Below are 57,671 nucleotides of genomic sequence, written 5' to 3'. Positions count from 1 at the left end.
AATATTCAAGTTATTAGAATTATGAATCATACTTTCAAAGTCAGTGCACTAGCACTATGTGCACTACTTACCAGTGCCTGTAACGCAACGAACACAAACGAAAAACTAGATACAGGACTGCGTGTTGTCACTTGGAATATTGAGCACCTTGCTGCTGATAACAGCAAAGGCTGTAAACCAAGAACTGAGCAAGAGATCACCGCTTTACAACACTATGCAAAATCACTTGATGCTGATGTTATCGCTTTTCAAGAAGTGGGCTCTATCCAAGCACTAGAGACTGTTTTTGACAAGTCGCAGTGGCAGCTCATTTTATCTGACAGAAAAGACAGCCCAAGCTACACATGTCGTGGCAATGGGTTGACATCAACACAGCAAAAAGTCGCTTTTGCTGTGAAAAAGCCTCTAAGTGTTGAAAAAGTCGTTCATCATAAACAGTTTTCTGACATACAAATGGGTTTAAGAAGTGGCTTAGAAGTCCAAATTGGCTACCAAGGTAAAACACTTGACCTGTTGAATGTGCACTTGAAAAGTGGCTGCTTCGTAGATGACTATCGTCGTTCAGACAAAAAGTCATGTAAATTATTAGCCAAGCAAGTGCCATTACTGGACAACTGGGTCGAAACAAAAAGCGCTGAACAAGCAAACTTCATCGTGCTTGGGGATTTTAACCACAGGTTAACCGCACCATATAACCGCGTGAGTCGTGACCTATACTACCCTAATGGGCTTGCAGACAAGGCGCCAAACGACTTGTCTAAAGCAACCTTCTTCAATGCCAACCAAATGCTAACAGGGTGTCACCCTTACTACCCTGCACCAATCGACCACATTTTGGTATCAAACACATTGAAGCAAAAGTATGTGCAAGGCAGTGTGAAGTTCCACTACTTTGATAATATGAAGCCAAAAGAAATGCTCAGTGACCACTGTGCACTGAGCATTGATTTAAACTAAGTTCAGTTTAATACTGGCGGACAATTCAATACTGCCCGCCTTTATTTTTCTAACTGTTCAATCACATTCAGTACTGACTTGAACAAACGTTTATTTGCCAGACCAATATGTTGATTTACAACTGCACCATAAGCACCAAAGCGCACCACAACCAATTGCTTTGATGGAATGATCACAACGTACTGACCGCGATGTCCACGAAGTGACACCGTATCTATTGGTAATTTAGGCAACCAAAAACTCATATCGTTGAGCCACAATTGACCACCATAATGTTTATCAACGCCATTGCTCATCATCACCTCTTTTAACCAAGCTTCAGAGACAACTTGTTCCCCCTGCCAACGGCCATTATCGATGAACAATTGACCTACTTTGAGCCAGTCATGGACGCTTAGAAACATTCTCGCACCGCCTCTGAGGTTACCTGCTTCATCAAACTCTGCGATTGCATTATTAATACCTAATGGCGCGAAAAAATGTTTTTGATATAAATTATTGAGTGACTGAATATCACCACCTGCTGCATCCATCAATGCGCGACTTAATAGCTGAGTTGTACCCGTGGCATATTCAAATTGACTCCCTGGCTGATAGGCTTTTGGCAATTGCGTAACATAATTAACCGAATCCCCAGTGTGATACCACATAGGCGCTAAGTCTTCATATCCATGAATATCCGGTGTTTCAGCCCATTTGACACCAGAACTCATATTCATGAGGTTTTTAACTGTCATAACGTGCTCACCAAAACGCAGTGGCTGCTCCAAAGTTAGCTTTCCTTGGTCGACCAATAGCCCTGTCATCAACCCAGTTAAGGTCTTAGCCATAGACCAACTTAGCATCCGTGATCCGCCATTATGAAACTCATCATACTGCTGTGCAACCAGCTGACCTTTGTGCATAACAGCGACCGCAAAGGTGTTATCACTCCAAGAGTAGTCTTTATGATTAGTTGCGAAAAACGTGTCTAGTGAAATATCAGGACGAAGCGCTTTATTAATTGGTGTACTGGGTGATGGCGCTGGAAAATCGAGATCCGCGGTTTGTGCATGCAGCTGTGCAGGTGATAAGTCATGAAGCAAAGTGCAACCTAAGCCTTCACGAAAGACAGATGTGCGAGTTAATGTCGACCCATCTATTTGAGTCGACAGAGATACTTGTTTAGCCGTGCTATCAATATCCAGTTGCAACTCGCCCTGCACCGCCCCAAGTGCCTCGGGGATAACGCGCTGCTTAATAAATTCAATTGGCTCTTCGGAGATAAAGTGTCTAGAGCATAGCTGGTTAGCACTGTAACCTAATAGTACATTAGGGTCTGAATTACAGCCGCTCAACAAGACAACCGATGCAATACTCCCCAGTAAAAAGTTTGTTTGTTTCATATTTATGCCTTTTATTATTCTTCGATGCTATGACGAATAACTGAACAATAAATACAAAACACATCTAGGCTAACTGATAGCACTGCCCTTTGAGAGGCTTAATTGCTCACGCTGAGATACACAATAAACCAACAACCCTAAGCCTAATACAACATTGGCAAGTGCTAGACCCCATACAATCCCAATAAAACCGGCCATATATGCCCCTAAAAATGCAAACGGGATCGACAAGCCAAATAACCTAATAATACTGACATTAAGTGCCGCCAGACTTCGACCTGTGGCATTGCAACAACTGACATACAACATGGCAGCCGCCAATGTAACATAAGACAAAGGCAAAACTGTCAGGGCCAGTTCAATTGAGCTACTGACAAATGTTTGTTTACAGAACCCCACACCCAATAAATCTGCTGCACTAAAAAGTATAACAGAGACAACAACCTGCCACAAAATACAGGCAAGAACTGATAACTTAATGCCACGCCTAACTCGTAACGACTTTTTCGCCTCCCAATTTTGACCAACAAAAATAGGTAAAGAAGTCGTGAGTACCATAGGCAATAGCAATGCTAGAGGCTCAAGACGCATCACAACACCATATGCTGCAACCGCATCACTGCCTTGTGAAGCGACAATCGCCATCAATACAGATTGTGCGATAGGTGTTAGTAATTGCATCGACGCGATAGGGACTAACAGGCGCGTTAAACAACGAAACCCTTGACGGCTTTGTACCGATAGTAAACTAACTTTGATTGAAATATTTTCTCTGACGACCAAAAGATATAAAGCCCAGATGCAACCAATCACTGCTGCAACCAAATGCGCTACCCCCAGCTTTTCTAAGCCAGTTAACGCCATATTAGATGTAGCCCAAGGAGAGAACAGCGCTGCACTTACCGCAATTTGGACCGATGAAAATAGAATCAACAATTGCGCTGCCGCGCGCATATTACCGAACGCCCGTAAAACCCCAAAAATGACCATAACAAGGAAAAAGAACACCACAGCACTCAAACGATACTGCATGTAGCTTTTAAGGGGTGCCCATATATCATCTCGTTGAGCAAAATCTGAAAAGCCGAGTAAATTCAATATTGGCAACAAGTTTAGCCAAATACACAACGCCAATATGGCACCGACAAGCACGGTAAAAATCAAGCTCACCGCAGCAAGCTCCTCAACTTGGCGTGCCTGTGTTAAACGCGTCGCGACAACGATGCCAAGCCCGATTGCAAAAGCAAACAAAGTCGCCTGAATAGGCAGTGTATAACTCATCGCAGTTAGCTCTTCCACGCCCAATCGAGATGCAAAATATAACTCAATTAAGTCTGCACTAAACAGCGCCAAAATAGCGAAGAGCATAGGTATCGTTAATTGCTTTAGTACTGCGCTGGTTGACCCAGTTAATATCCAGCGCCTCTTTACAGCCCTTGCACGTTGCTTAGCGCAAGGTTGACTAGGTGCACTATTAAAATCCTGTGATTGAACACTTGCCATGTTGTGTGGCCAACTCCTTGCGTTTATTTTTCTTTGCAGAGTAATTATTTATGATTTGTATACTAAGCCTTTGTTCATCAGTCTATGTACACACAGTATGAAGACTTGTGGTTTCTTTCATAGTTCCCTAGAAAAATGTAGAACTCGACAAAACAGCGTGAAATTGAGACAAAGCTTCCACTCCAATAGACAAAATGACATTACAGACTTTTATCAGGCTCAAAAAAGCGTCATAATAATAACGGCAGCATCCGTTAAAGCAGTACCCTATGACCAATAAAACGTCAGAATCCAAAGAACAATCCCCCTCACCTTGCATTCGCAACTGTTGCTTAGATAGCCAAGATATTTGTATCGGATGCTTGAGAAGCATTGATGAAATTGTTGGTTGGAGCGGAAAAAGTGAAGATGAAAAGCAACAGATTCTGAACAGGTGTAAAATAAGAGAGCAACAAAGGCGCCAAGCCAAAACAATGAAAGGCATTTAGAGGCTTATATCTGCTCAGCCTCTCAAGCTCAGGAAAAAGTGAACCTTCATTAATATAAAAGTATAAACAATTTTATTATAGCTATTAATATCAACATTCAAGACCGAAAACAAAATTCAATGAAAAACAGAGTTAAAGAATAAACGAAATAGCACAATGCAATAAACAGCAAGCTCATCTCTAGTTTACTTTTAGCAACATGTCGGGATGTAAACTGAGAAAGCAGTGAAAGCACATTCTTCCTCTCTAAATTACAATTTAAAACCAGTCTACACGCAGGAATGATAATAATCGCAAAAAGAATAAGGATAGCAAATAGGGTTAAATGATACTCAAAGAAAGACTGCGCTTCTAATGATTTCATTTTCGTACACATATTACCTACTTCACACTTATACCAAGGCTATATAAATTAAAAGAAGAAACGGCATATTGACTCAAAATCAATCTGACTTTTCTTCTTTATCGCCTTCTTTCGGTTTGTCAGGCCTTTCATCCGGCAACCAGCCTGCCCCTCTGCCTCCCGAAATATACTTCAACAGAGCTTTTGGTATATTTGTGTCATTTTGCATTTACTACTCCAACCAATAAAAACGCTATAAAATAAAGTATAGATAGAGAAGTAAAATGTCAAACTGGCATTTTATTTATAATAAACAACGTAAAAAATATTTTTAAATAAGCAGGAGCAGTTATAAAAACAACAAATATTAATCAATTAGTTTATCGAGCTTAATAAAAAAGTCGTTGAACGTCGCTGACATATCTTCAGAATGCTCTTGGATTTGTTTCAGGTCGTCTTTGGCACTGTCTAGTGTTTCTCTAATAGTCTGCTCTTGCGCATCACTCACACCAAACGACATCATAGAGTCTTCTACATCAAAGATAAGCCGCTCAACTAACTCTTGGCATGCATTGTGGTAGTTTTTAAACACTTGCTCTATGTCTTCTAAGTCCCTGCTTGCTACCTGACTTAACTCTCTCAGCCCTTTGTTTTTAGCTTGAATTGCTTTGATGTTAGTTTCTAAACTTTTTAGCCTGGCATCAGCCCCCCTAACAACTAAAGCTAAAATATCATTAAAGCGTCCGTATTTTTCCTCATCATCAATCGGCATGTTTTTGATTAACAGCGAACAGTAGGCACTATTAAAAAAGCTACGCTTTTCAATATTAATAACAGTCTTGCTATCCCTGCCTTTTCGAAGTAATTCACTTTCTAGTGGGTTAATCGCTCCACAATTGCTAAAATCACGAAACTCACCTAATAACCCAAGCTGAACAGACGCGTGTAAGTGTAGGTTTTGACACGTTGCCAACATCGCATTCGATAAGTCCGAAAGTGTGTTACATTGATAAGAATTCTCTATAAACTCCAAACACAAGCCAAGCTCACTGCAGCTCGTAATGGCTGTCATGGTGACTTCTTCAGCCGCTTCACAGCTCACTTTCAAAGTGTCTATCTCACAGCTATATTTAACTAAGCGGTCGATACGAAAACTTAACTCTTCTACATCGAATGGCTTGGTAATGTAATCATCGCCACCCGCTTTAAACCCTTCTAATTTATCTTCAATGTCATCTTTGGAAGACACGAACAACACGGGCGTTTTTGCGTTTTGAGGCGCATCCCTAATGGCCTTACATACTTCATAACCATCCATGCCAGGCATCACCACATCCAATAAAATCGCATCATATTTTCGCTCACCAAATAAGGCTAACGCCTCTTCTCCGTTATAAGCCGAAAAATATTCATGAGATTCACCTAGCATTGTTTTCGCAATGTCATGGTTTACTTCATCATCATCGATTAACAAAATTGAGTACGACATACGCCCCCCAAAAACTAATCTCGATACTGCTGAGAAATATCAAAAAACAAATTTTCTTTTGCCAAAAACTCATCTAGCAATTCTGGATCAAAATGACTCGCTCGCCCTTCTCGCATAATTGCAATGGCCTTATCATGCTCCATCGCGTCTTTATAAACCCGTCGACTTATCAACGCATCATACACATCAGCTATGGCCATCATACGTGCGCTAAGTGGGATCTCTTCCCCTTTTAGCCCTTGCGGATAACCTGAGCCATCCCACTTCTCATGATGATAGTGAGAAATCTCTTTTGCTGTTTGTAAAAAGCTATCCGTTTGCCCCAACGCCGACTCAGCTGTTTCAATTGCATTACGGCCATACACGGTATGACTTTTCATTATTTCAAATTCATCAGCGGTCAGTTTTCCTGGCTTTAACAAAACATTATCCGGGATCCCCACCTTGCCAATGTCATGAAGTGGTGCTGATTTGTAAAAGTTATTGATTACTTCTGGTGTTAAGATTTCTTTGTACTTGTCTTTTTCACATAAAATCGTTGCAAGTAGTTTCACATAGAGTTGTGTACGACGAATATGATTACCGGTTTCCTGATCCCGTGTTTCTGCCAAGCTAGCCATGGCCTGTATCGTCACGTCCTGCAAACGTGACATTTGCTCAGTACGCTTTTGCACTTCTTCTTCCAAATAATCATTTTTGTTCTTTAAAATATCTTTAGACTCTTTATTTAATAAATGGGTATTGAGTCGGGCTAATAAGATAGGGGGACTGATGGGTTTATTAATGTAATCACACGCACCGAGCAAAAAGCCTTTCTCTTCATCTTCAACGCTGGTTTTTGCTGTCAGGAAAATAACTGGAATTTCTTGATGCACTTCATGGGATTTCAGGTACTTGATTACCTCATACCCGTTCATTTCTGGCATCACTACGTCAAGCAGAATAATATCAACATGGTTTTTCTCAACCACTGAAATCGCAGCTTCACCGCTTTTTACTGCCAAAACACGATACTTGTCTTTAATAATTTCAGTCATGAAAGCGAGGTTTTCCTTCACGTCGTCCACTACTAACACCGTTTTGAGCTGATCCATAGTTTCTTCTATATGTTTTGTTGCACAATTGTTCACCACACAAAAAATATAGGTCTATTATTACTGAAACGCCAAGCACGGACTGGATTAGATGAAAAGTTTACGAGTCAGCTTCTTTATCACCTTCTCAATAATGCTGTTGGTCAGTATTGGGATCGGGTTGATGTCTCATTATGTGCGCACCGAGGTTAATGCGCTATCTGACAAGCAAACACAGCTGTTTAAGCTTACCGAGTTATCCCATGAATTAAAGCTCAGCTCAGACAATCTCACAAACTTTGCCAGAGCTTACGCCGTCACTGGCAACGAAAAATGGCAAAAGCTATTTAGTTACACGCTGTTAGTGCGCGATGGAAAAGTCCATGCAGAAAACGCAAATACCTATGATTATTGGGATAGTCTAGCTGCGCCTCATTCAAGCATCCCTGAGTTTGTGAGAGTAAATGATGGCCACAATATCATAGAGCGTTTTCAACAACTCGGCGCACAAGACTTTGAATTACTGCAAATGCAAAATGCGCTTTCAACCTCTAATTCGCTGGTCAGTTTAGAGCGCCGTGCATTTAATGCAATTGAAGGCATACACAAAGACACTTATGGTAACTGGGTTAAAGATTCAGGCCCTGATTTAATCAGCGCTCAAAAAATTCTATTCAGTGACAATTACTTAGTAGAAAAGTCTAAGATTATGTCAGCCATTGGTGAGGCACATAGATCCATCACATCAAGATTAAATGCCGAGTTAGCAAGTCATCAAAATAGTTTAAATACTGCATATATGCTGAGGAATGTCTTTAACCTTATCCTGCTTATCAATATTGCCTTATCTTTTTACCTGCTTTGGAAGCTATACATCAACCCCGTTGCGTCAATCCAAAAGCAAGTGGTCAGTAATGTTGAGCAGGGTAATTACAATTTTACACTGGATGAGACCGTCAAAGGTGACCTTTCCGATTTATCTAAATCAATGAATAAGTTACTCAACGATTTGTCCGAGCAACTCGAATTCAACACCATCATGAAAGACTTTGGCTTGGCCCTTCGCGGAAAGAAAAATCCAAACGAGTTAGGTGAAGAATTACTGCAGTTTTTAGAACAGCGTTTATCTGTTCCCCTACTCGGTTTATATGTCTTTGAAGAACAAAAAGTCCTGACACGCGTTGCAGGCACGGGCTACAGCAGTAACTGCGCCAGAACTTACAGTAACTACGACTCTATCCATTTTCATGTTTTAAGTACGCAAAAACCCTATTCCATGAAGTTTGAGAAAGAGCAGTATGCAATTGAACTCAATGGCGAAAAGCTCTCTATCAGCGAGCTCTATTACTTTCCTTTAGTAGTAAGTAACGACAGCATTGGCTTACTTGAACTGGGTAGTCTCGTAGAGCTCACCGATCAAGATTACAAGTGGATAAAATCGGTGATAAATGACTTAGCAGTCAGTTTGCAGTTAACACAAAATATTGATTTACAGTCGAAAGCAGAAAAGCGCATCGTCGAGCAACTAGAGCTAAATAAAAAAATTCTCGATGCCATACCCAGTCCCATGTATTACAAAAATAGTTCTGGTAATTATTTGGGCGTAAACAGTGTGTTTCACCAATACTTCGGTACATTTGATGCCGATGTACTCGATGCCACGGCTGAAGATATTTTTAATTATGAAATTGCGCAAGTGTTCGAGCAATCTCACCAAGACCTTATTGATGGAAAGTCTAACCAACACTATGAAATAAAAATTGAAAACTCCGAAGGTGAGCCCCGAAATTTTATTGTCTATGAAGCTGTATTTACTAATGCAGAAAACCAGCTAGCTGGCGTTGTTGGTTTATTGCTTGATGTGACTGAACGCAAGCAAATGGAACTAGAACTCAGATTGGCGAAAGATAAAGCCGACGAAATGAGTACAGCCAAAGGCGAGTTTTTGGCGAACATGAGCCATGAAATTCGCACCCCTATGAATGCGATTATTGGTATGAGTCACTTAGCTTTAAGGACAGAGCTCACCAGCCAACAATCCGGTTATATCAACAAAATTGATCAGGCAGCTAAGAGCTTACTTGGCATCATCAACGATATTTTAGATTTTTCAAAAATCGAGTCTGGCAAGCTTGAAGTAGAAAATATTGATTTCTCGCTTCAAGAAGTCATGGATAATGTGGTCAATATCAATGTCATTCGAATGCAAGAAAAAGGCTTGGAAATGTTATTGGATATTGCTCCAGACGTTCCTATTAGTCTAGTCGGGGACCCGCTTAGACTCGGCCAGATCCTTATAAACTTATGCGGCAATGCAATTAAATTTACTGAGCAAGGAGAGATCACCATATCGGTCAGCACTGTCGCCCAAGAAAATGAGCAAACAACGTTAAAATTTACCGTCAAAGATACTGGGATAGGCATGTCTCAAGAGCAGCAAAACAAGTTGTTTAAGGCGTTTTCGCAAGCCGATGGCTCGATCACCCGAAAATATGGCGGAACCGGTTTAGGCTTAAGTATCTCTAAAAAATTAGTTGAGCTCATGGGCGGAGAAATTGGCGTAATTAGCGAAAAAGGTCAAGGATCGGAATTCTTTTTCACTGTACGCTGTGGCCTGCAATCCGCTAAATTGACCAATGTAATTTGCCCTGACAGCCAGCTCGCTGGTAAGCATGCATTAGTCGTTGACGACAATGAAAGCGCTCGTGCAATCTTGACAAACTTACTCAAAGCGATGAAGTTTCATGTGACTTGCGCTGCCAGTGGTTCTGGCGCCATCGAACTGGTGCAAGGCAGCCAATTTGACATCATTTTTATGGACTGGAAAATGCCAAATATGAGCGGCATAGACGCTATTTTGCATATTCGCTCCCTTGAACTACCAAAAGAACCAAAATACGTGCTTGTCACTGCCTACGGCACAGATATTGGTATGAACTCAGAAATCCATGATTTAATCGATGCCATTATATTGAAGCCCGTCAATGCATCTGTGCTACTTGACGCGATTATGGAGTCATTCAACCTCTCAGAGCAATCGACTAGCTCGAATAACACAGAGCAAATAAATCAAGTAGCACCGACTTTTGAGCAACAAAAAGTGCTACTCGTCGAAGACAATAGCACCAATCAAGAAATTGCGAACGAAATGCTGAGCTCTTTAAATCTCAATGTAGTTATTGCAGACAACGGTCAAATAGCTGTCGAGATGGTACAAAAACATACTTTTGACATTGTCCTTATGGATATTCAAATGCCTGTCATGGATGGCTATACAGCGACTAAGAAAATACGCGAGCTTAGTCAGTATAACGCACTTCCTATAGTCGCCATGACCGCCAATGTAATGAAGGAAGATTTACAAAAATGCGAAGCCGCTGGCATGAATGGGCATATAGGTAAGCCCATCAACTTTAATCAAATGGCTCAAACCCTCCACAGCCATTTGTATAAAACATCGAGCCCAACTGAACACCTGCCCCCTATTGCAGTGGATCCCCCCTGTGAAGTCAAAGACACAAACGCTAAAAAAGAGACTGAGCTTGAAGGTGTTGACATTCAGCGTGCAATAAAGCGCTTAGGCGGTAATGAAAAAGCGTTTTGGAGTATCATTAAAAAGTTTGCCAGAAATCAGATTGAAGAAACTATCAACCTAAATCAAGCACTCGTCATAGGTGATTTAGAGCATGCTGAGCGTATTGCACACTCGTTAAAAGGCGCCAGCGCAAACTTATGTATCGACAACCTATCAAAACAAGCATCTGACATTGAGCATGCGATTGCCAATCAGCAAAAAGTGGCCCCCCAATCCGTCGAAATACTGACAGACTACTTGAGAGGTTTACACAAACAATTAGGTGAGTTACATAATGAAGAGGCTCCACCGCCGCCCTCATCAAACGTGGTAAGCCTGACTATTACACGAGATGATTTCCTTGAATTAGAGGAGCTTCTGCTCAGTTGTGACACTCAGTCGATTGAAAAAGTGCATGAGCTCAAAGGGCATCATAAGATTGATGAATCAACGTCTGCACAGCTAATTGAGCTCATTGAAGATTTTGAATTCGACCAAGCCAGAGAAGTGATAGCAAAACTGTTAGAGCAATCAGCATAGCACCCGTAATGGTCTTGCGATTTTATTAAAATACCCATCGTTTTGGGGGTGTTTAAACTGATTTTATGCGCTTAATAAACGCAGGTTCATAGCTAGTTAGTTGGACTGCGGTACACGTTGTTGTGAATATCATGGCCTGCAAATTGAAAACTTATCTCGCCAATTTTTTCAAACCCTAATCGTTGATAAAACACGTTTGAATCATTCTCAACCCAAGTATATAGCCAGTATCTATCCCCATAGCGCTTTGACAGCTCATCTAGTAATTGTCTACCAATACCCTGCCCTTGAAATCCACTGTGAACATACAATTTTTCAACTTCAAACCCGTTATCTTGGCCTTGATGATGCGAGGTGAAGTTAATCAACAAAAACCCCAAAACCGCACTATCGCGTTCATAAACCAATAGTTTGTTGTCTTTATTGTTTATGATTTTCTTAAAATAATCTGGCGTAAACGTCGCCAGTGCAAACGCAGCATATTCATCTCTCATACCATCTGTTGTATAGGTTGTTAACCAAACCTGAAGTGCCAAAGCAGTTAGACATTGCGCATCTTGTGATCTTGCTTCTCTAATCATTTTGAATTCAATTTCACCTTTAAATTAACGGCATTAATACCACGTTAGTCATTAATTTTGATTGTCGAGTATGACAACCTCCCCTAAAAAGCCAGCTTCTTGAAGCGTCGCGTAGCTCAAAGCATTTGGTCCAGCATGCATGACGGAATCTTCACCATCTAATATCCCATTACGGTTACTGTCTTTGTTTAAAGCGCCTATGTGTGCAAATTGGCCATTTTTACGGTATCTAACTGCAATAAAATCACCTGGAGAGATATCTTTTCCCCACCTCAACCGAGTACTTTCACCGCTAAACGCTACTAACTTAGCCTTATGCCTCAAGTTGGTCACCAACCAAGCGACATTTCGGTCATATACTTTGCCATTGCGTTTGATTGCATTTGCCGCCATAAGTACATCCGCGCAATCGACACCCAAATAATGTTGGCTCTGATAAGGAACTGAGCCAAATATCGCTGGCACGTTAAAAAAGCTGCTTAAGAGACCTAGATAACCGTCACCTTGCGTAAAAGAAACCCTTAAAACCTGCTTATTCAGCCCTCGGTGATCATTATTGTCTAACCCCACACTCTTTAATTTACGCCCACCCTTATCAATCACTTCAACTTCAAACCAAAAACTCCCCGCCTCACTCTGATAATATGGTGAATTAAATACGTTATTGTGCTTTAGCCAAGAGGACGATACCGTTATATGTTGTTTATCATCAAACTGCTCAAGATGCTTTTTCTGATAATGTATTTCCCCAAAGCCAGACCATTGATAGGGCTGTGGCTCCCAAGGATGATTCGCATTTTTATAATACTGGCTTGTATCTGGAATAATTTGAAACCACTTAATCAGTGCCCCTTCAGGTGCTTCCACTCTAAGATCAACAACATCTCCCGAAGGCAGCATGACGGCATTTCTGTTTTGCCAATCTCGCTCGTTTTCTAATTTTGAATGTATTTCAACATGCGCACTGGCACTAAAACTAAGTAATAAACACAATAGGCCATGTATGAGTGTGTTTTGATTAAACAGGCACATTTATTACCCCCGACTTTTAACTGGTGTTAAATAACCATCAAACAGGTATGTTAACCACCGAATATCCTCTTCACCAAGGCATGCTTGATTATGTAGCTGAGGGGAATCTAGGATCTCTTGATAAACATGTGACAATGCTTCAACTGTCAGAAGTGCCCACTGATCTTTTTCCAATATGCCTAAGTTGCTGCCATAAAATGCTTCATCTAGTAGTGGATCATATTCTTGCTCAGACGTCTGCAGTGCCTTTTCAAGCCGTGATAACATAGGGTTAACTAGTTTTATCGTATCCCCTTCACTGAACTCCTCTAAGACTTTCTCTTGTGCGGACTGAATCTCTTTTTCTAAAGAGTTTTGCGAGTATTTTTCAGCGAGAGGGCGAATACCATGCCTATTCACTAACCCAGTAATACTGGGCAGCGCAGCTTTAGCAGCGATTGCAGCCCCCACAGCTGGATTTAAAAAGGCTGACAACCCACCAACAACAAACATGCCATAAGTTAATTTAGTATCTAGCGCATCAATATCATTGGCTAATTTATCCAGCTGACTCTCTTGGCCTGCTTTTTTAACTCTTACCAAAGACTCTGCCTGCTGAGACAAAATTTCCGATAACAAAGTTTCAGCATGTTCATTGGCAAAGTGAAAAACTCGACGTTTTGGTAAGGTGTTTATTTCAGGTATACAGGGAGGAAGGCTTCTTATGGTATGCAAAGCAACGCCATACTGGCCTTGCACAAATGGGATCACAAAATAATGTTTCTCATCAAACTCTTTAATTTTGAAGTGATTAGAAGATGAAATAAACCAAGGGCCTATTCCAGAATCTTTGAAAAGTATAAAGTGCTTGTTAATATGACGCTTGAGGTGTCCAACCCCCTGAGTCACTCGATGTAACTTGTCTAATAATAAGCTCTGCATTAAAACAACCTCCCTGTTGTAACATTACACTAAATACCTGCAGTGAACTATATCAAATAATTTAACTCCTTCATTGATTTTGTTGGCACAAACTCAGTGATATTATATTCAGCAATACCTGTTTTAAAAAACGGGTCTTCACTTAGGGCAAGTTCCAGTACTTCTTTGGAGGGTGAGGTGGCTAAAATAACGCCTCCGGTACGGGGTTCAGTAGGGCCAGACATTAAAAAAATACCATCGTCATAACATTGATCTAAATATTCAATATGTAAAGGTAAATACTTCTCGACTTCAGATAATCCAACGAGATAATTAAGCGTGACGATAAACATGAGAGTTCCTTTTTTATTATTTATTGGGCGCACTCATTGCGCTTCCCAAAAAGTTACTAGTACTTCAAAGTTAGTACCCAATTTGGTTCACTTTAATGTATCAATCGAAATGTCACCTGTATATAGCTACTTTACAATTACTTACAACTTATGAGATTTTGACACTAATGATAAGAGTCGAAAAGTCATGCGACAATTTGTCACATTATCAGCAGCAAATTTATTACATATAATCCTCGAATTATCCTTAATATGATAACAATAAAATGCTCAAACACCTGCTGCTATGGCATAAAAGGCTCGCATTATGTAGCCTAGTTCCTTTGATTATATGGGCGCTTTCAGGGCTGCTCCACCCTGCAATGTCACACTTTGCCAAAGCGCCAACAATAAAAAATAATCTGGTTGTTGCAGATATAAAAGATTTACAAAGTTACACAAATATCCAAGAGGCGCTGACACAAAATGGCATTGTCAGCTTTAGTCATGCAAGCCTTATAAAATACAAAGAACGCTATTTTTATCAGGTGCAGGAGCAATCTCTTAATGACTTGGAAGTGCATTACCTCCCTCTTGATAACACCCAACTTCCTCTTACTGACATTGAATATGCCAAATATCTGGCTCAAAACTGGAGCGGGCAAAGTATTCAAAGTACGCAAATCATTACACAATTTAGTACGGCTTATCCCGAAATAAATAGAATATTGCCGGTTTATCGCGTGCAACTTGATAATGGCAACAACTTATACATTGACACGCTTGGAAAGCGTATAGCCGCACATAACACGCCCCTTAGAGAATCCCTCTCGTATTGGTTTAAGCAATTACATACATGGCAATTTGCAGGGGATCGACATAGCCCCTGGAGACTTATTCCAATGTTATTCGTAAGCATCGCTTTATGTATTGTCGCTTTGTTTGGATTAGTCGCATACAGCCTGCTATGGTTCAAAGTTAAATCCAAAAGAAGATCTGCAAAGTCGTTGCACAGAGGTACTGGGTTAGTTCTTAGTTTATCCCTACTTGGTTTTGCCAGCAGTAGCACCCACATTTTAATTGATAAATTCTTCATACAGGAATTTAGAGCCTTAATACCAACAAACAGCATTGTCACGCGTGATATAAATCACGACCCCATAAACGCAATGCGCAGCGCCAATGGCGATAATTTTCAATTACTAAATATTAACGGTGAAGTAGTCAGCCAAATCGTTCAATTTGAAAAACAAAAGATGCGCTTTTCATACTGGCAATCACAAAAAACGCGATTCGACAACACAAGTGTTGCACGTTCTGTGTTGCTCGACCAACTAGAGATATCAGGACAAATTAATCATGAAAAGAAAGTGGATAAATTTGGACCAACGTATGGGTTTGTAAATAAGCGACTTCCTGTACAACAAATAAGCTTCGAGCATTCACCAGAGGTACTTTACAGTGTCGAGATCCATACAGGCTATATTGCTGCCATCAATGACAATTGGCAAAAAGCACGTAGTTGGCATTTTGGTTACCTGCACAAATATCACTTTTTAAACCCGCTTGGCAAAGGCATACGTGATAGCATCATTGCGTTGATCTGCCTTGGTCTCGTATTTGTTGCATTAACAGGTACATACATGTACGTTTCAAGATCACTTCGCCAGCGCCGAGCGAAACAGCAACGTAACTTAAAAAATAACGAATTATTAGAAAATAACTAAGGAACAAGCATAATGAAATCTGGCTTTTCTTATTCCCTCATTGCCGTCGCACTTTTACAAGCTGATATGCTATACGCTCAGCAACAAAGCGATGACATTGAAAAAATCATCGTTACAGCCAGCAGAACTGCAAAGGCAAATACTGATTTAGCCCTCAGTGTCGGCAGTGTATCAAGTGAAGTAATAAAAAACGACAACGCACAGCATGTGTCCGAGTCACTCGAAACCATCTCTGGTGTGTTGCTGAATCAACTATCCGGAGGACAAGGTCATAATGCCGCTATACGTATGCCGATTAATTTTGGAGGTTATACTCTCTATCTTCAAGATAACGTGCCTCTACAATCCGCGGCTTTTTATAATCACAATGCGCTTTGGTGGGCAAGCACAAACTCCTCACTCTCTCGTTTAGAAGTAGTGAAAGGTGCAGGAACCAGCCTGTATGGTTCAGGTGCTGTTGCCGCAACCGTCAATGTCATTTCTGCGCCAGTGAGTAACGAAAATGACAACCTTGCAATCACATTGGGTGAGCATGGTTATCAGAGATTAAGCGGCAGCGTAACGCATAACATATCAGATACTAATGGCATCAGAGTAAGCGCTGCACATCTAGATAATGATGGGTGGCGGGCTCATAGTAGCGTTAAAAAGTCGGAGTTTAATGTACTACATGAATTCCAAATAGATGATAAGCAAAGTATCAAAACAAGTTTAATTTCATCTACCCTAGACCAACAAATGTTAGATGCACTTGAAGAAGATGAACTTTTACAAGACCCAGCTCAAGCTGGTCTGCCTACTGAAGTTCTAGCTATCGACCCTCGCCGCACAACTGATTATGTTAGGCTAAGCTCAGAATACACATACGAAGACAATGACTTTTATGCCTCAGTGATCCCTTACCTTCGTTACCGCAACAACGACTACATAGCTACGTGGCAGCCAAATATGCCTAAAATTGAATCTAGTGTGAACTCAATTGGTCTACTTGCATTAACTAACTTCAGACATACTACTGATTTTGAAACAACCATTGGTATCGATCTGGAACGCTCTGAGGGAGATGCCTACTCCTATCAACCAACAACACGCACAACCACAGGATGGGCTGCGGCGACATACCCAGAAGGCCATGTTTTTTATGATGATGCAACGACCTTTGTTGGTATTTCGCCTTATATTCAGCACTTAGGTAAGATCACAGAGCGCCTAAATTACGCTGTTGGTTTGCGCTATGACCATAACAAATATGAGTTCAGTAATGCTGTTCCGGTCTATGATAATGATGGGTTTGGTAATCGCTCTATCGCCAGTCGCAATGATACATTTGAGCACCTGAGCCCTAAAGCCAGTTTAAATTATCAATTAAACACGCATTCTAGTATTTATACACGCTACGCCAATGCAATACGCATCCCCACGTTCTCAGAGCTGTATCATTTAAAAACGAAAGAAACGAGCGCGCAGCTAAGTTCATTAAATGAAGAAGTATCAGACACCTATGAAATTGGCTATAAAGCTAACTTTGACAAAGTTTCTGTTGAACTTGCTTACTACGTGATGGATGTGAAAGATGCCATTGTCACCGCATATGATGACTTTGGTTCAAGTCTTCGCGTTAATGCCGCTGAAGTGCAACATCAAGGGTTTGAATTTGGCACCACTTACACCCTTTCACCGGCTTGGTCTCTTGCGTTAGCTTACAGCCAGTCGAATCATAAGTTTGATCATTACATCCAAGATGAGGGGCGAATTGACTACAAAACGAAAAAAAGTAAAGAAGTCGATCTGTCTGGTAATAGCCTAGTAATGGCACCTGAATATGTGGCTAACTTCCGTTTAAACTACAACAGCCAAGCTATTTCTGGGTTAAACATCACTGCTGAAATAAAAAGCATCGGAGACTATTGGATGGACTCGGAAAACTCACAAGAATATAGCGGTTATACCATTGCAAACTTAAAAGCAAACTATCAAGTCAATGACGCGCTTAAAGTGCATGCTCGAGTCGCTAATATCACAGATAAAACATATGCCCTACAAGCTGAGATCCGCTATAACCGAGAGCGTATACAGCCTGGTAGCCCTCGTATGGCGTATATTGGCTTAGACTATTCTTTTTAAGATTTAAGGGATAAAGCATTAGCAAGCTAATTTGGTGTCCAGCTGAAATGCTGGACACTTTTTACTGAGCCTTTATGTGAACAGATACAGTATAAATAGATGACCATATTTAATAGTGATCACCCATAAGTTTAGTTTAATGGAAATCGTTATGAAATTGCTGTCCTTGCAGCATCGTATCAAGGAAGCCACTTTCCAACCATTTATCAAATACAAAGTCACCATATTCATCTTCATACCCAGACGTCTTCGTATATAGCAATTGTTTGCAGCCTACGTTATGCGTTTTTATCTTTGAGCGCTCTGCTTTTCCAATGGAATTCATTATTTCTAAAACATTAGGGGCATTATCCCTATGCGATAACTGGTTAAAAATACCGCTTCCAAGTGTGTCACCATTGTTATCAAGTAAAAATGTGTCATCGCGAACAACAACGAGTGCAGGAAACAATTCATGCGCTTTTAATAGGCTCACAACGCTTTGGTACACAGACTCTATTTGACAGACACCTGCATCGTGTCCGACTTGATATTCATACACCTCCTGCGCAGAAAACTTAGCATGTTCTGTATGGGTATAAGCTGTTGCTTTTATAAAGGTTAAACCCCGCCCTCGCTCAATGTGAACCATTAAAATATAAGCTTCTAAGGCGTCATGGTAGAATGTCTCAAGGTTTTGACCTAAGCGGCTTTGCTGTAACTTTTTTATTTCTCCTTTTTGAAATAAGCCTGACAATGATAACTCACGCAGTGAGGGGTGCGAGCACATATCCAAAAATACCTTTGGAAATATGTAACCTGGATTTCGTGTCAAATCACCCTCACATTGCAAAAAATATTGCGCTTCTTTCAGCTTTGGGAAATTTGAACTTAGTAAATTCTGCACAGAGTCAAGGCTTGGCTCGAGGCAGGCCTTACGTTTAAGGTCGTGCAAAACCTCAATATCTAAACATGTGAGATTATTTAACACTATTGGTTCATTTAACTTAAAGAATCCAGATATTTCTAAGTTAGACAAATTCGGCATTTTCTTCAGAAGCTTTGTCACATTTCCCACTGAGCCATTGGACCAAGTACCATTAAAAAGTAATTCCGTAGACCCTAACCACAGTACTTTTAACCTCGGATACCATCCTTTAGATAAAACCTCTGTAACCAAAGAATAATCCATTGGATCAACGTCACTGTTTTTTGGCGAATATTCTGCACTCGAAGTACCTACAAATAAACGCTGTACATCTTTTGAGAAAGAAGACTGAATATACGCCTCAAAAATATCTAAGTGATGTGCGCCCATTACAAATAAGAAACTACATAAGTCGTCATAAGTTGGTTTAGTTGATACATACCGACACGGTGGCAAAGGCTTTGCACCTAACCACCACTTTCTATGACCCTGTGCGCCCTCACTAAAGCCTTTATGTTCATCAGGAAATCTAAGCACCAAATCAAGAAAGGCCATATCCTGCTTTGCAACCAGCGGACTCTTAAAATAGAGCAAACGTTTAAGCATCACTTTTATACCAAAGATTTGCGCACTTACATTGGCTCTAACAGAATAACTTTGGAAAAGTTTCTCTAACATACTACATCCTTGTAAATGACTTCTTTTTTCAACTGTACTTCATACTGAAATATATATAAATATCGCAAAGTTAATATCGTGTTTGTTTACTCATAAAGATATAGCCTTACTATACTAAATATAATTTTTCACCTCTTTGCTTGATGGCTGATATATTCAAAAATTGTATCGAGCGCAATGTCATTACCATTAAAATAATCATCTGCATCTAATGTAATTGGCATGTCTGGCGCTATCCAAATACGGTGATCTTCTGCACTACTTTTTTGATGAAACTGCGATGAAATAATCCCTTTTTGACCACTATAAGGCAGCGTAAACCATCCAGCTTCTCCTATTGTATTGGGTCTTGTCCCCGAGGGTTCACCAACTATGATCGGATCGGTAACCTCTAATAATCGCACTAATAAATCATGGCCCGCAGAATAGGTATTACGCCCTGCTATAATAAAAAACTTTCCATCAGGGTTGAGCGCTTCAAATAGTACGGCTGTTTTAATCATCGGTGCTAGCAAAGAGCCATTTCCACCGCTGTTATGCCTCAAATCTAAAATAAAGTGCTTAACCTCTTTATTTAGCAATCGCTGCTGAAGGCGTATGTTAAAGTCTTTTAAACTTTCGTCTTGTGTATTTTGAACCTGATTAAATTGCACATAGAGACTTTGCTGTTTTAAAAACGCCTTGTCAAAATAAGCCGTTGTTACATTTTGTAGATATAAAGGAGTTAACTGTTTTTTGCCAAGCTGTGGTAGTTTTGGAAAGCCATTAAAGTTCATTTTTTGACTCTGTGGTTTAATGTCTATGACCCCTCCTTTTGAAGATAGCAAAGTGAGAGTTAAAGGGTCATGCTCATTAAACACGCCTAGTCCTTCTAACACAGGCAGTAGACTTAAATAATAAGGCCCCTGCCACAGGCGCTGCATAGTGTTGTCTTTGGCATTCACAGCATCTGTCATTTTAAGTACATCAACTGTGTCTAGACCATTAAACTTAATCACTTTATGGCCTATATACTGTTGATACTCATCGTTCGCTGCAACAATATAAAGTCCATCGCGAAACTGATAAAACTGCATGGGTAATTGAGTAAAGTTTCCTTTTTTGCCCCAGGCGGGCACAAAGAAGTTATGGCCATTGTTAACCATGGCTAGCAAACGCATAAATTCAAATACTATTTGGCTATCAGTTAAGCTTGGGATCTCGCTATAAATTGCTTCAACTTTAGCGTTAAATTCAATCTCAGTGACGCTGTGAAACGGGTTGGCATGCAACCGATTGATCTCAGCAACCAAGTAGGCTAGATCGTAGCGCCAACCTTCAACTGGGTTTTTAAATGAACGTGCTACACCAACAAGATCTTGATACCAGCTTTTTTGATGGAATTGTGCAAAGTGTTGATCTGCACCTTTAGTAAACAAACTGGTGCCAGCCAACTTAGGTTTATCATCCCAGCGGTGATTAAGTGCTTTAGTTAACCAATATTTTGTTTCAGCCTCTTCGTCTAACTGAGCGTACAGTCGTGCAATCGTCACCATTAGATCATTAGGGTTACTAGAATTACCTTTAATACCATGAACCCTTACACCTAAGGCCAGCGCTTGTTTAAATGAATGAATCGCTGCACGAAAATCTTGTAACTGTCTCTGCGCGATACCAAGTAAATACCATATCTCACCATCATTTTGATATTGTTCAGCTAATTTTAAAAGTAATGGTAATGCCTCCTTAAAATTGCCATCGCGTGTTAGACTCTTTGCCTGATTTCGCAACTTATAATACGCAATACTGTCGTGACTAAATTCAAGTGATGCATCAATCTTATGCGCATCATTACTCATGCTTAAAGTGGTTGTTTTTGTTGAGGCGGCAATTGCCGAGCCTATATTGAATAAGGATAATAAAAGAATACAAACAGTAAACAGGTGCATAACGTCTCCAAAGCACTTTATTAATGCACTTAATATTAACAAAGCATGTATCTAGTTCGTCTCAAATCAGGATTTAGGACTTTTTCAAAATAAATATAAACCCATGATATTTAAACTAATAATTTCAAAAGTGAATCTATGATTGATTTCATCATGATAAAACCCGTAAACCTTTTGCAATGCTTATTTATTTTTTTAGGTATATTCGGCACACTTTTATTGTGGGGCCAAAAGCGACTTCAAGGTGTGGTTGCATTACTACTCTACTACAGCGTATTGATGCTACTTAACCTACTAGAAGAGCTAAACATCACAAAGCCACTGTTTTTTATCACCCCAGCACTGACACTTTTACTTGGGCCAATTTTATATTTCATGAGCCGCCAGTTGGTAGGAATTTATTTTCAAGCTAATTGGCGAGTCGCATGTCATACTGTTCCAACTTTAATGGCTTTGCCTTTTACACACCACACCCAAGTTGTTATTGCTATTGCGACGATTAGCCAGCTAATTTACATCCACCAAAGTAAAAAATTACTTAACAAATATAATTGGTCAATTTTTAATACGCGTTCCGATGCTGAAAACCTTCAATTACGCTGGTTAAATTATACGCTCATTATGCTTGCGTTTATATTTATCATTGATCTTGTCAGACTAAATGTTCGCAGCCTGACTAGCGAAGTAATTTATTATCATTGGTATTTTATCGACCTTGCCTTAATTTTTTGTATTTTATGCTTTCTGGTATTAAGACTCTCGAGACAAAACCAACTAAATGGTCAAGCAGAACCTCCTGCGATTTCTGATACAGCCTATCTTAATGAAACCTCAGAAGAATTAAATAACACAGAGCTCGCTCAAAAATTGTTTGATGAAATCCACCAAGCTGTCATGGCGGACTCTCTGTATTTACAGGCAAAGTTAAGCGTCAATGATATATGTGCTCGCACCCAAATCAAAACCAAAGATATCTCGTGGGCAATCAATACAGCCACAAATAAAAACTTTAATGACTATGTCAATGAATTGAGAGTGAAAGAAGTGCAAAAACAATTATCAGCTCGAAGGTCATCGCAATATACTTTATTAGATATTGCCTTTAACGCCGGATTTAACTCTAAATCAGCGTTTAACTTGGCATTTAAACGATTTACCAACATGACTCCAAGTGCATATGCCAAGCTCTATAAAGTAGGGTGAAATCACGAATTGTAACTCCAGTTATGTCACCTATCTTATCGCTGTGATAATTCCTAGTAATGATAATGGGAAGGTTGTCAGGATCCCCGGGGGATCCTGACAACGATTTTCAAGATATGTCACCTGCATCTTCAATAGATTCACCTAATTCAACAAATGCTTCGTCTAGTTCGTGCTTAACATCTGAATTTGTCACGTTAGAAGCTTCTTCTCTCATGTGTTTGTAGGCAACCTGCAACCCTAAGTTGGTGATTATTGCTATGCACGTTTCAGTATTATCAATGCAGTCCATATCCCAACACGAAATAATTACTTCACTTATTGATAATCGCAATTCATTAGTGATCAATGCATAATTGTTAACTTGGCGTGATGACAGTTCATATATCGCATCAAACAGGTTTCGGTCTGCTTCTAGTTTATATTTTTCTAAAAGCCCTTTGAGTTCCCCTTCAATTTCATGCTGAGGCATGAAGTCAGGAAGGCATTCGTAATATGATAAATCAATCATAACTTCACCTAATAACTGGTATATGAGTTCTGTTGGACTTTTGCTCTCTAGTCCATGAACCGTTACTCATTAAGAATTTTTTGCCAACTTGTATTTGCGCTGTCCAAACTCTTGCAGAGTTGGATCGAGGCATTGTCTTTCTAAGGCCTAAGTCAGGAGAGTGCCATTTTATACTCACTTTAGTATTACCAATTTTGAACCGGAATTTTTGTCCTGCTGGCACTCTATCTGTGGGCATAACAGAATTACGAAGATTGTCAGGAACATAAGTGCTGAGAACTGAAGCATCAATGGCACCATCTTTTACAAGCAAAGATAGTGAGCCCATTATCATATCTTTACTAGGAGTAAATTCACCATTTCTCAGATTGGCAATCATCATTACAGATGACGATACCATTCCTGCATTGGCAACAGATGATTGTGCTAACTCTGCCCCAGCAAGCTCAGATTCGGAAATAGGTATCTGAATAGAAGATTGGATGTTTTCAGTATCCTCTACTCCTAACCCTCCAGCCAGAGCTTGCGCTTGGCTATCAATGAAGGATTGCCCTAGCCCTTTGACATAGCCAATAACAGAGTCAAGGAACCCACCACCACCTTGATTGTTAGCATTATCCCCAACCTCGCTTTTCTTCGCAACCTCACTTTGCGACAACATATCCGTTATCGATTTCTCACTATTGATACTCGTATTTTGCTGTTGCGCACCATTCAAATTCGAGTAAGTCTCATGCATCGCATTGGTAACCACTTGATCTCCCATCATGCTTGCTTGTTTGCCAGCAGGTAGGTCATTCTCGCCGAATGTCGCACAAAATGGTTGATGCTTGCCTTTAATTGCTGTGCCGCAATATCCCGTTGGGTCTGTCCCCGCCAACGGGTTATTCATAATATACGAGTAAGGATTTATCGACTGCGAGTTACCGGGCGACTGTATCAAGAGATCTACACTCATAAACCGCCCAAGGTTGTAGTCGTACACCCGACCGTTCATATGAATGAGCGCTAGTTCTTCTAGATGTTCCTGGTCTGTGGATCCGCGCTTAGTCTTTGCAGATGCTATGTCCCCCAGCTTTGCGTTGAACTTTAAAGCAGCTGAAGCCGAGCGAGGCTTAGGAAATTCACCATAAACTCATATTACCCCCATTCCAATTGACATCACGTTCAAACTTTTGCCTGTTTCAAAATAGAAACAACCCTCCTAACATTCCAAAATATAGTTTTGATATGTGGTGCACTTGCATGTTGAATTTAGGGATATATTGATAAAAATTACACTTCTGAACTGTTTCAGTTTATGTGGGAGTTACAATTGTCATATCCCTGTGACCATGGCGTCCGATATTCTTGGCAGCTTTTATGATGCGTTCAATTTCTGATGGTGTCAGATACTCACGTTCACGAACATCTTTATATTTGCGGGTATTGGTAACTTTCGAGTTTTTGGTGCTTGGGGTGGGTGTTCTATAATCTTCTAAGTTGCTGATATTTCTCATTCAGGTTCTCCGTAACTTTCCCGATTATACTCCAAAGTGGGAATGTTTTCAGCCTGGTAAATTGCTAGTAATGCTGGAGTTGGTGTGAAATTGTGATGATGGGTGAAAGCGGGGTGCCACCGATCGGAGATCGGTGGTTACATTAGAGTATAGGCTTAGTGGTGGTGATTTGGTGAAGTTGACGCTGTTTCAAAATGAGTCGTATCTACTCCACTATCACTTAACACACAACATATATCCTGAGAAATTATTATTCGAGAGTCAGAGCCGGGAACTGGAAACATTCCTCTGTTATGGGCTTTAGCTGGCTCAATACACGCTTTAACAACAAATCCACCTTCAGCATATATTGAATGAGATGCATCAAGTACATCAAGCTCCTTTAAGAATTGTGGTACGTAATAGTCAGTAACACTATGTGGTGTGGCTATAGATACTTTGTGCCAAACATAGTGCGACTTGTCCTCTATAACAGAATCTATTATGTCCTTCACTTTCTTCGAATACAAAGGCCAACCGAGGTCATTTGCCAGAATGTCACCAAGACCTTCTTTCTCTGCATTGAACAATACGTTGCAGGTGTTTTCTTGCAACTCATCAACAAAGTCAATGTCACATTTGTCTGAAATAGTTGCTACCACTGAATCATCAGGTGGTAGCACATAATAAAAACTCATCAATTTGTTATTTCCAACCGCTTTTTCTTAATAGCTCAGGGTTGCTAAGTACGGGCTGTTTAACGTACTTATCAAAGCCTGACAAGAATGTATCCACATTGCCCCTTGCTTCTTTATGGGAGCGCCTCATGCCATCCAGTACGAATTGATGATATGCGTTAGGATGTCGACCTAAATGCGGTAATGACTGCTTGTTCCACATGTCATCCAGCTTAAGGCCATACTTTTCTGCAATCTTTTCCATTGCAGGAGTAAAGGTTTTGCTTTTATTGGTTGCAAAATGGTGAATTTGCATAGGCAAGCTACGTAACGTTTGAGTTGCTGTTGCAGTAGCTTTGCCCGGAAGAATAGCCATTGCGTAACGCTCTGCACCAGCTTGTTCTTCGTAAGCCTCAATGTCAGCACTATCAATAGGGTCCGCATTCAAAGAAGGTATGGAGCTTATATCACCATAAACAATTCCAAACGTTAGACCATTGACTAAGGACTTTAAGAACCCTTTAGTTGGACTCCCAACGATAGGCTCGATAGTACCAGTTATCTCAGGTGAATAGCTTTGTCCTTGATTGGTACCATTATCCCCAACCTCGCTTTTCTTCGCAACCTCATTTTGCGACAACATATCCGTTATCGACTTCTCACTATTGATACTCGTATTTTGTTGTTGCGCACCATTCAAATTCGAGTAAGTCTCATGCATCGCATTTGCAACCACTTGATCTCCCATCATGCTTGCTTGTTTGCCAGCTGGTAGGTCATTCTCACCGAATGTCGCACAAAATGGTTGATGCTTGCCTTTAATTGCTGTGCCGCAATATCCCGTTGGGTCTGTCCCCGCCAACGGATTATTCATAATATACGAGTAGGGATTTATCGACTGCGAGTTACCGGGCGACTGTATCAAGGGATCTACACTCATAAACCGTCCAAGGTTATAATCGTACACCCGACCGTTCATATGAATGAGCGCTAGTTCTTCTAGATGTTCATGGTCTGTAAATCCGCGCTTAGTTTTTGCAGACGCTATGTCCCCCAGCTTTGCGGTGAACTTTAAAGCACCTGAAGCCGAGCGAGGCTTACCAAATGGGTCAAAATTACGCTCAGTAACCACATATCCATTAGCATTCGTAATAAGCCTTGCGCTCCCTAAACGGTCTTTATGCAAGTAACGAATATAAGGGCTTGCGCCAGATTTTGTCGAAACAACTGCTGTATCACCAATGTAGGCACGCGTTGTCGTTTTGTTTCCTTCCACCTCAATTTCATAATGCTTGCCTGCATAATATGTCGTGATGCCACTTTGCACTTGTTTAAAGCGCATATGGTCTGCACCATATGTGAATTCTGCAGTCACGCCATTTTTAACCAGCCGCGTAGGCTTATCCATCGCGTTATAAGATGCAGCGCTTAGTCCATCACCTCTGACCATATTTCCGCGGCCATCGTAGCTAAAGCCGACCCAACGTCCATTTTTATTAACTTGTTTGACGGCATTTGCTCCGCCACCACTGTGACCTGATAAACGTGTCGTATAGTTATACGTCGACGCATAATCAGATTTACTCGTGATGTTACCTACAGCATCATAATCGTAACGAATGGTGGTATAACCCTGGATTTGATTAGACTTTAATCGATGCAAGTGATCGTACTGATATGACTCCTCAAATTGATGCCGATTTGCTAAGCTACCTGACTCAACTGACATGCCTTTTAAGTTTCCAAACCCATCATAAGCCGTATATTGGATAGACAGTAAATTGGCGTTGTTTTTATGGGTGTAATGCTCAACCATTTGACCTGTTTGACGGCTATAATAGGTATTCGTTGTTAAGCCATTGCCCAAGGTTTGTGACTGAATAGCCCCAAACACATCACGTGCAGTCACCTGTTGGTATCGATAACCACTGGCCTTGTTCTTGGTTTCAATTTGATAGCCTTTATCATCATAGATATATTCTAAAGTCAGGTTGTTTGGATAACGCACACCTTTAACACGACCATAGTTTGCATCATAATATGTTTTAGTCGTAAAGCTTCTATTATCGTCACTCACAGTGTGCGAAATCGCACGACCAAGGCCATCATAACTATAAGTATGGGTAACGCCATTGCCTACTGAGCTCGTCAATTGACCATATGAGTGTGTATCAAAAATATAGTTTAAAGTGCCTTCACCTGATGCTGTTCTTTTTATAATACGGCCCAAGGTATCGAGGTTAAGGTTCACAGTTTTAGAGTTACTGCGAGCTTCTCGCTGCACTTCACCAAAGCCATTATTAACAAAATTTGTACTGCCTTGATTTGGGTCTACCACTCTGGTTTTATTACCAAACGCATCATATTTAGCCAAAATGTTATGTCCGTTAGCATCTTGGATCACAATAGGAAGCCCTTGACCATTGTATGCATATCGTGTGCTGCCTCCTAATGCATCAACGGTTTCTATTAATTGATTTTGGCCGTTATAAGTGCGGCTCATCTGACCTAGCTGAATGTTGTAACAGGACTCAGAAACATCGATGAAGGTTTTGAAGCCAGTATAAGTATATTCTGCGGTCATGGTGCCACTTGAAAAAGGGCCACACTGTTGGTCTGTCACTTTACGCTCTGGACGACCTAACGCATCATAATTTTCAAACTGCACACCGTACTTAGTTTGCTGCCATTTATAAGGCTGAGATTGAAATAGCGGATACCCTCGTGCGTTGAAAGTGGCGTCGGTAAATACCCAAACGTTATTCTGACCTAGAACCATTGTACGAATTGTACGCCCCAATTTATCAATAAACGCTACTTGCTCTGGCGCGCCGGCTGCCACAGTCCGAACCTGTTTAACAGCATCACTTGGGGCATAGGTACTCGCTGTTTGTACAGCAGTGTAAAGCGTCGGAGATCCCTCTACTTTTTGGCTATATGGTCGTAAATAACCGTCATATGTAAATTTTGTAGTGAGAAAGTCTCTTGAATTGACCTGTTTGTGAACCTCCTTTTTAAGGCCGGTTTTTGCGTCTGTAATAGTACGCACTCTATGTTGTTTAGCGTTAGTTACATCAAAAATATAATAGCCGCTAGAAGCTACGGATTGACCATTTAAGCTATAATTTATAGTCTGAACACGGCTTTGTTCAGTCCAAGCAGAATTATTATAAACGCGAGCCTTATTGGTGACTTTTATTGGCAGGCCATAGCTATTAAACTCGTACTCGGTCTGATGGCCAACGCCGCTGGAACCTCTTACGGTGACTGTTTTAGCTTTCCTTGCATTATTAAAGTTACTGAAATCTGTTGACGTATTAGTCGTGACGTCGAGCCCTTGCTCACTGCCCGAATATTGAGTGTATGGATCGTTACCACTTCGACCAGAAACAGCGTATTTAGTGACTACACTCTTGGTTAGCTTATTTATCCACCAATCATTTTCATTATTGTTAAACGTGTTCTCTGTGATTGTTTTGACCAAACCACTACTATCTTCAAGGGTCTGCTCAGATTTGGTGATGTTCCCGTATTTATCAATCGAGAATACCTTAGAGCGCTTTTCTACCAGCTTATCCTTTGTGGTTAAATCTCGTTTTACGTCATAACTTGAATTAGCATAAACACTATAAACGCCCGAAATAGTATGACTTGAATTATCTACCCAGGATATTGCAGACTGACTAATGGCCATGCTTTCAACCGGATTCAAAGCGTTACCATTTTTAGGGTATTCAGCTGAGGTAAACGTCGCTTTCCTCTTTAGCTTACCCGCATAAGGGAAGTGTTGACGAAAATCAGACTGAGTAACCAGTCCCTGTGTAATATCCGCTTCTATTATCGTTCTAAACCCTGAGAACCCTCTACCTTGATTATTAAATAAAGCACCGCGATACGCATACCTACGGACGAAATCCCCTCCCACGCCGTTGTCTTGCTTAAACTCGTTAACCACATACATGCTAGAGGTAAAGTTCTGGTAGCCTCGAGTATAAGTAGTGTCGCTCTTATATAATTGTTCAAGACCAGTGATACCCGTACTCACAGAAGACGAAAGCGGGCGATATTGCCATTCACTTTTTAACCCTTCCCCGTTGGTCACTGAACTCAGCAAATCCAATGGACGATAGCGACTACCATTAGTGCCTGATCCAGTGCCATAATTGCGGCTGATATTAATTTTACCTTTAGCATAACCAGTTGGTGTGCTATCTAAAAAACGGCAATTGGATCCACTCGCACCTCGCTCACATCCATAGTTAAACACAAGATCTGGTAAACCATCCCCCTGCGCATCAACCATAGCAGATTGGTAAATAGAGCCTATAAAATCTGTGCTTGAGCTAACAAAGCTATCGTTCTTTAACTCTAGTTTTGTGAATGAGTAAATACTACGGTCGTAGCTGCCTTCTATAGATTTTACTCTTCTATTACCACTGGGTACTGTTTCAGTATAAATTTGCTCACCACAAAATTCAGTTACGCTCTGACCTCTATATTGATAATGACTGACATTATGGCAGCCTTTTACAATTATGCTCGCTGGTACTAATAACTCTTCTTTGCCATCTGCATCAATATCAGATACTTTAATTGCGTCGCCATATTTAGGAATATGGGCACTGCGCAGACTCTCTGTATCCCCCTCCCCTCCAAAGCGCTCTTCAAAAATAAACTCTCTACTACTGATCCATTTCCCGGTATTTATCGCAGCACCAAATGTACCATTGCCAGTGCTATATCTCACAAATAGTCGACTGCCGTTAGTCCTTGGCTTATACCAACCAAACCAATCTTTTAAGCCATCACCATTTAAGTCTGCAAAACGATAAAAGCGAGCCCAAGCCCCTTCATGTCGGTCTAGATAATCATTTTCATCATCAAAGTTCACTGCTTTTGGGAATGAACTCAGTAAATTACCATCTGATGATATAAGCAAAATAGATGAAAGCCTGCCCTGCCCTTTATCATTAGAACCAAGGGATACACGGTAAAAGTCTGGAATACCATTACCGTCAAAATCACCACCCAGTGCATATGACTCAGAAGGCATCGTAGTATTAGTCCGTTTATTGACTGAAAATAGCTTTTGACTTCGGGCTGCCGAATATGGAGATGCAGAGTTACCGCTGTGATAATAAAAGTTTATTTCGTCAGCACTGTATGACGCCGTTTTTTCATAAATGACCAAATCAGGTAAACTATCGCCATTCATATCTCCGACGTGTAGAAAAGAAGACAAATGTGGTACCTCAATATTTGTGTTGATCTGTGTTGAAGTACCATTTGAATTACTGCGATAAATAACTAGTTTTTTCTTAGAACTTACTGAAGCCGCTTCAAAATCAAAGTCATCTGTTAGCCCATCTAAGTTATAGTCTGCAGTTTGTGAATTACAATTTACTTTTTCACCGCTAGTGCCTGAAAACTCACAGTCAGTCATCGGGTGCGTATTATTTGTTATATTCCCTTCTGCATTGATATAAAAGCCGGGCCAATCTCTTGCACCATCACCATTTCGATCGCCATTTGGTAATACTGCTGCGATACTTTTTCCTGCATTTATATTTACGAATGTGCCTCTCACTGTCATTGACTGATCGGCCCAATCAAATGTGGTTTTAGGCAAACAATAAGCCCCCGTTGAGCCATAACATAACTCAACAGAAGCGAGTAAATCGGAACCTGATGCCAAACTAACTTTGTAATCTAGAATGTAAGCGCGTGTTTGACTCTTCTCATGTTTTGTAATAATACGCTTTAAACGTTGCGTACTTTCGTATTTTACTCCGTGATGATATTTAGTAGTCGGATCGCCCACCTGCTCATATTCGAAGTGAATATTATGAATACCTGAATGAGAGCTACTATTTCCCGTATAATTTATTTTATCTAGTAGCTTTTCATTCTCACCATAAAGAACGTATTCATAGTGAATAAAGTTTTTACTCGTTGCATCACGTGTATAGTCAATCAGCCAAGAATATGGTCCCTTGTATTGATGATGAATATCGCAACTATTAGCTGACGTTCCAAAAGCACTGACATGGCCATTTTTATATTTAACACTAAAATAACTAGAATTTGAATTTAATGCACCCTGTTGCGTAACAAGTGCAAAACTGTCTATCTCAGTTCTATATTGAGCACCACTTTCACCATATCGCCCTCGAACGAGCACTAATTTTTGACCATTGAGGCATAACCTATCATCATTGTTATATAGCGGATTGCTGGTATACCCTTCTTGTGCATATGTTGCAGGACAGCGTGTAATGGCTGAGCCAGCAGACAATAACCAACCTTTACCTGCAATACCCCCTCCAGTTTGAGAAGAGTAAGTTAACGATACACTGGGTTGCATACCTGCACGCCCAGCCGTTAATTCAATAGGAATAGAATACGTTGCAGTGCCGCCGCTTACGCTCGCGCTGCCTTTAAGCGTGCCTACACTATCAACATTTGGCGCACTTGGGCTAACAAGAGATGCATTGACAGGTATTGATGTAGTTGCATCAGCATAGTCAGTTTCAAATATATTTTGGACTAAACTGCCTGCTGCGATTAACGAGCAACTTTGGCTATAACACAAAGCCACTCTGACTTGTGCAAAATCGTTAAACCTATCATCTAGCAATACGGATGTTTCAGTGGTGAATAGTAACGTTTCCCAGTGCCCGTTTTCATTTAAAACTTGAATGGCATACTTGTCAGCACTTAATTCAGAAGTCCAAGTAAGTACTCTGCCCCGACTATCTTCAGTAATTTGTGCATTATATTCACCAGACTCTATTGGCCGAGGCACCATTATTAAAGTTTTTCCTACACTGATAGGAATAAATAAACTTGCATGTGCTTTTGAGGCGACAACCGTCATTTGCAACAAGAAAAAGATAACTAGTATAAGAAATGATGTAGTTTTTTTGGGCTCGCTATTCAACGCGTCAAACTCCTTTTGTATATCCACAATACACCGAATGCAATTAGCACTCACTGACAGTAACTTTCCATTTACAGGGATACTACCTCAAAGTTGAGAGCAAAAAATCAACAAGAAACACAAATAAATAACAAAAATAATTTGTTAACATATTATTTCATATAGCCTAGCTCGAGTTATTATTTGCACCATTAATATATTTATAGCTAACGCTGTTTTATATATTCCACGTCTTTCGTTACTGCTAAGCTCAATAACCCTGTTTTGGTTAAATAACCCACATAAGACGGACTATTCTCAGCATAATAAATACTGTTTAATTAAGGTCAAAAAACAACCACAAAGAGTACCATCAAGAACGCCTACCTAAGCACAGTAACTCATAACGAAAACCACTATGAACTTAAAAGCAACTCAACAAATCCTTGCGACTATTACATAACAAAGTTAGTATATAACAAATTTGTTATGTACTAACTTTGAGTGCACTTATATGAAAGTTTTATTTTTATGCACAGAGAACTCAGCACGTTCTCTTATGGCTGAAGTGCTTCTTAAGCATCACGGTAAAGGCCAGTACGATGTGTACAGTGCTGGCACTAGCCCGAGCGGCGCAGATCCTCGTACTATCAAAGCCATTGAGCATTTTGGCTTAAATAGCCAAGGGTTAGTATCACAACATATAGATGAATTCGCCACGATGCACTTTGACTATGTGATAACCCTATGTGCTAGTGCAACTATGGAATGCGAAGGCCGAGTCAATGGCGTAAACTGTCTTGCCTGGGACATTGCCGAGCCTAAATCTCGCCAATGTGATAACCCTTTTGAAAAAACACTGCAGGAAATCAACGAAAAAATTCAGTCCCTGTTGATTGAAAGTACGACACAACAGCCTGCAACAATCCAGCCAACAGCCTTTTACAAATCATTGGCTGATGAAACACGTCTAAAAACCTTGCTGATTATTGCGGTAGAAAAAGAGGCTTGCGTGTGTGAGCTAATGACAGCACTGGATGAGTCGAGCCAGCCAAAAGTTTCTCGTCACCTCGCACAGCTGCGTAAAATTGGGATCTTATCTGATAGAAAGTACCATCAATGGGTTTTTTACTCGCTTAACCCGACATTGCCTGAATGGATGAAGCACATTATCACCTCTACAGTCATCAATGAACCTAGCTTTATCGAGCAAGAGTTAAATAGGCTCAATACCATGGGTGATCGCCCTACTCGTTTTGCAAACTTGTGTAAATAAGGCACTATTTTATGGGTATTTTTGAGCGTTATTTATCAGTTTGGGTTGCTGCCAGCATTGCCATCGGTGTTGGGCTTGGTGTGGTATATCCGCCTTTGTTTGAATTCATTGCCACCATGACTTATGCCAATGTCAATCTCGTGGTCGCGATTTTTATCTGGATAATGATTTATCCAATGATGGTGCAAATAGACTTCTCAACCATCAAAGAAGTCGGTAAAAACCCGCAGGGCCTCGTCCTGACTATCATCATAAATTGGTTAGTCAAACCATTTACCATGGCTGCTTTAGGCTGGTTATTTTTTGAAGGGCTCTTCGCAGATTTTGTCAGCCCAGAAACAGCGCAAGAATATATCGCAGGCATGATCCTGCTGGGTGTTGCCCCATGTACCGCCATGGTTTTTGTTTGGTCTCAGCTCACTAAGGGCGATGCAAACTATACGTTAGTGCAGGTGTCTGTGAACGATGTGATCATGATCTTTGCATTTGCACCAATAGCTGGGTTGCTGCTTGGTGTATCAGATATTCATGTTCCGTGGGATACACTGTTTATTTCTGTCGTGTTATACGTTTTACTGCCTTTAATGGCAGGTATATACACTCGCAAAAAACTCAATGCTTCAGGAAAAAATGAGGGGGCTATAGAAGCATTGCTGGCAAGATTAAAACCTTTTTCTGTAGTAGGTCTGTTGGCAACCGTTGTGCTTCTGTTTGGTTTTCAAGCCAATACCATCATCTCTAAGCCGATGAATATTGTTTTAATCGCAATTCCTTTGATCTTGCAAACTTATGGCATATTTTTCATCGCTTACTTCGCTGCACTCAAACTGAAACTTAAACACAACATCGCGGCTCCCGCTTGTCTTATTGGCACATCAAACTTTTTTGAGCTCGCAGTGGCTGTTGCAATATCATTATTTGGATTGCACTCAGGTGCTGCGCTTGCCACCGTAGTTGGTGTTTTAGTAGAAGTGCCTGTGATGTTGTCTTTGGTCGCTATCGTTAATAAAACCAAACATTGGTTTGACCCACAAACACACTAAGAGGCAATTATGCAAACTCACCCTTTTGATAAGCTGTCACTAGATAATGGTGCCACCTTTATTTTCACCCCTTGCCCTGGTACAAAAGATGTTGCCATCACTGAGTCTGTTGCTCAACTTAAAAGTGCTGGTACAGATGCAATTATTACACTGATGTATGACAGTGAGCTTCTTAAAAATAATGCACAGAGCTTAGCGCAAGTGTGCAAAGAGCAAAATGTAAAGTGGTTTCAATTCCCCCTTCCTGACGATGATGAACCTAATCAAGATTTTGTTAATGCATTTAATAACCACATCGAAGAAGTTTTTTCTATTCTTGAGAGTAAAGGCACAGTGGCGGTACATTGCAAAGGGGGCTCTGGCAGAACAGGACTGGTGATTGGCTTGTTAATGAAACGTCTAGGATACACACATTCAGACATCATCACGCAAGTGCAATCGATCAGGCCCAAAGCACTAAAACACCCAACTCAAGTGTCATTTTTTGAGCAATTTTAAACACATGTGCGGCATCAAAATATTTGCCAAAAATTAAAAAGCCAAGTAAGCGGTCAGCTTTACTTGGCTTGTCACGAGCATACTCAAAAATGAGTATGCTTACGTTGATTTTTACATGATGTAGTATTCTACGATGTCCGCTGTATAACTACCACTAAACTCCCACTTGTTGAATGCGCCTGTGAAGTTATAAACATGAGACCAACCGATATTAAGGATAGCTTCACTGTAGTCAGTACCAGAACCACCACAGCCTGATGTTTCTGTATGCCAGAAACGACCATACGGCGCAGGATTATTAGCCAGTGAGTCTGTTTGGTTAAGAGAAATACAAGACGCATTGAAAAGTGCATCTTTTGTTACAATACCAACCTTACCTGCACTATCAACAAACATGATGGCGTACGTCATGTTGTCTCTTACAGCTTGCCAGTTTGCATCAGTCATTACACCAAAACCGTCATGTCTAACCACATCAACAGCATCGACTGATTTTAATGATGTGTTATGCTTCGCAAATAAAGTCCAGCCGCCATACTCTTTTTCCATATTACAATATACTTTGAATGGCGCTGAATTAGGTGGAGTTATTGTATAGTAACCACTTGGTACCAGTCCCGCAGGGTCTTTCATCTGAATATTTAAACATGAGCTGCCTGTAGGTCCTTGTGCAAAATCATTTGCCAATCTAGGTGCGACTGTATCACGACCAAACGCAGTCACATCTTGTGCAAAAACATGTTTGCCAAACGTCAACACATTTACATGCTCTACAATGTGAGTAAGCTCACTATCTTTCGACTGCTCTTCTTGTAAGTACAATCCATGAGTCGCTTCAGTTGCTGCTGAATGGTCAAGCTTTATTTGATCAAGGGCGAAGTCGTTACCGCCGATTGTGCCAGTATTATTTGGCGCATAAATAGCTAGGTATGCAACCGTTTCTTGCGCAGGTAAGTTTGAAGCAGCTTCTTCACCTTGCTTTAAAGCCACAAAACCGTGCTGCGTCACTCCATGTACACGTGTTACATACGCTTTTGCATTGTCATTTGATTGACCTGTTAAGAAAATATGCGGTGTATGGTTAAACTTCGAAGAGAAGTTAATTTTATTTTCACCATTTCCTAATTTAAAGGTACCCACCTCAATGATTGTGCCATCAGCCAGAGTTTGACGGCCAGCAGGAAGTGATAGAATTGCTAAATCTTCAGTAGCGTGTGCACCGTCAAGATGAGGCCATTCTTGGAATTTAATTTCTACACCGCCAGCAGATTGCTGTAAGGCGATAATACCAGCGTCAGCTTCTTTGTCTGAAGGTACACTTGTAAATACTAGATTACCGTTTGTGTGATTTACAGCGCTCCAAGCATCGCTTGCAGACACTTCAGAGTACTCGTTAACAGCCATCGCGCTTGTGCACGCAAATAAAGAAAGCCATAGGGTATTTTTAAGCATCATCATCTCCTTTAAATGATACAGTTTATTAGTGACTCATGAACAAAAAATTATTTACTTATGATAAATAAGATAAAGACTACATATTTATTATTCTTAAACAAAACATTAGTTAAGCTCAATAGATACAAATCAAAACATTGATTTAGAACAACATATATTTTACTAGCCCAGTTCACGAGCAACGATAATACTCCTTCCAATTAAAAATAAAATAGTATTATTTTATTATTTTTAACAACCAAATTAATATATCAAACTTATCCCCTGCCATGTTCTCCTGACATAAAATAGGTTCAAGTTCTAAATATTTATGCTGACATCAAGGGCACTTGCAAAGCACTTTTTTAATTCTAAACTCACGTTGGCACCGCGATGGATAGTTCGTATATTTAACCCCAAAATATGAACTAACTGTGCTGAGATAAGCTCCTACTCAATCGAATCTCCTTTAATATTATCTTGTTTTCTAAAGCATTTAATGTAAGAAGAATGATTGAAACTATGATATGACGGTCTAAAAATACCTCGACTCATGCCCGGCAGTGACCCGACTCACCGCCAACATATTTAAAATCGCATATTTATCAGTTACTTTTGATAACTTTAAAAATACATAATTGTAACCAAATTTAAAATTTAGCGTCGTTTTTTTTGGTAAATTCCGCTAGCATAGCGGGCAATTTATAATAATTAGAAAAAGAGGAAGGTATGATCCAAGACGGTTTTGCATTTATCGCATTCTTAATGTTTGTCTCCAGCATCATAATATGGAGCGAAGACAAGTATAAAAATGGACCTTTTTTTAAGTATGTCCCCGCTGTCATTATTATCTATTTTTCCGCTATGGTTATGTCAACATTAGGTGTCTGGGAAATGACAGACTCTGTTAAACAAGCACGAGGCGAAGTTAAAACCGCCATCTTACCAGCCATGATATTTTTGATGTTACTCAGGGCTGACTTACGAGATATTGTTAAACTAGGCCCTAAATTACTAGGCACTTTTTTTGCTGCTACTTTAAGTATTGTGCTGGGCTTTATCGTCTCATTCGCCCTGTTCCAAAATTACTTAAATGATAATGCCGCACTGACTTTTGGTGCGTTAGCTGGTAGTTGGATTGGTGGTACACAGAATATGGTCGCCGTGCAACAATCGCTTGGTCTAAATGATGCGGGTATGGGGTATACACTACTCATAGACTCTATTGATTATGCGATGTGGATTATGTTCTTACTGACGTTAGTCCCTTTTGCTCACAAGTTTAATGCATGGACAAAAGCTGATACCAGCACACTGGACGAGTTGCAAAAAAAGCTCACTTTGTCCAATGACAAAATCAGAAAAGAAACGACATTCCCAGACATGATGTTACTGCTAGGCAGTGCTTTTGGCTTATCTGCGCTGGCCATCTACATTTCTGGTCTTTTACCTCACAATGCTGTACTGACAAGTACGACGTGGAGCATTATGATAGTGACTATTGTTGGCGTTATTTGCGCAATGACGCCGTTAGGTAAGTTACCTGGTTCACCTCAGCTGTCCAATGTGCTGCTTTATACTTTGGTTGGCCTTATCGCAGCAAATGCTGATTTTGCAGAGCTTACTCAGGCGCCTGCATACATTTTAGCTGGATTCGTTATTCTACTCATCCATGGTGTTATCCTCACCGTGATAGCGAAAATATTCAAACTTGATCTATTCACCTGCGGAATTGCATCCCTAGCCAACATTGGAGGCGTAGCATCCTCGCCTGTTCTCGCTGCGGCCTATAGCCAAACACTGGTTCCGGTTGCAATTTTAATGGCGCTAATGGGCGTAATTATTGGTACAGGTGCAGGTATTGGAGTAGCGATGCTATTGCAAGCGATGTAGTTAATTCGTAATAAACATGTATGGTGAGGTTATATTCTCACCATACCCTTTATTTATAAACATAAAAACAATAATCGTGTATAATAAACAATAAAACCGACCGCATTAATAAATAAAAGCAAACTATAGTCTAGTGGTAATAAACCTATAATCCCCACAAAACCCGTAACCTCGCCTGCTTTTCCAAAGAAAAATTAATTAAATTATAAACCGCTAATTTAAAAGGTTATTTTAAAAACTTGAAATTTACATTTGATTACTTATTGATCACAAATTTAAACAATGTTAAAACATAAACCGTAAAATATAAGTACATAAAAATAGACTAGCCCCCTTTATCAGAGTAAAAGCGCTTGGACCAGCTCAAATACATGAGAAAAAGCCATAAGTCTTACTTTTTTAAAAGGCGTTACAAAATAAATTCGTTATCAGCCATATTTTTTAATCAAGGAATCGACATGAAATTTAAAGGCAGATCTCTAAAAAACCGAATTGACACTAAGGTGAAGTCATTCATTTTATCAAGTGTTTTTTTACTGATATCTTCCAGTGCATATTCTGCTGTCACTTTAAATCAGTTCATTCAAATGAGCGAGCAATTTGACCCGACAAGCTCTGATTACTTTACCTGCTACCATCCTCGGTACCCAATGAGCTTTTCTGAGTATCTTAATGAGCTCATTGACATGGATAAAATTACGCCCCCTGTCGCGGATTGGGCAAAATCACAGGGATACTTCCCATATCTAGGATATTTTTTTGAGACATCAAGCTGGGAAGTCATGCTTTCATGCCGAGTCAGTTCTCAAAACTTTACCTCTCTCGATTAGCACGTTACATATAAAACCCGCATTTAAATTGGCAAATCAAAAGTGGCGGCGTTGCAAACCTGCTACTTACCTTTTATGACGATTTTTTGCCAATAAAACAGACAAGGTTGTATGCAATACATGTGTTCACAATTAGACATCATCAATAAACTCACACATAAAGGAAATCAGTATGTCGTTCAGTGCAATCGCATTAGTTAGCACACTCACATCATTTTCTTACCAAGCAAATGATGTGTTCACCATAGAGGCCTATGAAGAGCGTGCGCGATTAGACAGCCAAATAAGAAACCGTTGTACATCTGTTCCGGTGTCATATTCAGACGTGAAAGTTCGTATAAATTGGGCTTATAACCAAGGGCTGATAACAGAAAGAGCATCGTACTGGGGAAAAGCCTACGCGTATTACCCTGTTATAGATATGTTTTCACATCAAATAACCGCTATTTGTAAAGGGGGATAGGTGCCACTAGAGCACCTATATAAAAGCTATATATGAAAATACTATTGTTTATTACGGCTTTGGTAAGTTCTGCTTACTCATTTAATGCAAATGCTACCATGGATATTTGGACTTTTCAGCATCGTGCAAACATAGATGCCCAAATGCAAGGTCGCTGTATATATCAGACGCCTATCTACAATTATACCGCTCGCAATTACTGGGCATATCAAAACAGACTCATTACAGCAAGGGCAGCAGAATGGGGAAATACATTTGGTTTCTACCCAGTGATAGATATATTTACAGGCGAAATTGCAGCGGTTTGCTCCGCTGGTCGTAGCTAACTATTTCATCTCAACTCAACAAGCAATAAGGAAATAATAATGCGTATATTAACAGTCGCTTTTACTGGTTTTTTAACTTTAACCTCTTTTGACTCCTTTGCCGCCTTAAATATGCAACAGTACGAATTCAGAGCATTACAAGATGCCAAAATACCAGGACGCTGTGTTTATAGCCCCATTTCATATGACAATGTCAAACTCCGTATTGACTGGGCGCTTAACCAAGGTTTAATCACTGAGCGGGCTTCCTATTGGGGTAAAGCATATGGCTATTACCCTATTGTTGACATGTTTTCGAACCAAGTCGCTGCTATCTGCAAAGGCAAGCTACCTTAACATTCATCAAATACACACTAAGATAATCACTACATTTTATAAGGAAGTTATTATGAGCTTTAAAATAATTGCAGTTGCAAGTCTAATATCTACTCTTTCACTGATTTCGTTTAATTCCGATGCTGCGATGGATTTGGGACAGTACAAGAGATATGCAGAGTATCACCAAGGGCTTCCTCATCGAGGATGTATAGGCGGTATTCCGTTAACTTATCACGATGTTTTAATTCGAATTAATTACGCACTCAATCGGAACATCATAACTGAGCGAGCCGCAAATTGGGCAAAAGCCAATACATACTATCCAATTATCGATCCTTTCAGTTACAAGGTAACTCTGGTATGTAAATGGACCCCCTAAAACACCTAATCTATAAGTTACACGACATTACATATATCGCTTTCTTTATAAACCAAATCTTAAATTTAATTATAAAAAGGACATTATTATGAATATTAAAGTATTTACAATTGTAAGTGCTCTTTCTTTATTCTCATTTGAGTCTTTTGCAGCCATGGACTTAAGCACCTATCAACAAAAAGCCTACGCAGATAGCCAAGCACCTGGACGATGCATGGGCAACATTCACGGCCCACTTAACTGGCGAATGTACATTGATTATGCATTACAAAATGGGCTCATAACCACACGAGCTGCAAATTGGGGTAAAGCAACTGGCTACTATCCAGTCATTAATCCCTTTGAAAATCGTGTAACATTAATCTGCTCTGTTGGTAGACCATAAAGTCTAAAGGAATAAAATATGAAGTTAGCATCACTATTACTACTTACTATACTGTCAACAAACACATTTTCGGTGGCCGCCAACAGCGAAGTAAGCTCTATTATCACGTTAGACGAATATATAGAGAGAGCAATGTTAAATATAGGTAAAAGGTGTAGCATGGGCCCTAGACTTACAGTTGCTCAAGTAAGAGAACACAATTTATATGCTCAGAATTTAGGATTGATCACCGCTGAAGCGGCTCTTTGGGGAAGTAATAATGGTTTCTACCCTTTAATTGATTTATTCACAGAAAGAGAAATCGCTCTTGTCTGCAAAGCTTAAACAAGCCTCGTACATTTAAATAGTTACACCATATACTGTGAAATGACGAAAAAAGCTTTGATGCTGGATATAAAAAAGGCACTTATAAGGTGCCTTAAAACCGCACTTAATACGTATTGTTAATTATATCGTCTTAACTCGCATCTGAGCTATTTGACTTCAATACGTATTTGCGTATTTCCGTTATCAATTTCCCCTACGCCTTTTGAAGCAACCGCTTTGTGACCTGAACCCCTTACTTTTCTGATGTAAGTATAATTGCCGCCATCGGCATAAGTATTTTTGTATTGCCAATGACCATTCACACGTTGATATAGCTGTATATCACCACCGAAGTATGGTTGGTGGTTATTACCGTTAACTAAAATGCTGTGTACCGTCCAACCAAAACGGTTGGTTAAGTATGTTGCGCCAGAGTAATTATGATTGGTCGCAGTGATGGTATTTACTGCTACTTTATTTACAGATTGAATATCTAAATCTTTCACGTAACGTGACCCTTTAGTCGGATCAAAAGACGTACTTTCGGTAAATAAAACATGCACACCGCCCCCCGTCCCTGCTTCTTCAGCAACAATGTCTTTCACATAAATATATGTCCCTTTGGCTTCTGAGTCGTAAACCAAAGTCCGGGAGTCGTTTTCAGCAAGTGGCAAGGTGAGCCTTTCGCCTTTAATGTTGTACCAAGTGTTTGGGTTGAAAGTATAAGACTTAATCACATGAATGTTTGAGCGGCGATCTAGGTTGTAATTGGGGTGATAGTTATACGCTATATAAATTGCCCCATCATCATTAGTATCACTGACCGCATAATGACCACCTTCGGCTAATTTAAATTCATGACCATTATTATCAAACCACAGTGTCCGTACAGACTTTTTCCCTGCATATTCATACCGGGTGAATACCGCAAGACGGTTTAAAGCATTGTCTAAGTGTAACTGTGGGTATGACTGATTAAAGTCACCGTGATTGGGCAAGCCTTTAAGCTTTTGAAACTGAGTGCCATAAGGGGTTGTTGATTTGTAAAGGTGCCCGCTTCGATATTTGTGCCCAAGCCCACGCGAAGACAGTTGCACGTAAATATAACCGTTTTTATCAATATCGACCACCGCATTGGTATGTGGATCATTCCAATTGCTCTCTGTATGGACTTTTACTTTTTGATTGTAGTTTTTCACTACATAAGTGACTAAGTTGCCATTTTCGTTATTAGAAAACACTTCAAAGTGATTATTGTTTTTTTCAACCGCAACTGGGATATGTTTATGAGTATAAGTGCCTGTCGCACCACAATACTTGGGCACCCCATTGTATAACTGATTTGTTAAACAAAAATAGCTCGACTGATACCCACTATCATAAACATGAATATTTGAAGCCACACTTGTTGCCGATGACAGCAAAATCATAAAACCAACTGAATATTTCATAAAACCTCCTTTTTTGAAATTTTATATTTACACCTCCAATGTTAAAAAACAAATACAATTTATTAATTATTTCATGTTGAAACGAGAAAATTTAAATATCAAACATCACTATTTCAAAAAGCACATTAAAATTTGCGAGAGATTAACCGCCAAATAGTCACTTGTTGGAGACACTATACTTCATTATTAAAACGCTCAACGCACCTTATAATTTTACGCATCACATACCCAAAGTATGCACTCTAAACATATCGGAAAGTTGCTTTATAAAAATAAAAAGAGCCATCTCTGGCTCTTGTTGTACTTAACTTAATTATCAGCCACGATTATGTGGGCGGGCGTAATCTATAACAGGTCCATTGGGCACAACTTGCGTTGGATTGATCATTGTATGGCTGAAGTAGTAATGACGTTTAATGTGATAAAAATCAACTGTCTCAGCTACACCTGGGTATTGATATAATTCTCTGACGTAATTAGATAAATTTGGGTAGCTTTCAATTGTGCGCTTATTACACTTAAAGTGGCCAACATACACAGCATCAAATCTTATCAAGGTGGTAAATAAACGCCAGTCGGCTTCTGTTAATGTATCACCAACTAAGTATCTATTTTCGCTTAGAATATTTTCTACTTTATCTAGCGCATCAAATAGTTTGTCATACGCTTGATTATAAGCATCTTGGCTGGTGGCAAACCCTGTGCGATATACCCCGTTATTTATCGAGTCATAAACAAAATCATTGATGTCATCGATTTGAGTCTGTAAAGCACTTGGATAAAAATCTAATGTATTGCCTGTCAGCGTATCAAATGCAGTGTTAAACATGCGGATGATCTCAGATGACTCATTACTCACGATCCGCTGAGCTTGTTTGTCCCACAATACCGGCACCGTTACTCTACCACTGTAATCTGCTTTATTTTTGGTATAGATCTGATGCATAAAGTTGCTGTCAAATAATGCATCGCCTGTGCTACCAGTTGCTTTATCAAACGTCCAACCCTGTTCTAACATGTCAGGGCTCACCACAGATACATCAATATAGTCCTCTAACCCTTTAAGCTTTCTAAATATCAATGTGCGGTGCGCCCAAGGACAAGCGAGTGATACAAACAAGTGATAACGGCCTTTTTCTGCCTTAAAACCTGCTTCTCCACTTGGGCCAGCTTCGCCGTCAGGGGTAAGCCAATTTCGTAATTGCGCAGCCTCTCGTTTAAATTCACCATTACTTGATTTAGTATCGTACCACTTGTCTTGCCAATGTCCGTTAACCAATAAACCCATTTTTTTGCTCCTAACCTATGCTTAAATATGTATCTGCAACTGCTGACATAGCAGTTCAAAGTTTGGCCCAAATTTGGGCCACCGCCCTTTATGCTGATTTAGCCAACTTGTGGTCGATGCTAAAGCGACCTGCGCCAGTAGAGGCTAAGGCTAAAAAGCCGCCTGCCATGGCAATGCTTTTAAAGAACATAAAAAACTGCATTTGATCCGCAAGGTTATTGTGAAACACCAATGCACTCATTACACAGAATCCAGCAAAAGCCAATGCGGTTAACTGGGTTAATGCACCCGCTAAGATGAATAATCCACCAATCAGCTCAAACGCAATCACTAACGGTAGTAAAAACTCAGGTAAACCACCAGAGGCGAGATACTGAGCGTTGCCCTCAAAGTATTGGATTTTATTCATCCCTGCCAAAATAAAAATGGCAGATAAACCAACTCGACCTAGTAAGTTTGCGCCATTCGATAGATGGTCGTTATTAGAAACGATATTGAGTAAATTCATGATGTTCTCCAAAGCTGTAAATTTGTTTTGTTGGCATCTCTGCCGACTTGCTAACAAGTTTACTATCTAATTAGAGAAATAAAATTTGTAAAAATAGAGAGCTTCATTCTCTTAAAAAGAATGAAAGATATAGGGATAGACCTTAATACGTTAAGTAATTTAACTTAACATGCTGTTTAAAATATAAAAAGCGGCACAACGCCGCTTCTAAATAACCTCAACAATCGGCAAGTACCATTCGCTACTGTGCTTTAGGCGCGACTTTAAACGATTTGATATTACCTTCATTTTCAGAAGTAGTTGTAATATACGCGAGGTGAATGTCGCCCGCTTCTGCCGATAAAGTCACCTTTGCAATGGGTGTATCTGTGTTTGCGCCCTGACCTGCTTTAACCACAATCAGCTCATTTAGATCCGTTGATAGGTCAACAAATTCTGTCGCATCACCATATTCCAAGTTTTCAGCTAATTTTTTGTCACCCATATATACATCCACTTTGCCCATATCAGCAACGTAAGTATGGATAACAATCACACGATATTTACTCTGTGCAACTTCTGCATCGTCAATTTTTACTGCATCTAGTTGTGCAGCCTGTGCTGAATCGTTATCTAATCGACCATAGCTATAAACAACATAATCACCGTGCTCGGAAAATCTAAAACGCGTCGATGCAATTGCCACTTCTTTGGAGTTACCCTCTACAGCATAAAATGAAAATACATTGCCATCTGAGTCGTCTTGAACAAGTAACTTTTCGTCTGATTTAGCGCCGAACAACAAACCATTTTCATCTGATAAAGACATTTCTTCATGGCCTTTTTCAAACTCCCAATACACATCCATTTCACTGTTCACCAAGTTAATTGCACTGACATCAGCAGTGTAGGTGTCGTCATTGTTACACCCAGCTAAAACAGATACCGCAACAGATAAAACCAATCCAGTTATTAATTTCACAATACTCTCCTCAAAGTGGCGTTGTGGGAAGTATATTGCTCACGGTCAGTGCGAGTTGTTATTGAATGTTATTTTTCAATACTTTGATGTAGCTGAGGGTTACAGAAAGCATTAAAGCGTAACGATACCCTGCAAAAAAGACATAATTTAAGCACTGAGCTTACTGATAGGCTGACAAGAAAGAATGCGAGTATGCTGTTTAGCAAAATAGGCTTGGGTATGAGGCGCATCATAATGACGCTTTAAATCTGCTTCACAGTGCCACTCTTCCCACAAATAAAACACACCCGGCTCGTCATGAGCATGATAAATTTCAAAATAGATACAGCCAGGCTCATCGACTGTATGCGCTTTCAAAATATTCAGTTCAGCCGTAATTTCTGACATATTGCCGTGGTTTGCCATTAGCTTGGCAACAATGTAATAGCTCATAAGGTGTCCTTTTTAAATTGTATCAATAAAGAACAACTATCATAACTAGCATCATATACGTAAACTATACAAACAAATGCGAACTAACTTTACATATATGTAATGCTATTAAATGACCTCTACCTTTTCTCTATCATTGTCGATTGTGGCAGCTTAAGCCGTGCAGCCAAACAATTAAATACCACTGTCGCGACTGTTTCCCGAAGGCTTTGCGCACTCGAAGCGCACATCGGACAGCCACTGCTGTTTAGGAACAATAAAGTTTGTACACTGTTGAAAAAGAATGTACAAACATGTCATTTGGAATAAAAAAGTTTGTACACTAGGCTATAATATACTCTATTGAATTGAGTAGAGTATATGTTGTGGCTGGACGGAGAAAACTTGAAAAGTTAGCTGACTACAAGCGAGCTTTAAAACAAAAGTATGGCTTAGGCGAAGGTGTCAATTACACTCCGTGGATAAGAGTTCAGGATGTTAAGTCTCATGGTCATAGTGGCAAGATTGAAGGAATAAAATCAGGCAGAACTCACCACCCCTTATCTGAACAAGAGTCCTGTTTTTTCTATTTGGCAGAGTTTTCTGACTCAGTGATTGATATTCGTGAGCAGTTCCCACTGCTTCCTCTCTCGCTCTCATTAAAAATCTCTCAGTTACTTGATATCGAGCACCCTCAGCACCCCAAAAGCAAAGATCCTATTATTATGACTACAGACTTCCTTTTAACCTGTAGTGATGGAAAGCGGATTTGGTATGAAGCTGTATGCATTAAGCCCAGTGAAAAACTCTTTGATAGAAGAACAGCACAAAAACTCGATATTGAAAGAGTTTGGTGGGAATTATTGGGTGTTCCATTTCACATATTTTGCTTATCAGAAATCAATCAAATTAAGTCTAAGAATATTCAGTGGATTACTGACCCTAAGCGTAAGAAGTATCCATCACAACTGACCGACGTTAGGGAGCGGGCCAAGTGCTTGCTGACGGTAGGTACGGCACAACTAAGTGATATCTGCGAAACGTTTTCTCGTGAAATTGGTATATCGAATGATGATGCGCTGCTATTGTTGAAGTCTCTACTGGCTGATAAAGAAGTGATGATTGATTTAGCTCGCCCCATAGTTTTATCAGGCATGGTCGAAGTAATTGAAATCAAGATTGATGGGAAATCAATACAACATGCAAGTTGAATTAAATAGCGTTTGGCAAATTAATAGCTTTGATGGCCTAGATGACGGCCTATACAGAGTTTTGCAGCTGTATACAGAAGCAAGTATCGTTATTCTGTTTCCCTTAATCGAATCAAAAGCTTTACTGCGACCACTCAAACTAGGATTTGACCTCTTTAGCGAGGCGATCAATGTTGGTAATGCACAACTTGCCTCATACGAGCTACCGTATTATCAACTGCTGTCAGAGGATGATATTTCAGAAAGTTATTTGGCGAAAAGAAATAAAAAATACTCATTGATTATAGGTTTAGTATCTGATCCGAGCTTCTTGCTGAATTTGGTTGAACAGCCTCGTAGTAAGTTGGTTTCGTTACATGCAAAAGCCCACAGTACATACGTGCAGAATGTTTATCGAGCACTAAACCTCTATTGGAAATATGGTCAAGAACGAAATTCACTCTTACCTAGCTATAAGAATTCAGGGGGGAGAGGTAAATTCAGAATAGCTGGTGAGGTAAAGCGTGGTTCACCAATACAGCTATCAAGCCCTAGTATTGACGTTCCCAAAGGAGTTAATACTACCGAATTTGATAAGAAGCTGTTTCTTAAATCAATGAAGGAATTTGGTCTAAAAGGTGAAAAAGTCAGGTTCAGTCGCGTGTATGACAAAATGCTCAGAGAATACTATGCAGATGAACTGATTGCTGCTGAATCTGAGTCTAGGGAGGCTTTAGTTCCAAACTATAGAGCATTTATTTACTGGGTTAAGAAGCTAATTCCAGCGCATACATTAATTCGTAATCAAACAAATCAGGGGGACTTTGACCGCAATAAGCGTGGCTTAAAGGGAGCAGCTACTGATCATACAGAAGTTCCTGGTAGTTGCTTTGAACTGGATGCAACGGTTTTGGATGTACATATCGTTTCGGACTTCCAGAGAAATCACGTATTAGGGAGACCAATAGTTTACTGTGTGGTTGATAAAGAAAGTCGAATGATTGTTGGGCTTCACGTATCTATGGAATATGCTTCATGGAGGGCTGGTAGACAGGCTTTAATAAATAGCTTTACTTCGAAGAAAGAATATTGTGCAGAGTTTGGAATTGAAATCGAAGAAGCGGATTGGCCTTGTAACCATATTCCTCAACGATTGCTTTGTGATCGAGGTGAATTTATTTGTAAGGATGCCGAAAAACTCGCTGTGCCATTAATTGGTCACTTGAGTATAGCACCACCTTACAGAGCTGAATTAAAAGGAATAGTCGAGCATCGTTTTCATATCTTGAATGAAAAGTTAGTCCATGAGTTGTTAGGAACGACGAAGGGAAGACAATATGTGAGAGGAGATAAAGACCCAAGGTTGGATGCAACGTTTACACTTAGAGAGGTCACTAAATTGCTCATTGATGAAGTTCTTGAGCATAACAGTTCAATCTTTAAAGGTTTAGCCAAGCAAAGCACATTACTTATCGAGTCAGGGCTTTCACCAACTCCTCTGAATTATTGGCAGCTTCATGTTAAAGCGCAGCGCCATGCATTAAGCCGAGCAGATGAGGCTCATATTCGTTCTCGTCTTCTACCAACTATTAAAGTGACTATGACAGGAAAAGGGATTCGGCTTAACGATCAAATGTATTACGACTCAGATCATACTGACTTTGAGGCTTGGAAAGTAATCGCTAGAAATAATGGTTCATGGAAACTTGATGCGTTAGTTGATCATGATAATTCAAGCTTCATATTTGTCAGGCTTGAGGAAGAAAGTGGCTTCACAAGATGTTATCTGCTTAAGGAGTCAGCTAATTTTGCCCACAGACATCAAGCAGACATATTGTATTTTGAAGATTGGATTAAGTTGGAGAAAAACAAAGCTAAGCCAACCGCTAAATCAATAGAACGTCATCGGAGAAGAAATCAGGTTATCGAAAATGCAAAAGAAGAAGCGGCATTGGCTCCGTCTCTAGGCTCAAAATCCGAGAGAACAAAGGACATGAAAGCAAGGAGAAGAGAAGCTATTCTCGCACAGAGGGTTGAGGACGGAGAATGCCAACTTCACCAATCTAAGTCTGATATAGAGTCAGAGAAATCAAGTGAGCATCTTGATGATAAGAAGGCAAAGGTAATTTCGATACTTAAGAGAAAAAGAGTTAAGTAAAATGAGAAGTGAAAATGCGACTTACCATGAAGCCATCTTACCTGAGCATCGTGGCAATCCTTTGATTGAAGCTTTACCACCTAAGGTTAAAGATGATGAGTTAGTTACTAAGCTTAGTAATTATCCTGAGAGGATTGTTGAGGAAACAACATTAGAGGCTATTGAAAGGTTGGATTACCTCACCCGATTAAAGGCATTAAGGCAGCCATTACCTCTCTATTTTGATGTATTTAGAGCTATTGAAATGGCAATTAAAGAGGGTTATTCAGCAAAAAATCCTTTATCACCCACAACAATGAACTATCTACATTATTCTATGGATAATCGTCCTAATGTTGAACCCCGAACAGGCTTTTTTAAACCTAAGGGCAGTGGCATAACAATAATTGGTGAAAGTGGGGTAGGTAAAACCTGCATGCTTGAACAGGTACTCAATTGTTTTCCCGATGTCATAGAACATAAATACTACCAAAACAAAGCATTAGCAATGCCACAGGTTGTTTGGATAAAAGTGGATTGTCCCGATGATTCTAGTGTAAAAGGGCTTTGTCATCGTATCCTAGAACAAATTGACCTAAAACTGGGAGAATCTCCAACAAAACCAGCGGGAACGATAGCGCTTTTACTTCAGCAAATTGAAGCAAGAATGAAGTCAAGTTTCCTTGGAATCTTAGTTATTGATGAAATGCAAAACTTAAACCTTGCTAAAGCAGGTGGTGCTGATCGACTTTTAGGTTTTTTGCATAACTTAGTCAACAATTTAGGTATTCCCTTGCTGTTCTGTGCTAACCCTCCTTTTGATGAACTGTTAAGCAAGAGTTTCAAATCAGCGCGACGAGCGGAAAGCAGTGGTTATTTTGATGTGGAACTAATGGAGAACGATGAAGAGTGGGAATTGTTTGTTGATGAACTTTGGGGTTTACAGTGGACGAATGTTGAAACGCCGCTTACCCCGAGTTTGAACAATAAACTTTACTCGTTATCTGCTGGCAACATGGATTTAGCTGTTCGAGTTTACTATTCTGCTCAAAAGGCAGTTATTGGTGCTTCGGATGAGAGGCTTACTGAAGAGGTGCTTGAGCTTGGAGCTAGTATTGCTCTTCGAGCGACGAAAAAGCACACAGAAGAAATGAGGAAAAAACAAAGCATTTCGATACTTAAAAGGAATAGAAAAGACAACAGCTCCGAACTAAATAGTGACCGTAATAATGATATACCATCGAAAGAAATCATTAATGTAACAGCCAATCCTTCTACAATACCTGGAGATTTAACTCGCCCGCATCACCCCGAGTTTATTGATGCATTAGCTGAAATGGTGTTAGCTGAGGATTTGATTGATAGGGTGTTGGATACTTCTCTTATTCAGAAAGCGTCTCAGGAAAGTGATCCTCTTGAAAGCCTCAGAGCATCAGGGGTATTGTGCGATGATCCACTTGATACTTTTGGTTAAGTTTAGAATGTAGGGTTTACATACAGCGGGGGCGATTATGCGTTTGCCAGATGTTTTACCTGATGAGTTGTTATTTAGTCGACTGATTAGATACTGCTGCCTGTACGCTGTCCCGATACCTGAATTTTTAAACAGTGTATACGAAGATGATAGAGCTAGCATAAACCCAATACTGACTGCTGGATTAAGTTCGATCTCAAGTATTTTTCGTGAGAGCCGGGATAACCTGTTAAGGGAGCAAACACTGGCTCCGCTTTTCATGCATTACTACCCTCACTATAAAGAAAAACTAACAGCGGCAATGATCTCTAAAGATAATTATGCAGCTATTCGGTTAAGCCAACTTTCTTGTGTAAGAGAACATGAAAAGTTAATCCTCAAAATGTGTCCGATGTGTGTGCAGGAAGATATTAGGCAATTCGGTGTAGCGTACTGGCATAGATTGCACCAAATCCCAGGAATTGAGTCATGCCACGAACACCAACAGCAACTTGTACATGTCAGCCTACCTCAACGTTACCGCTTAGCTGCTGGATTGCCTTCGCTTTACTTAGAAATGGAGTCATCAGATAGCAATTACCAAAGTTTCTTGTTGGCGCGTTTCGCTAAGCAGGTTCTCTTAAAACAATCAAAGATTAATTCTACTATCAGCCTAGTTAGCTACAAAGATAAACTAGCAGACCTAGGTTACGTGACAAAGGCAGGGCGATTACGAAGGATTAAATTACTTGCAGATTTTCATCGGTTCACGAGTCAGCTACAGTACCCGTCGGCTAGCCTTCTACCTACGTCGAAATCGGACTACAAGTATGTTACGAATTTGCTGTATAACAAGTACTCACAGCATATCTTCAAGTATTTAATACTTGGCTATTGGTTATCATGGCAGAAAGTTATGCGAAAAGAGCCAGTAGCAAAGTATGCACAGGCTGAACAAAGTCTACAGCATATAGAGAAAAAGTGTGTGTCGTTGCTGCACCAAGGTTTATCTGTATCTGAGATTAGCAAGAAAACGGGTAAAAGTAGAACCTATATTATGTCTGTGGCCTACTCTGCTGGTATGGCTCATTTGTTCGAACCCACTAAACTAAAGCCATCAATCAGAGCAGAAATTATTGGTCTTGCATGGAAAGGCTTCCATCGAGTTGAGATCGCCCGACGCGCATCAGTCTCGACAGGAAGCGTAGAAATGTTGATTTCTTCAGTAAATGGGCTAGTCGAGTGGAGAAAGCAGTGTAAGCATGAATCCAAACGCCGACGATATAGATGTCAAATACTTCGGTATATACAAAGTAACCCTGTCAGCCTTAGGAAAGATATTAAACGCGATTGTAATGCTGCATTTTATTGGCTTTACAATCACGAACGCGAATGGCTTGAGTCCATTTTACCGAAACCAAACTGTCCATACAGGAATCCCCGCAGCAAAGATAAATAACCTCTCTTCACATTTAGTTAGTGTATATAGAATTATATTACGGTAAGTTTATAACTTAGCCAGATAAAAAGTAGGGATATTTATGAGTGAAACTGTGCATAACCCGGATCAATATATGTATGACTTCCAACATATATTGACTCATAGTAGAAAAAAAATTGGGATTTTACTCGGTGCTGGAGCTCCGGTTAGCATCAACATTGCAGACGAAGGTGAGGATTGGCGACCATTAATACCTGATATTGCAGGATTGACCAAAATTGTAAAAAATAGTTTAGTAGATCCAAAAGACCAGAGTGCCTTTGAGCAAATATCTGCTTCATTATCAAACGATAATATTGAACTAATTCTATCTAAAATTAGATCTCTGGGGGAGGTTATTGGAGAAGCTGAAGTTTTTGGTTTAAATTCAAACGGCTACGACAGCTTATCAAATAAAATCTGTTTGAAAATTAAAGATGTAGTAAATCAATCCCTACCCAAAGGTGAAAACCCATATTCCCATCTTGTTTCTTGGATAAATGGAATCAATAGAGATTACGCAGTTGAAATCTTCACGACAAACTATGACCTGTTACTGGAAGAAGCCTTAGAGGAAACTAGAACCCCATATTTTGATGGATTTTCAGGATCTAAAACTGCTTTTTTTGATCCTTCAAGTATATCAAGTAATGATTTACCACCTCGGTGGGTCAGACTTTGGAAATTGCATGGCTCTATTAACTGGTCTAGGAATGAACAGAATGAGGTTGTGCGAGGAAATGGTGTAGCAGATGGCACTATGGTTTACCCTTCACATATAAAATATGATCAAACTCAATCAGCCCCATTTTCTTCACTGTTTGAAAGATTAAAAAATTTTTTACTAGAACCTGATAGCCTATTACTAACTACTGGGTTTTCTTTTGCTGATGCTCATATCACTTCTAAATTGGATGAGTGCCTCGCCGAAAATAAATCATCTGCAATATTTGCATTTCAGTTTAAAGAGCTAAAAGAAGAAATATTTGCAGTAAAAGCGGCTAAAAATAGGCCCAATTTGAGTGTGTATTGTAAGAATGGAGCTGTAATCAACGGTGTTGAAGCCAAATGGCAAATTGGTGAAGAACCGAGCAAAAATTGGAAGCTTATACGTGCTGAATATTGGGAAAAGGAAAAGTTTAATCTTGGTGACTTTGTCAAATTCGCTAGGTTTTTAGCTAACTCTGGAGGTGGAAAATCTTCACCGGCTAATATAGAGGAACCTGAAAGCCATGAATAATCCTACATATTTAGGGAAAATCACATCTGTTTCAGGTTCATCAGTTTTAGTTGAGCTAACACCTCAAGTACGATCTGGTTTGTTGATTATAGACGGACAGACATACCGTATTGGTCAAGTTGGCAGCTTCATTCGAATCCCTCAGGGTTATAACAATTTATTCGGAATAATTTCTGAAACAAGCGAAACTTCGTCTAATGAATCAGAGTTATCCTCAGCCGAAGAGAAAAGAGTTATTAAGGTAGAGCTTGTAGGTGAATCAATAGGATATGACTTTGAGAGAGGCTTAAGTCAGTTTCCTTCTATTTCAGATGAAGTTCATTTAGTTATAGAGGAAGACCTAAAGAAGATTTATGGTAACAATAAAGAAGGTCAAATTGTAATTGGTAAATTATCAAGCTCTGATAGCATTAACGTAAGCATCGATCTAGATAATTTGGTTAATAAACACTCTGCAATTCTAGGCTCGACTGGTTCCGGAAAGTCTACTAGTGTCGCCAGTTTGTTGAGGTCAATTGTTACTTCACACTCACCGCAATTATTGATGCCATCGGCGAGAATCGTTTTATTTGACTTACATGGTGAATACTCTTCTGCATTAAATGATATATCAAATGTTCAGTCAATTGATGCAACTGACCAAGCTAACAAATTTTTTATTCCTTTTTGGTGTGTAAATCCCGAGAGCTTGATTGAATTTTTATGCGGTAGTGGTGATATTAAAAATAAATTTTTAGATCTTATCGTAGAAGAAAAAATTAAATTTGCCGAAAGAAATCCAGCCTTGAGCATCGATATAAATAAAATAACCCCCAGTACACCTATACCATTTAGCCTTAAAAAAATCTGGTCTGATCTGGTGTTCTTTGACACTGTAAACTGGGAAGATAAAGAGATGACTACTCCAGCATTTATTGATAAAGGAGATGTTGAGAGCCTGAGAAAAGCAACATTTAGACCCGCAAGTACAGCTAAAGAGAATTTTGCTAAGAAAGGTGGGGATAATAGATGGAAAAAGAGTTTAGATTTGATGAGGTCTCGTCTTTTAGACGGTCAATATTCATTCTTCCTAGACCCAGGGCCTTGGTCACCGACTCATGAATATAAAATTGAAAAGGATTTGCCAGACCTTTTAAATTATTGGATTGGTACAGATAAACCAATAACGATATTAGATCTATCTGGTATGCCTTCTGAACGCTTAGACCTTTTGCTGGGGTCAATCTTTGATGTCTTGTTTGAAGCTGCAGTTTGGGGACGTAATTTGTTGAGCGGAATGAAAAACCTTCCATTACTTCTAGTTATGGAAGAAGCTCACCGTTATCTCTCTAGTGAATCTAACGGTTTGGCAAAAAATATGGTTCGAAGGATAGCGAAAGAAGGGCGAAAATTTGGTGTTGGCTCTATGTTAATTAGTCAACGCCCATCTGAAATTGACGAAACTATATTATCTCAATGTGGGACCCTATTTGCTTTGCGAATAAACAATGCTACAGATAGATCTAGAGTTAAATCGGCAATGTCTGACAGCTTGTCTGGCATTGTAGATGCTCTGCCTATTTTAAGAACTGGTGAAGCAATAATCACAGGTGAAGCTGCCAAATTACCTATGAGGTTCAAGTTTAGAATTTTAAAAGAAACACAATTTCCTGATAGCCATGATCCCAAAGTCGCCACAAGCTGGGCAAACGACTTTAGTAATACTGACTTTAAGGGTCTAGTCGGTTGTTGGCGAATCCAAAATTCTTTTGTTAACAGTGAATAAAAATTAAGGAACATAGTATGGAAAGAATTCACGTTGAGTCTAGCAATGTTATTTCTATCGGTTACGAGGAAGATACCTCAACATTAGAAGTAGAGTTTAATAGTGGGATCTACCGCTATTATGATGTGCCTTTATATATTTATGATGAACTTATGGGAGCAAACTCAAAGGGCTCATATTTACATCAAAAGATTAAAAGTAACTACTCCTACGAAAAGGTTTGATGTTACAAGCACCTAAAAATAAAGCTTACTTTAATAGCAAAAGCGATTGATGCTTTTATTGCCCCGAGCTTTTTATGCTAGGGGCTATGTTAAAACGATGCTGCAGTAGAGCTGGCTAGCTAACAGCTTTGATTATTAACGACTCCTGTTCTACCCAAGGTATATCGGTTATGTCTGATGAACTCAGCACGTTTCTTAGTTCACCAATAGGACCTCTATTTACTCTGTCTAAGCACTTAATTAGCTTTTCTTTGTTGAGATATTTTTCTGATGTACCAGTAAATTCAAGCGGATTCATCATATAAGGGGTAACACTTCGTTCAAAAAGCGAGGACATAAACGCCAGAATATTATATCCACCGATATCAATATCCCCCCAATGAAATAACGGTGTATTGGGCGGTAAAAGGCCTTCTATTTTAGTGTATAAAGACTGCCAGGTTCTTGAGGGAAAACCATTAGTATAAAATATCAAACCGTTATCATTAACTTCTCTGCAGTAACGTTCAAAGGTAGTTTGGTTTTCTATAAAAAGGACGTAACTAGGGGGCTTAGAGATGGCAACATTAACAATACCATCGGGTGAGATACCGATATTTGGCCAGCAATAGGTCGTATCCATTTTACCAGTTCGAAATTGGATTGAAACCCCCCCTTTAAGCCTGAATAAAGGCGGAAAACGTGATACACCAAGATAAGCAAGTACCTCGACTGGATCTAATTCCTGAACTTCCTTTGGCAACTGCTTTTTCATTAACGATTTAACTTTAGAAGCCAACTTTTCTAATCGTTTAGAGTCACTAAAAAGCTGAACACTAACAGTCCGTATATCAAGCGCAACAAGTTGCGAGTTATTGGTCGACTCAGCCCAAGCGATAAAAGTGCAGACATCTTTTATTTTATGATGATCGCCCGTACTAAAATGATACGGTTTTTTTCCTTGCTGCCAGCCTTGTTGTATTTCAGTAAGAATTTCCGAAAGCCAAGGAGGGCTGGAGTCTTTAATTGTGTCGACAGCCGCTATTGCCACGGCGGTATTTTCTGAGTGTATGGGAATGTGAAGCAAATGACACAGCTGACGTACATCGCTAAGCACGATACTTTCAATTAAATCTTCTTCGCCAAATGCTTTTGCTGCATAGTTCAATCGAATCGCGCCAGTTTGACGGCCTATAAGTTCTAGCTGTTCATGGCACTTTAAGCGCTCACTAATGGTCAATAAATGATAAAAATCATACCTTTTTTTCGTGATATTAAATTTCTGTTGTTCAACTAATTCACTTGGCTTATTACAAGCTTTAAGCAATTTTTCAAGAAGCACATTAGCCAATTTGTGCTACTCCAAATTCCATTTCAACTTCTTTAATTAATGCAGATAGAACCTCAGGGTTGACGCTATGGTCGTCACTTTCCAGTAGTTCCTTTCCATCATCTTTGTATGTGTGGTGGTCAATATATACCTGATCACCGTTTCTTAAAATTGTGTAGGTTTTGTCAACATAAGGGCCAGTTTTAATTTCACTTTCTGGTGGTGCCGCAATGATGACTTGTAATCCAATATCTCTGAAAAATGACAATGCAGCTTTAGCGTTGTTACCATCCATTTTGGAAAAGGCTTCATCAAACACGGCAATTGCAGCGCCACCCTCCACATGATCACCAAACTTTTGAATTTTATAGGCTGTCATAAAAGATGCGCCTAATGCTACATAAAATGGTGCTTGTTTTTCACCGCCTGAGCCCGTTTTTAATAATTCGCTGAATTTTCGTTTTGTATCAGTATTGATATCTTTTGACTGTATGTCGTAGTTAAAGAAATTTCGATAATCTGAAATCTCTCTTAAGCGACCTTCTAATAGTAGATTTTCAATAATATTAACAGCAGGATCATCTATTTTTTCATCAAATAGCGTACCAACGCTTTCGATGTCTAGATCTGAGGTATCAGTCACGTAATCGTAAATCATTTTTAATGAATCAATACTAGTAGCAGGGAAAAGGAATTGGTAAACATTATTGTTAAACGTTAGTTCTGATAACTGTTCATTTAAGAGTGTAAATGT

49 protein-coding genes (1 of these 49 cut by a window edge) are annotated in these 57,671 nt (G+C 39.8%); 25 read left to right on the top strand and 24 right to left on the bottom strand.

Annotation, left to right across the window (positions count from 1 at the left end; genetic code table 11):
* Positions 1–21: 21 nt before the first annotated feature.
* Positions 22–957 carry an endonuclease/exonuclease/phosphatase family protein gene (locus tag AC2CZC_RS14385; RefSeq protein WP_484582303.1) on the top strand — a complete coding sequence of 312 codons (936 nt, stop codon included), beginning with the start codon at positions 22–24 and terminating at the stop codon, positions 955–957.
* A 41-nt stretch (positions 958–998) separates the two neighbouring features.
* Here AC2CZC_RS14385 and AC2CZC_RS14380 read toward each other — a convergent pair whose 3' ends face one another.
* Together AC2CZC_RS14380 and AC2CZC_RS14375 are read right to left on the bottom strand one after the other, a co-directional pair.
* Positions 999–2,342 (bottom strand): serine hydrolase domain-containing protein, encoded by a 1,344-nt coding sequence (locus AC2CZC_RS14380; RefSeq protein ID WP_063362351.1) that lies wholly within the window; start codon positions 2,340–2,342, stop codon positions 999–1,001.
* A gap of 69 nt (positions 2,343–2,411) precedes the next feature.
* The gene (locus AC2CZC_RS14375) at positions 2,412–3,845 is read right to left on the bottom strand and encodes an MATE family efflux transporter (RefSeq protein WP_484582302.1); all 1,434 of its coding nucleotides are present in this window, start codon (positions 3,843–3,845) and stop codon (positions 2,412–2,414) included.
* A 269-nt stretch (positions 3,846–4,114) separates the two neighbouring features.
* On the opposite strand from AC2CZC_RS14375, the gene AC2CZC_RS14370 reads away from it, so the two are divergent.
* On the top strand, positions 4,115–4,333 hold the full coding sequence (locus AC2CZC_RS14370) for a DUF1289 domain-containing protein (protein ID WP_063362354.1): 219 nt from the start codon (positions 4,115–4,117) through the stop codon (positions 4,331–4,333).
* Positions 4,334–4,776: 443 nt separating this feature from the next.
* Here AC2CZC_RS14370 and AC2CZC_RS14365 read toward each other — a convergent pair whose 3' ends face one another.
* The 3 genes from AC2CZC_RS14365 to AC2CZC_RS14355 all read right to left on the bottom strand — a co-directional run bounded on the left by AC2CZC_RS14365 (position 4,777) and on the right by AC2CZC_RS14355 (position 7,259).
* Positions 4,777–4,905, bottom strand: coding sequence for a hypothetical protein (locus AC2CZC_RS14365; RefSeq protein ID WP_269199993.1), 129 nt, complete (start codon positions 4,903–4,905; stop codon positions 4,777–4,779).
* 138 nt (positions 4,906–5,043) lie between these two features.
* Positions 5,044–6,165 (bottom strand): response regulator, encoded by a 1,122-nt coding sequence (locus AC2CZC_RS14360; RefSeq protein WP_063362355.1) that lies wholly within the window; start codon positions 6,163–6,165, stop codon positions 5,044–5,046.
* Positions 6,166–6,179: 14 nt separating this feature from the next.
* Complete coding sequence (locus AC2CZC_RS14355; RefSeq protein WP_063362356.1) at positions 6,180–7,259, bottom strand: HD-GYP domain-containing protein; 1,080 nt, start codon at positions 7,257–7,259, stop codon at positions 6,180–6,182.
* Between the two features lie 91 nt (positions 7,260–7,350).
* Here AC2CZC_RS14355 and AC2CZC_RS14350 point away from each other — a divergent pair, with 91 nt between their 5' ends.
* A complete protein-coding gene (locus tag AC2CZC_RS14350) occupies positions 7,351–11,352 on the top strand; it encodes a response regulator (protein ID WP_484582301.1) in 4,002 nt (1,333 codons plus the stop codon).
* A 92-nt stretch (positions 11,353–11,444) separates the two neighbouring features.
* Here AC2CZC_RS14350 and AC2CZC_RS14345 read toward each other — a convergent pair whose 3' ends face one another.
* The 4 genes from AC2CZC_RS14345 to AC2CZC_RS14330 are packed head-to-tail and all read right to left on the bottom strand — an operon-like array spanning position 11,445 to position 14,218.
* Complete coding sequence (locus AC2CZC_RS14345) at positions 11,445–11,933, bottom strand: GNAT family N-acetyltransferase (RefSeq protein ID WP_063362358.1); 489 nt, start codon at positions 11,931–11,933, stop codon at positions 11,445–11,447.
* A 51-nt stretch (positions 11,934–11,984) separates the two neighbouring features.
* On the bottom strand, positions 11,985–12,965 hold the full coding sequence (locus tag AC2CZC_RS14340) for a hypothetical protein (RefSeq protein WP_484582300.1): 981 nt from the start codon (positions 12,963–12,965) through the stop codon (positions 11,985–11,987).
* Positions 12,966–12,968: 3 nt separating this feature from the next.
* Complete coding sequence (locus AC2CZC_RS14335) at positions 12,969–13,886, bottom strand: hypothetical protein (RefSeq protein ID WP_484582299.1); 918 nt, start codon at positions 13,884–13,886, stop codon at positions 12,969–12,971.
* Positions 13,887–13,933: 47 nt separating this feature from the next.
* On the bottom strand, positions 13,934–14,218 hold the full coding sequence (locus AC2CZC_RS14330) for a YciI family protein (RefSeq protein WP_063362360.1): 285 nt from the start codon (positions 14,216–14,218) through the stop codon (positions 13,934–13,936).
* Between the two features lie 266 nt (positions 14,219–14,484).
* On the opposite strand from AC2CZC_RS14330, the gene AC2CZC_RS14325 reads away from it, so the two are divergent.
* Entirely contained in the window at positions 14,485–15,924 is a 1,440-nt protein-coding gene (locus AC2CZC_RS14325) for a PepSY domain-containing protein (RefSeq protein ID WP_063362361.1), read from the top strand.
* Positions 15,925–15,936: 12 nt separating this feature from the next.
* Positions 15,937–18,048 carry a TonB-dependent receptor gene (locus AC2CZC_RS14320; RefSeq protein ID WP_484582298.1) on the top strand — a complete coding sequence of 704 codons (2,112 nt, stop codon included), beginning with the start codon at positions 15,937–15,939 and terminating at the stop codon, positions 18,046–18,048.
* A gap of 136 nt (positions 18,049–18,184) precedes the next feature.
* Here the strand turns inward: AC2CZC_RS14320 and AC2CZC_RS14315 are convergent, their stop codons facing one another.
* Together AC2CZC_RS14315 and AC2CZC_RS14310 are read right to left on the bottom strand one after the other, a co-directional pair.
* Positions 18,185–19,633, bottom strand: a complete 1,449-nt coding sequence (locus tag AC2CZC_RS14315; protein WP_484582297.1) for a hypothetical protein — start codon at positions 19,631–19,633, stop codon at positions 18,185–18,187.
* A gap of 128 nt (positions 19,634–19,761) precedes the next feature.
* Complete coding sequence (locus tag AC2CZC_RS14310) at positions 19,762–21,561, bottom strand: TPR end-of-group domain-containing protein (RefSeq protein ID WP_484582296.1); 1,800 nt, start codon at positions 21,559–21,561, stop codon at positions 19,762–19,764.
* Between the two features lie 138 nt (positions 21,562–21,699).
* Here AC2CZC_RS14310 and AC2CZC_RS14305 point away from each other — a divergent pair, with 138 nt between their 5' ends.
* Positions 21,700–22,764, top strand: coding sequence for a helix-turn-helix domain-containing protein (locus AC2CZC_RS14305; RefSeq protein WP_484582295.1), 1,065 nt, complete (start codon positions 21,700–21,702; stop codon positions 22,762–22,764).
* Positions 22,765–22,873: 109 nt separating this feature from the next.
* On the opposite strand, the gene AC2CZC_RS14300 is transcribed toward AC2CZC_RS14305, so the two are convergent.
* The 5 genes from AC2CZC_RS14300 to AC2CZC_RS14280 all read right to left on the bottom strand — a co-directional run bounded on the left by AC2CZC_RS14300 (position 22,874) and on the right by AC2CZC_RS14280 (position 32,397).
* Positions 22,874–23,275 (bottom strand): hypothetical protein, encoded by a 402-nt coding sequence (locus tag AC2CZC_RS14300; RefSeq protein ID WP_484582294.1) that lies wholly within the window; start codon positions 23,273–23,275, stop codon positions 22,874–22,876.
* 4 nt (positions 23,276–23,279) lie between these two features.
* Positions 23,280–24,341, bottom strand: coding sequence for an RHS repeat-associated core domain-containing protein (locus AC2CZC_RS14295; protein ID WP_484584890.1), 1,062 nt, complete (start codon positions 24,339–24,341; stop codon positions 23,280–23,282).
* A 232-nt stretch (positions 24,342–24,573) separates the two neighbouring features.
* On the bottom strand, positions 24,574–24,774 hold the full coding sequence (locus tag AC2CZC_RS14290) for a hypothetical protein (protein WP_484582293.1): 201 nt from the start codon (positions 24,772–24,774) through the stop codon (positions 24,574–24,576).
* 155 nt (positions 24,775–24,929) lie between these two features.
* Positions 24,930–25,451: an imm11 family protein gene (locus AC2CZC_RS14285; RefSeq protein ID WP_484582292.1), complete on the bottom strand. Its 522-nt coding sequence runs from the start codon at positions 25,449–25,451 to the stop codon at positions 24,930–24,932.
* 7 nt (positions 25,452–25,458) lie between these two features.
* On the bottom strand, positions 25,459–32,397 hold the full coding sequence (locus AC2CZC_RS14280; RefSeq protein WP_484582291.1) for an RHS repeat-associated core domain-containing protein: 6,939 nt from the start codon (positions 32,395–32,397) through the stop codon (positions 25,459–25,461).
* A gap of 466 nt (positions 32,398–32,863) precedes the next feature.
* Between AC2CZC_RS14280 and AC2CZC_RS14275 the strand changes: the two genes are divergently transcribed.
* The 3 genes from AC2CZC_RS14275 to AC2CZC_RS14265 are packed head-to-tail and all read left to right on the top strand — an operon-like array spanning position 32,864 to position 35,166.
* Positions 32,864–33,625 (top strand): metalloregulator ArsR/SmtB family transcription factor, encoded by a 762-nt coding sequence (locus AC2CZC_RS14275; protein ID WP_484582290.1) that lies wholly within the window; start codon positions 32,864–32,866, stop codon positions 33,623–33,625.
* Positions 33,626–33,636: 11 nt separating this feature from the next.
* Positions 33,637–34,668 (top strand): ACR3 family arsenite efflux transporter, encoded by a 1,032-nt coding sequence (arsB, locus tag AC2CZC_RS14270; protein WP_063362375.1) that lies wholly within the window; start codon positions 33,637–33,639, stop codon positions 34,666–34,668.
* A 9-nt stretch (positions 34,669–34,677) separates the two neighbouring features.
* Positions 34,678–35,166, top strand: a complete 489-nt coding sequence (locus tag AC2CZC_RS14265; protein ID WP_484582289.1) for a phosphatase domain-containing putative toxin — start codon at positions 34,678–34,680, stop codon at positions 35,164–35,166.
* A 111-nt stretch (positions 35,167–35,277) separates the two neighbouring features.
* Here AC2CZC_RS14265 and AC2CZC_RS14260 read toward each other — a convergent pair whose 3' ends face one another.
* Complete coding sequence (locus tag AC2CZC_RS14260; RefSeq protein WP_484582288.1) at positions 35,278–36,618, bottom strand: fibrinogen-like YCDxxxxGGGW domain-containing protein; 1,341 nt, start codon at positions 36,616–36,618, stop codon at positions 35,278–35,280.
* A 711-nt stretch (positions 36,619–37,329) separates the two neighbouring features.
* Between AC2CZC_RS14260 and AC2CZC_RS14255 the strand changes: the two genes are divergently transcribed.
* The 8 genes from AC2CZC_RS14255 to AC2CZC_RS14220 all read left to right on the top strand — a co-directional run bounded on the left by AC2CZC_RS14255 (position 37,330) and on the right by AC2CZC_RS14220 (position 41,518).
* The gene (locus AC2CZC_RS14255) at positions 37,330–38,493 is read left to right on the top strand and encodes a DUF819 family protein (RefSeq protein WP_484582287.1); all 1,164 of its coding nucleotides are present in this window, start codon (positions 37,330–37,332) and stop codon (positions 38,491–38,493) included.
* A 458-nt stretch (positions 38,494–38,951) separates the two neighbouring features.
* Positions 38,952–39,323, top strand: a complete 372-nt coding sequence (locus AC2CZC_RS14250; RefSeq protein ID WP_484582286.1) for a hypothetical protein — start codon at positions 38,952–38,954, stop codon at positions 39,321–39,323.
* Positions 39,324–39,495: 172 nt separating this feature from the next.
* The gene (locus AC2CZC_RS14245; RefSeq protein WP_484582285.1) at positions 39,496–39,786 is read left to right on the top strand and encodes a hypothetical protein; all 291 of its coding nucleotides are present in this window, start codon (positions 39,496–39,498) and stop codon (positions 39,784–39,786) included.
* Between the two features lie 32 nt (positions 39,787–39,818).
* Positions 39,819–40,112: a hypothetical protein gene (locus tag AC2CZC_RS14240; protein WP_484582284.1), complete on the top strand. Its 294-nt coding sequence runs from the start codon at positions 39,819–39,821 to the stop codon at positions 40,110–40,112.
* A 39-nt stretch (positions 40,113–40,151) separates the two neighbouring features.
* Positions 40,152–40,448, top strand: a complete 297-nt coding sequence (locus AC2CZC_RS14235) for a hypothetical protein (RefSeq protein WP_484582283.1) — start codon at positions 40,152–40,154, stop codon at positions 40,446–40,448.
* A gap of 52 nt (positions 40,449–40,500) precedes the next feature.
* On the top strand, positions 40,501–40,809 hold the full coding sequence (locus AC2CZC_RS14230) for a hypothetical protein (protein ID WP_484582282.1): 309 nt from the start codon (positions 40,501–40,503) through the stop codon (positions 40,807–40,809).
* 88 nt (positions 40,810–40,897) lie between these two features.
* Positions 40,898–41,194 (top strand): hypothetical protein, encoded by a 297-nt coding sequence (locus AC2CZC_RS14225; protein ID WP_063362384.1) that lies wholly within the window; start codon positions 40,898–40,900, stop codon positions 41,192–41,194.
* Positions 41,195–41,212: 18 nt separating this feature from the next.
* Positions 41,213–41,518 carry a hypothetical protein gene (locus tag AC2CZC_RS14220; RefSeq protein WP_484582281.1) on the top strand — a complete coding sequence of 102 codons (306 nt, stop codon included), beginning with the start codon at positions 41,213–41,215 and terminating at the stop codon, positions 41,516–41,518.
* 149 nt (positions 41,519–41,667) lie between these two features.
* On the opposite strand, the gene AC2CZC_RS14215 is transcribed toward AC2CZC_RS14220, so the two are convergent.
* The 5 genes from AC2CZC_RS14215 to AC2CZC_RS14195 form a co-directional block, all read right to left on the bottom strand.
* Positions 41,668–42,951 carry a hypothetical protein gene (locus tag AC2CZC_RS14215; RefSeq protein ID WP_484582280.1) on the bottom strand — a complete coding sequence of 428 codons (1,284 nt, stop codon included), beginning with the start codon at positions 42,949–42,951 and terminating at the stop codon, positions 41,668–41,670.
* Positions 42,952–43,267: 316 nt separating this feature from the next.
* Entirely contained in the window at positions 43,268–44,239 is a 972-nt protein-coding gene (locus tag AC2CZC_RS14210) for a glutathione S-transferase family protein (RefSeq protein ID WP_484582279.1), read from the bottom strand.
* An 88-nt stretch (positions 44,240–44,327) separates the two neighbouring features.
* Positions 44,328–44,747 (bottom strand): DoxX family protein, encoded by a 420-nt coding sequence (locus AC2CZC_RS14205; RefSeq protein ID WP_484582278.1) that lies wholly within the window; start codon positions 44,745–44,747, stop codon positions 44,328–44,330.
* A 241-nt stretch (positions 44,748–44,988) separates the two neighbouring features.
* Positions 44,989–45,708, bottom strand: a complete 720-nt coding sequence (locus AC2CZC_RS14200; RefSeq protein ID WP_211036856.1) for a DUF4397 domain-containing protein — start codon at positions 45,706–45,708, stop codon at positions 44,989–44,991.
* Between the two features lie 147 nt (positions 45,709–45,855).
* The gene (locus tag AC2CZC_RS14195) at positions 45,856–46,140 is read right to left on the bottom strand and encodes a putative quinol monooxygenase (RefSeq protein ID WP_484582277.1); all 285 of its coding nucleotides are present in this window, start codon (positions 46,138–46,140) and stop codon (positions 45,856–45,858) included.
* 102 nt (positions 46,141–46,242) lie between these two features.
* On the opposite strand from AC2CZC_RS14195, the gene AC2CZC_RS14190 reads away from it, so the two are divergent.
* From AC2CZC_RS14190 to AC2CZC_RS14155, 8 genes are all read left to right on the top strand, one after another.
* The gene (locus tag AC2CZC_RS14190) at positions 46,243–46,449 is read left to right on the top strand and encodes a helix-turn-helix domain-containing protein (RefSeq protein ID WP_484582276.1); all 207 of its coding nucleotides are present in this window, start codon (positions 46,243–46,245) and stop codon (positions 46,447–46,449) included.
* 56 nt (positions 46,450–46,505) lie between these two features.
* Entirely contained in the window at positions 46,506–47,330 is an 825-nt protein-coding gene (locus tag AC2CZC_RS14185; protein ID WP_484582275.1) for a TnsA endonuclease N-terminal domain-containing protein, read from the top strand.
* On the top strand, positions 47,320–49,467 hold the full coding sequence (locus AC2CZC_RS14180; protein WP_484582274.1) for a transposase: 2,148 nt from the start codon (positions 47,320–47,322) through the stop codon (positions 49,465–49,467). The genes AC2CZC_RS14185 and AC2CZC_RS14180 overlap by 11 nt, the downstream gene beginning before the upstream one ends.
* 1 nt (position 49,468) lies before the next feature.
* Positions 49,469–50,920 carry an ATP-binding protein gene (locus AC2CZC_RS14175; RefSeq protein ID WP_484582273.1) on the top strand — a complete coding sequence of 484 codons (1,452 nt, stop codon included), beginning with the start codon at positions 49,469–49,471 and terminating at the stop codon, positions 50,918–50,920.
* 37 nt (positions 50,921–50,957) lie between these two features.
* The gene (locus tag AC2CZC_RS14170; protein ID WP_484582272.1) at positions 50,958–52,358 is read left to right on the top strand and encodes a TnsD family Tn7-like transposition protein; all 1,401 of its coding nucleotides are present in this window, start codon (positions 50,958–50,960) and stop codon (positions 52,356–52,358) included.
* 82 nt (positions 52,359–52,440) lie between these two features.
* Entirely contained in the window at positions 52,441–53,619 is a 1,179-nt protein-coding gene (locus tag AC2CZC_RS14165) for an SIR2 family protein (RefSeq protein WP_484582271.1), read from the top strand.
* A complete protein-coding gene (locus AC2CZC_RS14160; protein WP_484582270.1) occupies positions 53,612–55,384 on the top strand; it encodes an ATP-binding protein in 1,773 nt (590 codons plus the stop codon). Before AC2CZC_RS14165 ends, AC2CZC_RS14160 begins: the two co-directional genes overlap by 8 nt.
* A 17-nt stretch (positions 55,385–55,401) precedes the next feature.
* The gene (locus AC2CZC_RS14155; RefSeq protein ID WP_484582269.1) at positions 55,402–55,608 is read left to right on the top strand and encodes a KTSC domain-containing protein; all 207 of its coding nucleotides are present in this window, start codon (positions 55,402–55,404) and stop codon (positions 55,606–55,608) included.
* Positions 55,609–55,723: 115 nt separating this feature from the next.
* Here the strand turns inward: AC2CZC_RS14155 and AC2CZC_RS14150 are convergent, their stop codons facing one another.
* Both AC2CZC_RS14150 and AC2CZC_RS14145 read right to left on the bottom strand, forming a co-directional pair.
* A complete protein-coding gene (locus tag AC2CZC_RS14150; protein WP_484584889.1) occupies positions 55,724–56,929 on the bottom strand; it encodes a Wadjet anti-phage system protein JetD domain-containing protein in 1,206 nt (401 codons plus the stop codon).
* Between the two features lies 1 nt (position 56,930).
* A protein-coding gene (locus tag AC2CZC_RS14145) for an SbcC/MukB-like Walker B domain-containing protein (RefSeq protein ID WP_484582268.1) crosses the window boundary here: on the bottom strand, positions 56,931–57,671 show its final stretch. It continues 2,730 nt past the right edge of the window; only the last 741 of its 3,471 coding nucleotides appear in the window; its start codon lies beyond the right edge, outside the window; it ends in the stop codon at positions 56,931–56,933.

The organism is Pseudoalteromonas sp. MMG033, from assembly GCF_057197785.1.
The sequence above is the reverse complement of the archived record's forward strand: the minus strand, read 5'-3'. Positions and strand labels throughout refer to the sequence as shown.

What these genes read in the sequence shown, in the direction of transcription:
- AC2CZC_RS14385 (WP_484582303.1), top strand. Translation starts at nt 22, where the DNA reads ATGAATCATACTTTCAAAGTCAGTGCACTAGCACTATGTGCACTACTT.
- AC2CZC_RS14380 (WP_063362351.1), bottom strand. Translation starts at nt 2,342, where the DNA reads ATGAAACAAACAAACTTTTTACTGGGGAGTATTGCATCGGTTGTCTTG.
- AC2CZC_RS14375 (WP_484582302.1), bottom strand. Translation starts at nt 3,845, where the DNA reads ATGGCAAGTGTTCAATCACAGGATTTTAATAGTGCACCTAGTCAACCT.
- AC2CZC_RS14370 (WP_063362354.1), top strand. Translation starts at nt 4,115, where the DNA reads ATGACCAATAAAACGTCAGAATCCAAAGAACAATCCCCCTCACCTTGC.
- AC2CZC_RS14365 (WP_269199993.1), bottom strand. Translation starts at nt 4,905, where the DNA reads ATGCAAAATGACACAAATATACCAAAAGCTCTGTTGAAGTATATTTCG.
- AC2CZC_RS14360 (WP_063362355.1), bottom strand. Translation starts at nt 6,165, where the DNA reads ATGTCGTACTCAATTTTGTTAATCGATGATGATGAAGTAAACCATGAC.
- AC2CZC_RS14355 (WP_063362356.1), bottom strand. Translation starts at nt 7,259, where the DNA reads ATGGATCAGCTCAAAACGGTGTTAGTAGTGGACGACGTGAAGGAAAAC.
- AC2CZC_RS14350 (WP_484582301.1), top strand. Translation starts at nt 7,351, where the DNA reads ATGAAAAGTTTACGAGTCAGCTTCTTTATCACCTTCTCAATAATGCTG.
- AC2CZC_RS14345 (WP_063362358.1), bottom strand. Translation starts at nt 11,933, where the DNA reads ATGATTAGAGAAGCAAGATCACAAGATGCGCAATGTCTAACTGCTTTG.
- AC2CZC_RS14340 (WP_484582300.1), bottom strand. Translation starts at nt 12,965, where the DNA reads ATGTGCCTGTTTAATCAAAACACACTCATACATGGCCTATTGTGTTTA.
- AC2CZC_RS14335 (WP_484582299.1), bottom strand. Translation starts at nt 13,886, where the DNA reads ATGCAGAGCTTATTATTAGACAAGTTACATCGAGTGACTCAGGGGGTT.
- AC2CZC_RS14330 (WP_063362360.1), bottom strand. Translation starts at nt 14,218, where the DNA reads ATGTTTATCGTCACGCTTAATTATCTCGTTGGATTATCTGAAGTCGAG.
- AC2CZC_RS14325 (WP_063362361.1), top strand. Translation starts at nt 14,485, where the DNA reads ATGCTCAAACACCTGCTGCTATGGCATAAAAGGCTCGCATTATGTAGC.
- AC2CZC_RS14320 (WP_484582298.1), top strand. Translation starts at nt 15,937, where the DNA reads ATGAAATCTGGCTTTTCTTATTCCCTCATTGCCGTCGCACTTTTACAA.
- AC2CZC_RS14315 (WP_484582297.1), bottom strand. Translation starts at nt 19,633, where the DNA reads ATGTTAGAGAAACTTTTCCAAAGTTATTCTGTTAGAGCCAATGTAAGT.
- AC2CZC_RS14310 (WP_484582296.1), bottom strand. Translation starts at nt 21,561, where the DNA reads ATGCACCTGTTTACTGTTTGTATTCTTTTATTATCCTTATTCAATATA.
- AC2CZC_RS14305 (WP_484582295.1), top strand. Translation starts at nt 21,700, where the DNA reads ATGATTGATTTCATCATGATAAAACCCGTAAACCTTTTGCAATGCTTA.
- AC2CZC_RS14300 (WP_484582294.1), bottom strand. Translation starts at nt 23,275, where the DNA reads ATGATTGATTTATCATATTACGAATGCCTTCCTGACTTCATGCCTCAG.
- AC2CZC_RS14290 (WP_484582293.1), bottom strand. Translation starts at nt 24,774, where the DNA reads ATGAGAAATATCAGCAACTTAGAAGATTATAGAACACCCACCCCAAGC.
- AC2CZC_RS14285 (WP_484582292.1), bottom strand. Translation starts at nt 25,451, where the DNA reads ATGAGTTTTTATTATGTGCTACCACCTGATGATTCAGTGGTAGCAACT.
- AC2CZC_RS14275 (WP_484582290.1), top strand. Translation starts at nt 32,864, where the DNA reads ATGAAAGTTTTATTTTTATGCACAGAGAACTCAGCACGTTCTCTTATG.
- arsB (WP_063362375.1), top strand. Translation starts at nt 33,637, where the DNA reads ATGGGTATTTTTGAGCGTTATTTATCAGTTTGGGTTGCTGCCAGCATT.
- AC2CZC_RS14265 (WP_484582289.1), top strand. Translation starts at nt 34,678, where the DNA reads ATGCAAACTCACCCTTTTGATAAGCTGTCACTAGATAATGGTGCCACC.
- AC2CZC_RS14260 (WP_484582288.1), bottom strand. Translation starts at nt 36,618, where the DNA reads ATGCTTAAAAATACCCTATGGCTTTCTTTATTTGCGTGCACAAGCGCG.
- AC2CZC_RS14255 (WP_484582287.1), top strand. Translation starts at nt 37,330, where the DNA reads ATGATCCAAGACGGTTTTGCATTTATCGCATTCTTAATGTTTGTCTCC.
- AC2CZC_RS14250 (WP_484582286.1), top strand. Translation starts at nt 38,952, where the DNA reads ATGAAATTTAAAGGCAGATCTCTAAAAAACCGAATTGACACTAAGGTG.
- AC2CZC_RS14245 (WP_484582285.1), top strand. Translation starts at nt 39,496, where the DNA reads ATGTCGTTCAGTGCAATCGCATTAGTTAGCACACTCACATCATTTTCT.
- AC2CZC_RS14240 (WP_484582284.1), top strand. Translation starts at nt 39,819, where the DNA reads ATGAAAATACTATTGTTTATTACGGCTTTGGTAAGTTCTGCTTACTCA.
- AC2CZC_RS14235 (WP_484582283.1), top strand. Translation starts at nt 40,152, where the DNA reads ATGCGTATATTAACAGTCGCTTTTACTGGTTTTTTAACTTTAACCTCT.
- AC2CZC_RS14230 (WP_484582282.1), top strand. Translation starts at nt 40,501, where the DNA reads ATGAGCTTTAAAATAATTGCAGTTGCAAGTCTAATATCTACTCTTTCA.
- AC2CZC_RS14225 (WP_063362384.1), top strand. Translation starts at nt 40,898, where the DNA reads ATGAATATTAAAGTATTTACAATTGTAAGTGCTCTTTCTTTATTCTCA.
- AC2CZC_RS14220 (WP_484582281.1), top strand. Translation starts at nt 41,213, where the DNA reads ATGAAGTTAGCATCACTATTACTACTTACTATACTGTCAACAAACACA.
- AC2CZC_RS14215 (WP_484582280.1), bottom strand. Translation starts at nt 42,951, where the DNA reads ATGAAATATTCAGTTGGTTTTATGATTTTGCTGTCATCGGCAACAAGT.
- AC2CZC_RS14210 (WP_484582279.1), bottom strand. Translation starts at nt 44,239, where the DNA reads ATGGGTTTATTGGTTAACGGACATTGGCAAGACAAGTGGTACGATACT.
- AC2CZC_RS14205 (WP_484582278.1), bottom strand. Translation starts at nt 44,747, where the DNA reads ATGAATTTACTCAATATCGTTTCTAATAACGACCATCTATCGAATGGC.
- AC2CZC_RS14195 (WP_484582277.1), bottom strand. Translation starts at nt 46,140, where the DNA reads ATGAGCTATTACATTGTTGCCAAGCTAATGGCAAACCACGGCAATATG.
- AC2CZC_RS14190 (WP_484582276.1), top strand. Translation starts at nt 46,243, where the DNA reads ATGCTATTAAATGACCTCTACCTTTTCTCTATCATTGTCGATTGTGGC.
- AC2CZC_RS14180 (WP_484582274.1), top strand. Translation starts at nt 47,320, where the DNA reads ATGCAAGTTGAATTAAATAGCGTTTGGCAAATTAATAGCTTTGATGGC.
- AC2CZC_RS14175 (WP_484582273.1), top strand. Translation starts at nt 49,469, where the DNA reads ATGAGAAGTGAAAATGCGACTTACCATGAAGCCATCTTACCTGAGCAT.
- AC2CZC_RS14170 (WP_484582272.1), top strand. Translation starts at nt 50,958, where the DNA reads ATGCGTTTGCCAGATGTTTTACCTGATGAGTTGTTATTTAGTCGACTG.
- AC2CZC_RS14165 (WP_484582271.1), top strand. Translation starts at nt 52,441, where the DNA reads ATGAGTGAAACTGTGCATAACCCGGATCAATATATGTATGACTTCCAA.
- AC2CZC_RS14160 (WP_484582270.1), top strand. Translation starts at nt 53,612, where the DNA reads ATGAATAATCCTACATATTTAGGGAAAATCACATCTGTTTCAGGTTCA.
- AC2CZC_RS14155 (WP_484582269.1), top strand. Translation starts at nt 55,402, where the DNA reads ATGGAAAGAATTCACGTTGAGTCTAGCAATGTTATTTCTATCGGTTAC.